The following is a 57,671-nucleotide window of genomic DNA, read 5'->3' as shown; positions in this document are numbered from 1 at the left end:
GAGATGAGAACATTTCCGAAGTAACCCAAACAGGAGAATGGAATACAAGTGATGTTCTTCAAGATGGCGAAAACCACATGAGTACGGTTACTCAAAATGGAACTAATAATCTGAGTACTGTTCATCAAGAAAACTAGTATTTGAGAATAATAGGACTGTAGCAATATACTTTGTTGCATTCCCTATTTGGTTTGAATGTTAGAAGGCGCATCAAAATAGATGCGCCTTTTTCTTTGGTTGACAACGTTTTCAAGAAATCCAGAAATTGATCTAAATGGAAAAACTGAAATCTTTGTTTTTGAAACTTGAAATGGTAGGTGAAGAATGCGAAAGGGGTGGATAGGTAATTATAAGAATACATGGTAAGAACATTAGAAATTATGGTGTATTTTACGAAAAGGTATTCTTTCTAACATTCAATATTACAGTTTGTTAGGGGGTGGTTGCTCGGTTTTTATAACAGGGTTTTTCCTATTTAAAGCCTGAACGAAGTACCCTACAAAATTATCTTAAAATTTTAACAAATAATTAACATTTACTTATATTACTATGTGTGATGTATTTGACCGATATTTTCGGTATAACGTCTTATTCTTACAATTAAATATGTAGGATAATACCTACATTCAGTTATTAACCGCTAGGCCTTACGTAGTTACACGTATATGTAATCTGAAATTTCTTCGCATATTTGAAATGTGTTTGAAAGCACAACTCTCCTCAACATCCCCGAATCAAAATATTTTATACCAAATAATTCGTTATTTGAAACATTTGAACCAAAGCATTCTAAGAATAGGTATGTACTGTATGGAATGAAAAACAAAAACAGTGCTTCTTAACTTGGAAATTTTAACCAATATAAATCAATTAGTAACTAAATTTTTTAACTATTATGAAAAAAGTAATGTTAAGCGCAGCGGCGCTAATGTGTAGTGCAGCGTTGTTCGCGCAAATGAACAACAGTGATGTCGATCAGTTCGGATCGGGTAATAACTCGGCAGTAAACCAAACTGGTATGACAAACGATTCTTACGTTTTACAGGATGGTGATACCAACACTTCCACGGTAGATCAAAATGGAGACGATAACGCATCTACGTTGTGGCAAGGTACTACAGGAAACGATAACGTTAGTGATATCGACCAGGACGGTAACGATAACGGTAATTTCTCTTGGCAAGATGGTAATTCAAACGCATCTGTTGTAGACCAAGATGGTAATGGTAACGATGCTTACCTAGACCAGTATGGAGATAGCAACACAAGTGATGTTGCCCAAACCGGTAACGATAACAATTCTGACACTTTCCAAGGGTATCAAGGTAATAACCATACAAGTCTTGTAGACCAAGATGGTAACGACCACAACTCTTACGTTGAGCAAAACGGCGATTCTAACTACTCTGACGTTGATCAAGATGGAGGAGATGGTAACGACTCTAATGTTTTCCAAAACGGAAATGATAACTTCAATGATGTATGGCAAACTGGTAACACTAACGTAAGTGATGTGGACCAAAACGGAGATGACAACATTTCTTGGACAGACCAGTGGGGTGACAACAATGACGCTTCTACGAACCAAGATGGAAATGATAACACTTCATTTACGTACCAAGGATGGGTTGGAAACGGAAACATTTCTACCGTAGATCAGATTGGTGACGATAACTATTCTATCGTTGAGCAATATGGTAACACAAACATCAGCAATGTTGACCAAACTGGAAATAACAACGATTCTGGAGTTCTTCAATCTGGAGATTCTAACAACTCGAACGTGATCCAAACTGGCGATGACAACATGTCTATGGTGGACCAAATTGGAACTCTTAACGGTTCGAGTGTTGCTCAAATTGGAAACAATAACGATAGTGATGTAGACCAAATCGGAACGAACAACACTAGCGTTGTACAGCAACAAGGAAATGACAACGTAAGTACTGTATTGCAAGACGGAGCTAACAATGGTAGTCTTGTGTTACAGTTAGGTAACACTAATACCTCTGATGTAGAACAAGACGGTGATGGTAACATTAGCGGTGTATCACAAGTAGGTTTCGACCACGTATCTTCTGTGTATCAACTAGGAAATGGCAACGGAAGTGGTGTTAGCCAAAACGGAAACGGACACATCAGTGATGTAGACCAGATTGGTAACGGTAACATTTCTTCTGTTATTCAAAATAACTAATCCTGTATTCCTTTTGTGAGGGATTTACCTTCAGGAATATTTGATTTAAATGGGGTATAAGGGCATCTAAAAAGTGCCCTTATGCTTCATTATAAAACTAAGAATACCATGTTGAAAACGGCAAAATACCCAGCGTAATCGCGTTTCTTCTAAAGAATAATTTGTATCTTTCAACAACAAATAAGCGACCTATGAAATTTTCAAATTTAAAATACTTCGCAATTGTTATTTGCCTATTCATCACCTCAGTAGGGATGGCTCAAAATGACAATTCTGCTACCGAAACGATAGAACTCTCAAGTTTCGATTCGAACCAGTCGCGCCTTAATTTTTTAGCTTCTCAAGAAAACTCCCAGCGAGTAAACCAAAACAATGCTGTTCAAAATGAGAATAATGTATTTATTCGCCAGGTAGGTGATTATAATACAGCCATTTCAAGAACACAATCGCAACAAAGTGATGTTGATATCATTCAATTGGGCGATCGTAATTATTCGTACCTGAATGTCAATGCGACAACCATAGAAGATCGAGTAATACAAAATGGTGATGATAATATTTTTCTGGATTTCGGAACATTCCGCTCTCAATATCATGGTACGGAGGTAATTCAGGATGGAGATAACCAGACGTTCACAAGGTTCGGAAGCAATTCTATTTCAGAAAAAATGAAAGTGAATATGCAGGGTGATGACTCCTCGATTATTATCCGGAATTTTAATTAAGAATACCAATTCCCCAAATTTTTCATGTTATGGTTCTAAAGTTTACAAACGTTTTTATGACGTTCTGTATCTTCCTTTGTGCATTTTCAATCAATGCGCAAGAACCCACCAATGATGCTATAGAGGCTAGCATAGAGGTTTCCGATAATCAGGAATTTAAAACTTTTTCTGCGACCGTTTTAAATAAACTGGAAATTCCTCAAAATCTTCGCTATGTCTTTTCAACCATAAAGAAAGACACTTTAAATAATGCTGCAAAAAACGATCAGTCGGCTCGGTTTACATTAAAACCGTTTCAACAGGGGACTTTAGCCACAACTACAGTGAGCTCAGATATAGAGCAGAATGTGATTCTACTACTGCTTATATACAATTTAGATGATGAAGTTGTTGCAAGCGATAGAGTAGAGCTGAACCCAGATGAATCTTCGAAGTCGGATATTGCCGTGAAGATGCGTTTATTGGAAAAGTTAAAGCAGGAATCGCAGTCGAATACTGCCAAAGCCAATGAGAGTGACGGAGGAATGTCTTTCAGAGGATTGGTGACGGAAGACACAAAAACAAAGGCAGGACGTGATTTTTATGTAGCGTTCTCCTCGGCCTATAGACTTGAAAAAATTCAGGGCGATGAGGTAGTTTCCATTATAGAAGAAGCAGCACTTGGACGTAGTACAAAAATTAAAGTACTGGTTGGAAATACATTGGTTTGGCAATTTTTTGCCCGGACAAAATTGGATTATTTAAAACAAATGTCGGATATTGCAATTAGACGAGTTCGAGGATATTTTATAAATAAGGAAAGAAGCCAACAAAATCTTATCCGGTATTAAAAAAGGAAGATGATGAAAAATGTTTACCTGACCCTTTTATTGCTAGGTTTCTGCGTTTCAGGAATGGCACAACAATTGGTCTACGAGCCGAAGAACCCTAATTTCGGTGGCGATACTTTTAATTATCAATGGTTATTGAGTTCGGCAAATGCTCAGAATTCTTTTACGGATCCAAATGCTCAGGATAACGAGCAATCGGAGATAGATCAATTTGCCGAAAGCTTAAATAGACAATTGTTAAGTCAAATTTCACGCTCGCTCCTAACCTCTCAGCTAGGGGAGGAAGGGCTGCAGGAAGGAACCTTTAATTTTGGAACCTTATCGCTAGAGGTTTTTGAATCGGACGAAGGACTGGTAATAAATATTTTAGATACAACTACGGGAGAGCAAACTCAAATTATCGTCCCAAATTGATAGTACTTATGACGAAACTTTTGAAAAAGGTCGCAATATTGACCCTGCCTTTTTTTCTGTTTAGTTGCGGGGCTTATTGGAATCAACCGGTTTCGCAAGGTGACGCGAGGATTGGTGAGATAACGCAAGCGACTAAGACATTATACGATTTGCCGGAACCCAATGAGCCAATTGTTGCAGGGGTTTACAATTTTAGAGATCAAACCGGACAATATAAGCCTTCCGAGGGAGCAAGTACATTTAGTACGGCTGTGACACAGGGCGCCACGACTATACTGATAAAGGCATTGGAGGACTCAAAATGGTTTAAAGCTGTTGAACGGGAAAATCTTCAAAATCTTACCAACGAGCGGAACATTATTCGTTCAACCCGCGATGAATACAGAAAAGCTACAAACGCTAATATTCCTAAAATCAAGCCACTCCTTTTTGCAGGAATTTTATTGGAAGGGGGTATTATTTCTTACGACACTAACTTGCTTACCGGTGGAGCAGGTGCTCGCTACTTTGGCGTTGGTGGTTCGGTTCAGTATAGACAAGATCGAATTACCGTGTATCTTCGGGCCGTTTCCACTTCTACCGGGGAAATCATAAAAACAGTATATGTTTCCAAGACAATCCTTTCACAAGCGTTAGATGCTGGTATTTTTCGCTATGTAAACTTTCAGCGCTTGTTAGAGGCTGAAACGGGGTTCACTAAAAATGAACCTACACAGTTGGCCGTTAAAGCCGCCATTGAAAAAGCGGTGGAAAGCCTCATTATAGAAGGTATAAAGGATAAGCTTTGGTCAACCAAGGAAGGAGCTGAAAAGAATAAGGAGTTGGTCGAAAACTATTTGGCTGAAAAGGAAATGGAAGAGGCTACTGGTCTGTATGGACGAGAATTTCAGGAAAATGACCATAAAAGCACTTTGCGTCTTGCGATAGGAGCCACAACCATCGATGGTGATTTTGCCGATGAACAACCAGATTTCAAATCTGAACTAGGGTATAAGTACCATCTTAATCCTTCATTCGCAATACGTGGAGATGTACAGTTTTATCGACTTTTCTCGAATTCTAATAGACGTTATTTTTGGCTTTCTGAAAATCTGAATCTTGAATTTAAAGTGCTTCCGCATGATAAATTAAGCCCTATTTTATATGCTGGACCTGGTTTTATGACCTTTGTGGATAATTCACCAAGTAAATTTTTACAGAAATTAGATTCCTTTTTTAAAGTGAAAGCGGGAGTAGGGATGGTATATAAATTCTCTGAGAGAATCTCGATGGAAGTAAATGGTGAATTGAACCGGGTGTTTTCCGACAAAATTGATAATGAAGTACAAGGGCAGAGAGACGATTTCTATTATAACGTAGGATTTGGAGTTAACTATCATTTTGGCTTCGGACGAAACAAACGAAAAGACAAATTTATTAACTGATCGGGCTATGAAACGAGTATTAACATATATGTATCTAACTTGTCTTACGTTAGCCGTTATATCTTGTAGCGAAGATAAAATTGAAAGCGTAGGATCAGGAACACTAACAGGTATAGTCTACAATGCTGTAACCAACGAACCACTAGCTGATGTCCAAATATCGACCCAGCCATTATCGAGTAACGTACTAACTGCAGCCGATGGAACTTTCGAAATCGAAGATATAAATGAAGGCGAATACGCCGTGCAGGCATCACTTGCAGAGTATACCACCACTTTCGAGTCTGCCGTTATAGAAAATAACGAAACGACTAATGTTATTTTTGAACTGGACAAGTCCATTGCGAACAATGAAGCACCTACCATTCAGTTAGTGAGTCCGGCAGATAATGCTACCGATGTTCCTTTGACCACGGATTTTGTGTGGACAGCTACCGATGAGGATGACGACCCGCTTACGTACACATTGGAGTTGCGAAATGCCGCAACGAATGAAACCACTTTATTCGAGCAAATTCAGGATACAACGGTTACCGTGGAAAATCTTCAGCAGTCTACTACCTACTTCTGGCAAGTAACCGTCGATGATAATATCAATCCATCGGTGCTTAGCAATATTTCCAGCTTTACAACTGTTCCAATTAATTCAAATCGCTTCTTTTATGTACGAAATGAAGAAGGTAATAACGTCATTTATTCAGGGGATGAACCAGATGGGGATGAAACAAATCAAAATGAATTACGTTTAACGGCATCGTCGGAAAATAGCTTCCGTCCAAGAGCAAACAGTACAGCTGGTAAAATAGCATTTATTCGATCTGTTGGAGCCGCCTATCAACTGTTTACCATGAACTATGATGGGACAGCAGTCGACCAGATTACAAATACGATTCCTATTGCTGGATTTCGACAGGATGAACTGGATTTCACTTGGTACGATGATGGGGCGCGAATTTACTACCCTAATTTCAACAAATTATACAGTGTGAATCGCGATGGTACAGGTACGGAATTGATATATGAAGCGCCTTCGGGAACATTTATAACGGAGGTTGATGCAAATGAAACCAATTCACTTATAGCTGTCAAGACAAATAATGCAAATGGTTATGAAGCGAGAATTTTCATTTTGGATCCAGATACAGGGATAGAAGTCGATGTAATTGTTGAAAACGTGAATGGTGCGCTCGGTGGTTTAGACTATTCTATCGATGGTAGCCAATTATTATACACGCAGGATGTTTCAGGATTTGAAAACGGCACGTACCGTCAATTAGATACGAAATTGTTTATCTATGATTTCGATAGCGATACAAGTACTGAGATCGATACGGACAAGCCTGCTGGTACCAACGATTTAGATCCGAGATTTGCGCCTGATGAAGGTTCCGTGATTTATGTGAATACTTCCAACGACAATGTTTCTCAGCGAAATATCTATAGAACTGTTCTAGATGACGATGCCGACAATAGGCAATTGCTATTTACAAATGCTTTTATGCCTGATTGGGAATAGAAGTATAATAGATTAAAAAACAGAAAACGTCCTAAGTGCTAGGACGTTTTTTTATTCCTATTTTTGCACTATTGAAATCCACGCTATGAGTGAAGAAATTTCCAAACGATATGCCCAAAGAGGCGTTTCCGCCTCTAAGGAAGATGTTCATAATGCTATTAAAAATGTAGATAAGGGGTTATTCCCTCATGCATTCTGCAAAATTGTTCCCGATTATCTTACCAAAGATGAGGACTATTGCATCATCATGCATGCTGATGGCGCAGGTACGAAGTCTTCACTAGCCTATATGTATTGGAAGGAAACTGGCGATCTTTCTGTCTGGAAAGGTATTGCTCAAGATGCATTAATCATGAATATCGATGATTTGTTGTGTGTGGGAGCAGTAGATGATATCTTGGTTTCTTCAACCATTGGAAGAAATAAAAATGTAATTCCAGGTGAAGTGATTTCAGCCTTGATTAATGGTACGGAGGAACTCATCGCTGAATTGAACGAATTTGGTCTGTCTATTCATAGTACAGGAGGCGAAACGGCCGATGTGGGCGATTTAGTGAGAAGTATTATCGTAGATTCTACCGTAACGGCTCGAATGAAACGTTCTAAAGTTATAGACAATGCCAATATTAAGGCAGGTGATGTCATCGTAGGGTTGGCATCGTATGGCCAAGCAACCTATGAAAAAGAATACAATGGTGGAATGGGAAGCAATGGCTTAACGTCGGCACGGCACGATGTTTTTGAGAAAGACTTGGCTAAAAAATTCCCTGAAAGTTTCGATCCGTCGGTTCCAGAAAACTTATTGTATACAGGGTCGAAATCGTTGACCGATACAACAGATACGCCATTGGACGCTGGAAAACTGGTATTGTCTCCTACCAGAACGTATGCTCCCGTTATCAAAAAGATTCTTTCACACTATAGCAACAATGAAATCCATGGAATGGTACATTGTAGTGGTGGAGCACAAACCAAGATTCTTCACTTTATTGATCAATTTCATATTGTGAAGGATAATATGTTCGATACCCCGCCGCTTTTCAAAATGATACAAAAAGAAAGTGGTACAGGATGGAAAGAAATGTATCAGGTATTCAATATGGGCCATCGAATGGAACTATATGTGCCTGAGGAAATTTCAGAAGAAATTATTAAAATTTCACAAAGCTTTGGTGTGGATGCGCAGATTGTAGGAAAAGTATTACCTTTAAACGAAAAGAAGCTGACCATTAACTCAAAACATGGTCAATTTACGTATTTTTGATTTTTAGGTAGCAGACCTTTCCCCTTTTAAAATTAAATTACTATGCTTCTCAATTTGAAGGGCAGAAAATATCTGCTGCTGTGGTTATGTGCTGCGCTAATCATTCTTAATATTCTCGTTATCCAATTTACGTCGATGGATACAAGTCGAGTAATTCGGCTATTGTCGACATTTATCTTCTTTGCTTATTTCATGAACCACCAAGGTTTTTGGAAGACATCACTATTTCTTGCTTTCGTATTTTTCCTGTTCCGAGATGTTTTTATCATTCAATATGAGGCCAGCCTAAATAAGACCGCCTCCTTTATTTTTACAATTCTTTCCTATGGCGTGTTGTGCTTGGCTATTGCGCCTTCTCTTAAATTGAAAAAGTCTACGCCTGCCTTAATCGGAATAGGGTTGGTTTTAGTTCTCTTAAATATTTTTAATGTTTATTATCTCTCGGATATTGTGATGGCACAATTAAATAACGAGCTTCAATATAACCTCTTCTTTATTCAGGGTGGAATGCTGTTGGTTTTAGGAATCATTGGGTTTCTTTTTAACGATTTATATGAAGGGAATACGTCCTTGTATTACCTGCTAATGGCTTTTAGTTTTGTGCTTTCCGATTGCTTTGGATTAGCAGCTTATTACTATGGAGCTGAAGCTGCGTTCTTTCCAGAACGAATTTTCTATTTATTGGCCTTAGTCCTTATGGTCCGCTTCGGTTTAAATACGGTAGAAGATAAGGCCTTGGGTAAAGCGATGAAAGAAAAAGAGTATCTCTTATAATTCCTCCTAGATACCAACAATTCTAGTCGCTCGTTTTGCTATTTTATTCTAAATTTGTACGATTAATATACCTATGTTAGAAAAACTTCAAATAGTAAAACAACGGTTCGATGAGGTAAGCGACCTTATTATTCAACCAGAAATTATCAGCGACCAAAAACGCTACATTCAACTAAATAAGGAATACAAAGACCTTCGCGTTATGATGGATAAACGGGAAGAGTACCTTACCATTCAAAATCGCATCGATGAGGCCGAGGAAATCATCAAGGAAAGTGGCGACGATGAGATGATTGAGATGGCTAAAATGCAGATGGAAGAAGCCAAGGAGAAACTTCCTAAACTCGAAGAGGAGATCAAATTCCTTCTTATTCCCAAAGACCCTGAAGATGCCAAAAATGCAGTGATGGAGATCCGTGCCGGTACAGGTGGCGATGAGGCAAGTATTTTTGCGGGAGACCTATACCGAATGTATAGCAAATATTGCGAAAGCAAAGGTTGGAAGGTAAATACCGTAGATTATAGTGAAGGTACTAGCGGTGGATTTAAAGAGATACAGTTTGAGGTAGAAGGCGATGATGTTTATGGTATTCTAAAGTTTGAAGCTGGGGTACACCGTGTGCAACGAGTGCCGCAAACAGAAACCCAGGGAAGAGTACATACCAGTGCCGCTACTGTCATGGTATTTCCCGAAGCAGAGGAATTCGATATCGAGATTGATCCCAAGGATGTGCGTATCGACTATTTCTGTTCTTCAGGACCAGGTGGGCAGTCTGTAAACACTACCTATTCTGCGGTGCGACTAACCCACGAGCCTACCGGATTGGTAGCTCAGTGTCAAGACCAGAAGTCGCAGCATAAGAATAAAGAAAAAGCATTTAAAGTACTACGTTCCCGTTTATACGATCTAGAATTGGCTAAAAAGCAGGCCGAGGATGCAGAAAAGAGAGGTAGTATGGTTACAAGTGGCGACCGAAGCGCGAAGATTAGAACGTATAACTATCCACAGGGGAGGGTAACCGATCATCGAATTAACCTAACGCTTTACGATCTAAGTAATATTATTGATGGTGATATCCAGAAAATAATTGACGAATTGCAGCTAGTAAGCAATACTGAAAAGTTGAAAGAAGCAGGTGAAACTTTCTAATATGAATCGAAATTCCCTGATTTCAGAAATTAAACGTAAAGAATCCTTTTTATGCATAGGATTGGATGTCGACCTAGCAAAAATTCCTTCTCATCTGCTAGAGGAAGAAGATCCTATCTTTAGTTTTAATAAAGCAATCATCGATGCCACACATGAATTTACAGTTGCTTACAAACCGAATATAGCTTTCTATGAAGCATATGGGGTAAAAGGTTGGCAGGCGTTACAAAAGACAATTCACTATCTCAGTAAACACCATCCGGAAATCTTTACAATAGCGGATGCGAAACGCGGCGATATTGGAAATACGGCTTCCCGTTACGCAACAGCCTTTTTTGATGACTTAGGATTCGATTCTATTACAGTAGCACCGTATATGGGGCGAGATTCAGTGGAGCCTTTCCTTGCATTCAAGGATAAGTTTACAATTTTACTAGCGCTAACATCGAATGCCGGATCATCCGATTTTCAAACTGGTGATGCTCCAGAATTGTACGAAAGAGTGCTAGAAGTTTCACAATCCTATGCCAATTCAGAGCAATTGATGTATGTGGTTGGCGCTACCAAACCTTCCTATTTCAAAAAGATTAGAAATATTGTGCCCGACAGCTTTTTATTAGTACCAGGAGTGGGGGCTCAAGGAGGAAGTTTAGAGGACGTTTGTAAATATGGTCTAAACAAAGAAATTGGCTTGCTCATAAATTCTTCACGCGGTATAATTTATGCTGCGAATGATAAGGATTTTGCCACTGCTTCAAGAATAGAAGCTCAAAAGCTACAACAGCAAATGAAGCCTTTTCTAAATGCTTTATAAGGACCAACTAGGAAGGCCGATAACTATTTCCAAACCGCCACTACGAATCGTTTCTTTGGTGCCATCTATTACCGAGCTTGTGGTAGATTTAGGCCTTGAAGACCAGTTGGTGGGAGTGACCAAATTTTGCGTACACCCACATAATCTTCGGAGGTTAAAGACTGTCGTTGGTGGAACCAAGATTATTTCGGTTGAAAAAATCAAAGCCTTATCACCAGATATAATCATTGCCAATAAGGAAGAAAACACAGAGGAAATAGTTGAATCCTGCGATGCAATAGCTCCCGTATATGTAAGCGATATTGCTTCAATAGCCGACTGTTTAGAAATGATAGATGTATTTGGCACTTTATTTTCTAGGCAAAGTGAAGCTTCAAGCATTCGCGAAACTATTCAATCAGTGGTAGCAAATTTTACTTTAAAGATGAAAAATTTTTCAACCCTAAAAGTAGCATACCTTATCTGGAAAAAGCCATATATGGCTGCAGGAAAAGACACTTTTATAGATTATTTACTTCAGCTAAACAAATTTGATAACATCATTCTTGCACATCGATATCCTGAAATTTCCACACATTGTTTACGGCAGGCAGATATTGTATTACTTTCTACAGAGCCCTATCCTTTCAAAGTGCAGGATAAAATAGATCTAGAGTCTAAAATTGATAGAAAAGTAGCTTTGGTGGACGGAGAGTATTTTAGTTGGTATGGTAGTCGGTTACGTAAAGCTTTCGACTACTTTTGGACGTTACAAAAGAAATTACGCACTTGATTTCTCAAGTTCGGAAAAGGCTTTTATATCTTCAAAGACTTTTTTCGCTTCTTCATGTATTCGATCACTTTCTTTTTTGTCCGTTATCGCTAAATTGAACGATCTACGCATCAGTTGCGAATATTTAGCCTTTAATTTTTCGAATTTTGTTTTCTTGTGAAATAATTCAAACATAATCCTTTAGCATTAGTCCATTTACAAAAGTAATGGACATATGCTTAGTATTGTCCTAACATTTGGTTAATACAATCATAATCTATTGATAGTAAAGGGTGTTAATCCCTAAAAACCTATAAAAATTTTAGTCTTGTAGCGCAAAGACTTGTTTAAGAAGGGGTGTGGTGCGTGCGGAAATATTATCACGGATACGTTTTTCTTCAACAGCGATCATTGTATAAACACCTTTAAGTGCTTGGTTAGTGACATAGTCTGTTAAATCTGGATTTACTTGATTTACAAATGGAATAGCGTTATACCTACTAATAATCTCTGTCCAGATTTGATCGGCGCCAACTTTTGAAAATGAATTTTGGATAACGGGATTAAATTTTGCGTAGAGAGCATTGTCAGTTTTGTTTTCCAAGTAGCTAGTGGCTGCGTTGTTTGGCCCTAATAAAATATTCTTAGCATCATTGAAGGTAATATCCTTTACAGCTGCAACAAATATGGGTGTTGCTTCCTTTACGGCATCTTCTGCTGCTCGGTTCATTAATTTTAGGCCCTCATCAGCTAAACTCGCCAGTCCGATATCACGTAAAGCTCGATCTACTTTTTGAAGTTCTTCAGGTAGAAGAATTTTAACTAATTGGTTTTTATAGAAGCCATCTGTCTTCGTGAGCTTAGACACTTGTTTGTCGATTCCGAAATCAAGGGCTTGCCGTAAACCATTTGCAATCATCGTAGGGTCCGTTCCGATTCCGCCAGTATTCGGGAGGTTGTTCACTACTTGCTGAAGTTCGGTGCACGAGAAAAGTGAAATAGACAGAAAAAGGATAGTAATTCGTTTCATCGTGGAAAAGTTTATGTTTTAAAAATAAGAAAAGCCCTTCTAAATGAAGGGCCTTTCCAATAAAATAAAAAGTATCTCTTATTTAAGAACTTTGATAGTTTTAGAAGCATTTCCAATAGTAACCTTCACCATATAGGCACCAGAAGAAAGTCCGCTCATATCGATTTTTGGAGAGATACGGTCTGGGCTAGCTTGTAAAACAGCTTTTCCAAGTACATCATAAACAACAACATTATCAACAACCTCAGAAGACTCAATTGTCAAGAAGTCTTTTACTGGGTTAGGATATACGCTGAATACATTAGAAGCGAAGCTGTCAGCTCCAAGTTCTCCTTCTGCCAACTGAACATCATCTACATAATAGGTAGTAACGCCTTCAGCAGCGAAAAAGTCGATACCAGCGAATCCATCGGATGCGTTGCTATATCCAACTTCAGGAACTTCGTTGCCATCTACAGTTAACTGATAAGTTTCAGCATCCGTATCCACAACAATCTTAACAGTAAACCACGCGTCATGAGGGAAGCTAAAAGTACCTCCTCCATTAGAGTCTGTTCCACCGCCAGGATTTCCATTTGCTTCATTTAGGTAAATGTCGCCTGAAAGAAATTGAAGGTTATCATTCGCACTCGGTGTAACGTTACCTTGAACGTTAAAATAAGCAGAGTTACCAGTTGGCACGTACATCCACCATAAAGAAGTCCAAACACCTGAACCATTAGGAGCAGCACCTTGGAAATCTAAGATAGCATCCTGTCCACCTGAACTTGGCCCTATGAAAATAGATTGAGATCCAGATAATGCTTGGTCTGTAGATACGATTGCATTTTGAGCACCATCATTATCCCCAGTCCAAGTTGTCCAACGTGGTGTAAACAACGGTCCAGTAGAATATGCCTCGATATCATCTGTGAATTGTGCTTCGGCAGAAAATGCCAAACCTAGCGCAAATACTGCTAGTAAGTAAAATTTTCTCATAATAAGTAGTTTTTTATTGATTATATGACTATGCAATATACAAAAATATGGATAATAAGCATAACTATGAAATCTTTTTTTAAAATTGATATTTCTTAGGTTTAATCGGACTTCATCTCTTTTTCCGTAAATTTGCATCCCTAGAATATATTTTGAAATGAAGCAAGAAACACCCTATAAGCCTACGAATAAAGTGCGAATCGTAACTGCTGCATCACTATTCGATGGCCACGATGCCGCCATCAATATTATGCGCCGAATTATTCAAGCAACTGGAGTTGAGGTAATACATCTCGGTCACGATCGAAGCGTGGAAGAGGTTGTAAATACAGCCATTCAAGAAGATGCTAATGCCATCGCAATGACAAGCTATCAAGGCGGTCATAATGAATATTTTAAATATATGTATGATTTGCTTAAGGAAAAGGGTGCTAGTCATATCAAGATTTTTGGTGGCGGAGGAGGCGTCATTCTTCCGGAAGAGATTGAGGAATTACACAAGTATGGAATAACACGAATCTATTCTCCCGATGACGGACGCGAAATGGGGCTTCAGGGAATGATCAACGATTTGGTGAAAACGGCCGACTTTCCTATAGGTGAAGGTGTAAACGGTGAAGTATCTCAACTTAAGGAAAAACGGCCTAATGCCATCGCCCGAATGATCTCGGCTGCAGAAAATTTCCCTGAAACGATAAAAGATGCGCTTGATAAAATACATAATGAAAACAAAAAGAAAAGTATTCCCGTACTTGGTATCACGGGTACAGGAGGTGCTGGTAAATCATCATTAGTTGATGAGCTCGTAAGACGATTTTTAATCGACTTTCCTGAAAAAACCATCGGACTGATCTCCGTAGACCCTTCAAAAAGAAAAACAGGTGGTGCATTGCTAGGCGATCGTATTCGTATGAACGCTATTAATTCTCCAAGAGTTTATATGCGAAGCCTCGCTACGCGACAAAGTAACCTCGCGCTTTCGAAACACGTTCAAGAAGCCGTTGAAGTGCTGAAGGCGGCCGATTATGACCTAATTATTCTCGAAACGTCAGGTATCGGACAAAGCGATACCGAAATTCTGGACCATAGCGACGTTTCCTTGTATGTTATGACGCCTGAATTTGGTGCCGCAACACAATTGGAAAAAATCGATATGCTCGATTTTGCAGATCTTGTTGCCATCAATAAATTCGATAAGCGCGGTGCAAAGGATGCGCTTCGTGATGTAAAAAAACAATATAAACGTAATCATCAACTTTGGGAGACTTCAGACGATGACCTCCCTATCTTCGGAACCATCGCTTCACAATTTAACGATCCTGGAATGAACCAACTGTATAAGTCGGTGATGGATCTTATTGCTGAAAAGACAAAGACAGATTTAAATAGTACCTACACCATTTCAGACGAAATGTCTGAAAAGGTATTTGTAATTCCTCCTGCAAGAACACGTTACCTTTCAGAAATTTCAGAAAATAACCGTCACTACGATAAAAAAGCTGCTGAACAAGCCGAAACGGCCCAAAAGCTGTACGGTATCTTCAAAACCATGGAAACGGTTTCGAATACTAAAATAGCACTAACCCAAAATGGTATCGATGAAGAGAGTCTCGAAGCGGCCAGTTCTGAAAAGAACGAAGAATTACTTTCCTTATTAAAAAAGGAATTCGACCGTGTAAAAATGGACCTCGACCCCTACAACTGGGAGGTTATTATCGGTTGGGACGAAAAAGTGCAACGCTATAACGATTCCGTATATACCTTCAAAGTACGCGATAAGGAAATCAAGATAGATACCCATACAGAATCGCTTTCCCATAGTCAGATTCCAAAGGTTTCCCTTCCTAAATATCAAGGCTGGGGCGATATTCTGAAATGGACCCTACAGGAAAATGTTCCCGGTGAGTTTCCATATACCGCAGGCTTGTATCCCTTCAAACGTCAAGGTGAAGATCCAACTCGTATGTTTGCGGGTGAAGGCGGACCGGAACGAACCAACCGACGGTTTCACTATGTTAGTTTAGACATGCCGGCTAAGCGACTTTCAACAGCTTTTGACAGTGTAACGCTTTATGGTAACGATCCGGATCATCGTCCCGATATCTATGGAAAAATTGGAAATGCTGGCGTAAGCATTTGCTGTTTGGATGATGCTAAAAAACTGTATTCTGGATTTGATCTTAGCGATCCGCTTACATCCGTTAGTATGACAATTAACGGACCGGCGCCGATGCTATTAGGCTTTTTTATGAATGCTGCTATCGACCAAAACTGTGAAAAGTATATCAAGGAAAACGGTTTGGAGGATGAAGTGGAAGACAAAATCAAGGAAATCTATGCTGAAAACGATCTGGAACGACCACAATACCTTGGGGAATTGCCCGAAGGAAACAATGGTCTCGGGTTGATGCTACTCGGCGTTACCGGCGATCAGGTGCTTCCTTCCGAAGTGTATGCGAAAATTAAAGCCGAAACCTTGAAACAGGTTCGGGGTACGGTACAGGCCGATATCCTGAAGGAAGATCAAGCACAGAATACCTGTATTTTCTCAACAGAGTTCGCCTTGCGATTGATGGGTGATGTGCAGGAATATTTTATTGAACAGAAAGTACGGAATTTCTATTCCGTATCCATTAGTGGCTATCATATTGCGGAAGCGGGCGCCAACCCGATTACGCAATTAGCCTTCACCTTGGCCAATGGCTTTACCTATGTAGAGTATTACTTGAGCAGAGGAATGGATATCAATAAATTCGGACCAAACCTTTCGTTCTTTTTTAGTAATGGAGTTGATCCCGAATATTCGGTTATCGGACGCGTAGCACGAAAAATTTGGTCGAAAGCCATGCGCGATAAATATGGTGCGAACTCTAGGGCTCAGATGTTAAAATATCATATTCAAACCTCTGGTCGTTCGCTTCACGCACAGGAAATCGATTTCAACGACATCCGAACTACGCTTCAGGCCTTGTATGCGATTTACGATAACTGCAATTCGCTTCACACCAATGCGTATGATGAGGCGATTACAACACCGACAGAGGAAAGTGTACGCCGAGCGATGGCCATTCAGTTGATTATCAACAAAGAACTCGGACTGGCGAAGAATGAAAATCCAATTCAGGGTAGTTTTATTATTGAAGAACTGACCGATTTGGTTGAAGAAGCCGTATTGAAGGAATTCGATAGGCTTACCGAAAGAGGTGGTGTGTTAGGTGCGATGGAAACCATGTACCAACGCAGTAAGATTCAGGAGGAAAGTCTTCACTATGAAACCTTAAAGCATACAGGTGAATATCCGATTATTGGAGTGAATACTTTCTTAAGCAGCAAAGGCTCGCCAACGATTCAGCCAAAAGAGGTTATTCGAGCAACAGAGGAAGAAAAGAAATCGCAGATTGAAACCCTTCAGAAGTTGCATAAAGCCTATAAGAGTAGGGCGAAAGAAGCCCTGGAAAGTGTACAAGACGCCGCGATTCAGAATGAAAACATGTTTGAAAAGCTGATGGAGGCTACTAAAGTTTGCTCCTTAGGCCAGATTACCGAAGCTTTATTTGAAGTAGGAGGGCAGTACCGTCGGAATATGTAATGGAAGGTATTTTTCAATATCTTTAGTGCAAAACACGATGTTGCTTTCCACCATTGAATATTCGGTTACTGCTATTGTTTGCCTCTTATCGGCAGTTATCATACAGCGTATCTTTAAAAAAGAAGGGCGACGAACGGTCGATGCGAAATCAATTGATGGAATTAAATGGTTTGGCCTCGCTATATTTTCCTGGGGAATTGGAGCATTCGTAAATTTCCTACTGGTAACGGTTTGGAACGTTCCTGAGCATTCTCAACTTATTATTTATTGGGGTGTCTTTATATCGCTAGCGAATTCACTCTTCATTATTTTGTCCTTACCCTCTATCGAGCATAACCGACCTCGAAATATTTTGGTTCGAACCGTACAGCGTTTCACCACCCGTGAATTTATAGGAATCTATTGCGCGGTTTTGGGGATGATTGCTTTTGTATTTATAGCAACTTCCTATAACAATGCTGAAATTAGCAACAATTTTATATGGTTGATCGATATTCCCATTTCAGTATTGGTAGCGCTTGCGCTGCTAAGTGAACTGAACAAGGCATTCGCAGACCGAAATATGAAATTTATGTATCTGCCAACGCTTTCACTATTTGCATTGATACTGATTGCCATTTCATATCGAATTATTCCACAAGACAGGGCTGTTCAAGTTATTGACCAACGATTTTGGGCCATGGCCGGCAGTATCACCGCTATTTCCTTTAAATTCCTATTTATTCTACTATTCTCCATTTTACTATACAGTTGGAAGTTTTTATCAGAAACGGAAGCCCAGCAATCACTTGCCATAAAATTGACAAAAGAAAATAATGCGCTATCAGAAGAATTAAAACGCGTTAAGCTTAGTTCCGAAAGCCATTTAGATACGATTGCAACTATGAAAAAAGAGCTTACTGAGCTGAAGGAAAGTTCAAAAGTAGTACTTAGCGATCGTCAAAAGGAGGTATTGGGATATCTCGGTGTGTATGGAAAGGAGAAATCTTATCCTGAAATTGCTGCGGAAATGAACATCAGTCTGGATGGATTTCAAACACATATTCATCAAATAAAGAAAATCCTCAATATCAGTGGAACAGGCGGAAAACAGCAGCTTATCGCCTTCGCCCACAAAAATAAACTGACCGATTCCATCACTTCCGAAAAGAATCAAAAATAGTATGGTTAACCATAGGGGTTGAAAATTTAAAGCAGTGGTTAACCTTTTCTTTGTGATCGTTTTGAAAGAATTTGGCGGAAAACAAATACTTTCTCCATGGTTACTCAAGAACTTACCTTAGATGAAAAAATAAATCAAGCGTTCGATGCAGCCACCGGTTGGTTTGTCGATAGTATTTTTGCTGAAATACCCATTACTGATGAAGTAGGGATTCCCTGGGTACTGATCGTATTAATTCTAGGGGCTGGCTTTTTTACCCTTTATTTCAAATTTGTCAATTTCAGACATTTTTTAACAGCCATAAAAGTGGTGAAGGGCGATTACGATGAATTTGAAAAAAATGAACAGGTTGAAGCGTCTACTAGTGTCGCTACTGTTGAAGGCGACAATCCGGACACGATTCGGGTAGAGGGTGAAGGAGAGGTCAGTCATTTTCAAGCATTAACGGCTGCGGTTTCTGCTACGGTCGGTCTCGGCAATATTGCTGGAGTAGCCATCGCACTTTCCATCGGCGGACCAGGCGCTACCTTTTGGATGGTTTTAGTCGGATTACTTGGAATGTCTTCAAAATTTGTAGAATGTACCCTTGGTGTGAAATATCGCGAAGTAAACGCCAACGGGACAATTTTTGGCGGTCCGATGTACTATTTAAGCAAAGGGCTATCGGAAAAGGGACTAAAAAAGTTAGGGAAACTCTTAGCCATTGTTTTCGCCATAATGTGTATTGGCGGTTCGTTTGGGGGTGGCAACATGTTTCAAGTGAATCAGGCATTTCAGCTTTTCGAATATGTGACGGGAGGCGAAAACAGTTTTATTAGTGGGAAGGGATGGATCTTCGGAGTGATCATGGCCATTTTTGTCGGGGTCGTTATTATTGGTGGCATAAAGAAAATTGCCAAAGTAACCGACAAGGTTGTACCCGCGATGGTGGTCATGTATATTTTGGCTAGCGTGACGGTTCTCTCCTTAAACTATGAACAGATTCCTAATGCCTTTGCGGAAATTTGGAATGGTGCCTTTAACCCTCAAGGAATAGTGGGCGGATTTATCGGAGTGCTTATCCAAGGCTTTAAAAGAGCAGCCTTTAGCAATGAGGCAGGAATTGGTTCCGCCTCAATAGCACACAGCGCCGTAAAAACCAAATACCCAGCGAGTGAAGGTCTTGTAGCGCTATTGGAACCTTTTATCGATACCGTAGTAATTTGTACCATGACAGCATTGGTGCTCATCATTACCGGACAATTAGAAGTGGGGGCTCAGCTTAGTGATGAAGAGGGAGTGGTCTTAACGGCTACAGCCTTAGAAACGGGAATTTCTTGGTTTCCATACTTACTGTCTTTTGCCGTAATCCTTTTTGCGTTTTCTTCTATGATTTCTTGGTCATATTATGGATATCAGGCATGGAGTTATTTGTTTGGTAGAAGTAAAAAAACCGAATACACCTATAAAATTATATTCTGTTGCTTTACTGTTGTCGGCGCTGCAGCAACGTTGGGCGCAGTTACCGATTTTAGCGATGCGATGATTTTTGCTATGCTTGTTCCCAATATGATCGGACTGTTTCTTTTGAGGAAGAAGGTGTGGGAAGAACTATCTCGATATAAAAATGTAATCAAAGGAATATCAAAGCTGTCCTAAGCGTCGTTGAATGTTCTCAAAATTATAATGTGAAGCACTTTCTATTTTTGAAAGTTCATCCCAGCCAATCGGTGTGGCGATACCAGCTTCCGAAGTTGCTCGAATCGAATAGGGACAGACACTCGTTTGGCCATAGGCGTTGCGAAGGTAATCGATAAAAATTTTTCCATTCCGTTTGTTTTTCCGCGTTGCAGTGGTAAGCAATTCTGGGAAGGCCTGTTCCATTTCATCGGCTAAGGCTTTAATGGTTTCTCGTCGTTCATCGAAGGTTTGCGTGCGGCGCTCGGTATACCAAATATGAAAGCCACTTTTCCCGGTGGTCATTAAATTTGGGTCTTTGCCATTATCTTTTAGAAAGTCTCCTATTTTTTTGGCAGCTTTTTTCACCTTATCAAAACTATTGGCAGGTGGATCTAAATCGAAAACCACCTTATCTGGTTTTTCCGGCTTGTCGCGTTTCGATAGCCAGATGTGAAAGGAAATAGTCCCTTGATTTGCCAAATAAATCAAACTCTTTTTTGAATTGCAGTATACTTGTGTGTTACTGCCTTCTTTCGTTTCTATCTGTACGGTTTTAATAAAATCGGGAAAGTAATCCGATGCGTTCTTTTGGTAGAATCCATCAGTATCAACACCATCGGGAAAGCGTCGTAAGGTTAGTGGTCTACCCTTCAAATAGGGAAGCATTTTATCGGCTATGGAAGCGTAATACTTCACCATATCGGCTTTGGTGATTTCTTTCGTTGGAAAAAGAATTTTATCGGGATGTGATATTTCTACGCCAGCTATTTTCATGTTGGTTCTTCTTTGGTTACTTCCTTTGCTGCTTTATCTTTCCGCATTCCCAAAAATCGCGGGTGTCGTAATTTGTTGCTATTCGTCCATTCGGTGAAGCCGAATTCACCTACATACTTCGGAGTAATCCAATGGTTTTTCCCTTGATTGTCTTCGTCGAAATTTTCAAACGGACTCGTTTTTCGGCTAATAGCATCAAACTTTTTTCGCCATTTCTGAAGAAACGCATCATCGAAACCGGTTCCTACCTTGCCTGCATAGTGAAGCGCATCTTCTTCATAATAGCCTACCAACATGGCACCAAAACCAACGCGCTCTCCTTCGGGTTCCGTAAAACCACCAATGACCAATTCCTGACCTTTACTACATTTAAACTTCAACCATTTCTTGCTTCGCGAATGGACATAGGTAGCTTGACTGTCCTTAGCGATAATTCCTTCCCATCCTTTTTTGCAGGCTTCCTTATGAAATTCGATTCCATCTTTTTTCCTATGGGAAGTATACCGAATAGGATCATCGAACGGCATGACCTCTCGAAGTACCTTTTTTCGGTTCAGTAGTGAAAGCTCAGTGAGGTCGTATGAATCGTAATAGAGAATATCGAAAATGTAGATAGAGACCTTCACTCCCGTATTTTGCGCTTTTTCGGGGTCGCTGATCTGCATTCTATTCTGCAACTTGCTAAAGCTCGTTACATTTCCTTCAAAAGCAACTATTTCACCGTCAATAATTAGGTTTGGTAATTTTGCATTTTCAAAGGCCTCCTTAATTTCTGGATAACTGTTGGAAAGCTGCTTTTCATTTCGTGACCATAAGGTAGCAACGCCATCTTTCAGTGTGATTAAGGTACGAACTCCGTCCAATTTTCGTTCGTAGATCCAATCTTCATCGTCGAAATAATCATCGGTCAAAGTGGCTAACATAGGCGAAACAAAGCCAGGGAAAGATTTTGACTCACATCTGGTATATGCTTTTTCTGAAAGTATTTGTTTTAGCGACTTCATTTGGCGGAATCTTCTTTTTCAATTTGTTTCATGGTTCGGTTACTAACCACACTTTTATTTTGAGTACTAGTTGGATTTCGTCTGGCATCCGCTTCTTCGTCATCTTGTTTTATCAGGAGCCAGTTTCCTTTCATATTGCCACTCTTCATCTTAATCAATGCATAGGCTCCTTTCAATTTTTCACCCTGAAGGGAAATTTCAACAGTACCCATATCGTACGACTTCAATAAGTCAATTTCTTCACCTTCATCATTCTTTTTGATATTTTTAAAAGTCCCACGGTCCCAAATCATGACAGTTCCACCACCATATTCACCTTCCGGAATTGTTCCTTCGAAATCGGCATATTCTAAGGGATGATCTTCTGTTGGAATTGCCATCCTTTTTACTGAAGGATCGGTGCTGGGGCCTTTGGGTACCGACCATGACTTCAACGTGCCGTCAATTTCTAAACGGAAATCGTAGTGAAGATTGGTAGCATCATGCTTTTGAATTACGAACACGGGTGTGTCAGGATTTCCTTTTTTCAAACCTCCCTTTGGCTCTTTCGTTTTATTGAAGTCGCGTTTATTGGTGTAGTCATCTTTCCCCATGCTAAATTTTTAGGGAGAAGGTACATACAAATAGGAGGTTAGGCTGTTAAGGACGTTTTAAAAAATGTAAAGAAAAAGGGAATTTTAAAGTGTAAGCGTCCACGTACGCTGTAAGCGACGAAACTTTTTCAACTCATCGCGTAATAATCGAACAAACTCTTTCCCGTTGGTGTTCGAGCGTTCCAAACGTTCACAATTGCGATATAACATATTGGTAAGTCGCGCAACGGAAGCAGCATGCCGGTGTTTTGCCTCGGCAAAGGGATGGTTTTCCGCTTTCATAATTTCCGGCGCCAACGATTCCGATTGTTGAACGATATCGCCACTAAAATAAATATCGGGATCTTCGGTGCCATCGGCACGCAATGGGGCTAAATCATCAACAAAATAGTGGGAAATATTTCGTGACAATGTAAATATTTCCTGAGCCTTCTGAAGCACAGGCGAATGCGGTAATTTGTTTGGAAATGGCGGTACCATTGTAGCTTGGGGTATTGTAAAATTCGTATTCCAAATTTACTAAGTGGAAATACATTTCAACTAATGAAATTAAAGCAAATATTTGATTTTACTTTAAAAATAATGTTATTTTAGCTTAAAATATTTAAAATGAATATTGACACTATAAATCAGAAAATCCTTCATTTAATTCAAGAAAATGCTCGGCTATCCAATGCGGCTATTGGTCGAAAGGTAGGGATAAGTAGCCCAGCGGTTTCGGAAAGAATTAAAAAGATGGAAGATGCGGGACTTATTCATGGATATAGAACGGTAGTTTCTCCGTTTGAATGCGGTTATCAGCTTAAGGCAATTATTACTATTCGAGCCTTTATGGGGAAATTGAAACCATTCTTGGAAAAGGTACAGACCTATAATGAGGTGCTAAACTGCTACCGTATAACGGGGAATGAAAATATCGTGATGGAAGTGGTGTTAAAGAATCGTCAACATCTAGAGAGTTTTATCGATCAATTAATAGTGTATGGGGAGTGTAAGACACAGATAGTGCTGTCTCACGTGGTGGCCAACAATGAAATTCGCCCAGTTTCCTAGTCGTTAAAGGAATTTTAATTGGGAGTTCCTTAATAATGATAGGCCGCATCCTTTTCTATATTGCATGAAAAGATCGTATTATCATGAAAAATTATACACTTCATTTTTTAATATTAACAGCAGTAACTGCCTTACTAGGCTTTTCAGGGTTAGATCTTATCGGCGGAACGCTTATAAGAATAATCTGTTTAATTTCAGGAATTGGATTAATATTATCTTGTTTAGATTCCGTTCTGCTATCTAGACGCCAAAAACGAGCACTTCAACAGCAACCGGAACCGATCCGAGAAAAAAGCAACAACGATCAGCCTTTGGATAAGTAGTTCTCAGTTGGTGTAGATTTTCGCTTCAACAATATATGAAGCCAAAACGTAATACCTGCGATTCCTACCAAAAATAACGAAAGCATCGTCCACGTACTGTCGAACCCATAGCCATCGGCAAGATTCATCCCGCTCGAGTGGCCTACCATATGAGATACCGAAAAGCTCATGCTATACAACCCCATATAACTTCCTTTTCTTCCCTTCGGAGCCATTTCTAGTGCCAAAGCATTAGAGAATGGTGAACCTATCATCTCTCCCAATGTCATAAGAATCATCCCTAGAATTAATAGCCATACTGTATGGCCAAGGTTAAGGACCCAAAAACTAGCTGCCAATAGTAAAATACCCCACAGCGTCGCTTTCGTCTTCGAGATATTTCGTCTATCAAGCCAACCTACCAATGGCATTTCAAATAAAACTATAAGCGCTCCATTCAGAAACAGCAGCCAGCCGATCAAATCTTCTGTGAGCAAATATTCCTTTTCATAATAAAGTGGAACTACCGAAAAATACTGTACAAACGCAGCGGTATTTGCGATCATGATAAAAATAAACAATAGGAATAAAGGATTTCGCGTCGGCGGTACTCCTTCCTTTGCTATTGGTTTCACAGTTTCTTCCTGAACAATCTTTTTTGGCTTCAACGTAAAGAATAATACTGCAGCTGCTAAAACACAGGTAATACCGTCTATCCAAAATAAGGAGCGATAACTGATGCTAGCGATAATTATTCCTCCGATAAGCGGCCCAATTGAAAACCCCAAATTAATGGCCAATCGGATAAGGGTAATGCTTCTCGTAACATTTCCTGGCTTACTATACGCTTCACAAGCAACAAAAATGGCCGGTCGATACGCATCGGCTGCAAAAATGAGCGCAAAGATGCCTAAACAGAAGCCATAGAAGCTATCGATGAATTGTAATAGGATAAACCCAATACCTCCTAAAAAGAGACTTACCGTAATGACCTTATAAAATCCGATCGTGTCGGTTAGCCGACCGCCAACATAGGTGCCTAGTAAAGAACCTAGTCCGAAGGCACTCATTATCCATCCCACCTGAGGTAGCGTAAAACCTTTCGCATTCACCAAATACAACGATAGAAAAGGGATGACCATCGCACCCGCACGATTGATAAAGGTAATAAGCGATAAGAGCCAGATTTCCTTCGATAGGCCTTCAAAATTCCTCAGGTATTGTAGGTACAGCGTTTTCATCTGATGGTATATAAAAATAAAACGTCCCGATGTTGATCGGGACGTTTTACTATTGATTGTTGTTATGTTTCAATATCAATATACAGCACTCCCGAAGTTATGACCCTTGGTCACAACCTGTTGGATACGAATATATTGACGAGTGTTCATCGCGGATTTTTATTTGAAGTAAAAGTAATCAATTTTTTCAATTGAAGCCTTTTTTTCTTTAAAATGAAGTAGAATTGTATCTTGCTGCAAACGAATTCATATGAAAAACACTGCTTTCTTATTACTGCTATCCATTTCATTCATTTCATATTCACAAGATGCTGAAACCTACATACAAAGTGTTCAGGACTATCAAGAAAAGGAGAATAAGGAGTTTGGAACTGCCGAGACAACGATTCTAACAGCGAAGGATTTTAAAACGTTTGAAGGGTTGAAGTTTTTTCCTATTGATGAAACCTACCGTGTTACCGCTACTTTCAAACGAACGCCCGATGAAGAACCGTTTTTTATGCCAACGACTACGGCTAGGCTACCTGAGTATGTGAAGTATGGGGAAGCCCACTTCACCATAAAAGGAAAGAAGTTAAAGCTCAATTTATATCAGAATACCACTCCCTACGAAGACCCCGAATACAAAGACTATCTCTTTTTACCTTTTACCGATGAAACCAATGGCGATGGTAGTTATGGTGGTGGCCGATTTTTAGATGCGTATATTCCGGAAGGCGACACAATAATATTGGATTTCAATAAAGCGTATAATCCATATTGTGCTTATAATCCGAGATACTCCTGTCCCATTCCTCCAGAGGAAAACGATTTAGCCATTCGAATTGAAGCAGGGGTGAAAGCGTTCAAAAAGCACTAACGCACCATCCACATGCCGGCAAAGACCGCCAGAAATCCGATGCAAAAACTGCCTATCGTATAAAGGGCAAAGGTCATAAAGTCGCCCGATTTTAAAAAGACATGATTTTCATAGGCAAAGGCCGAGAACGTTGTAAAGCCGCCACAAAAGCCAGTGGCGAGAAATAGTACGGTATTTTGCGAAAGCGTTTCGCTGCGGAGCGACCACCCCAAAACCAAGCCGATAAGCAAACTTCCTAGAATGTTGGCTAGAAAAGTACCATACGGAATATCATCTTTGGTGCTGTTGAGGTATATTCCTATAACATATCGGAGGACACTTCCCAATCCGCCTCCCAAAAAAACCAAAGCCGCTTGTTTCATTTATGGAAGTTCTGGTTCGGTAGGTTTCTGAACGGGTAGATATATTTCGGTGAGGTAATCGGCAGGGTTTGGAACGTTCCCAGGATCGTTCGCATAAATCTCGAACATGTTGCGGTCCTGGTTCGGCTGCAATCCGTTTTCAGCCATGTAAGCGTTGGCTCTTTCGTAGGCTTCAGGAATATTGGTATAATCCCCCTTCAGCGTTACCTTCAGAGCCGGTACAGGTTCCATAAATCCATTTTGTACACTGCTACCGGGTGGGACCACCACACGTTCCTTTACGGGAATCGCAGCGGAAAAAATAACCGAGTTACTTTCTTCATTCACCTGATTATAGATAGCAAAAGGTTGTCCCGACTGCTGCAGGTTGTTTTGCTGCATATATTGCATTACTTGTCCGAACATCGGTCCCATTTTAGCTCCGATATCGTTTCTGCTACTGGCTTGCGATACAAACATATAGTAGCCTCCTCCATATTCGGTTATACCATCCACATTGATGGAATAGGCTTCCATGCTTTCTTCTACCACTTCCTCTAAATTGCTCAAACCGCTATCGAACATCGTCTTCAACGTAGTTTCAAAGTCTTCTTCCTGAAAACTCATATATACCTTTTCCATAAAGGATTGTTCGCCCTTCATGCCCCAGGTCACTTTTGTCTTTCCAACCGAATCGGTTTCCTCGAACTTCCAATAAATATCGCTGTCGCTATCGCCCATGGGAGTGTTGAAGGTTATTTCTTGTTCGATTTCCTTGGCAGGAATCACTTTGGTAGTACGCATAGAACCATCGCCAACTTTTTCACTCTTCCAGGAATAGGAAGCGCCTTCTCCTTCCGTTTTTTCGGCATAATCTATTTGCATATCAGGATCCTCTGCAATCCATGGGCCCCATTCTGGCCAATCCTTAAAATCCTTCACCTGATTATAAATTACTTCCGGTGGCGCCTCCATGGTTTTGGTAGCAGCAACATCGAAGGAACCATCTTTGGTGGCAAAATAAATAGCGGCACCAATCACTACGATTAATATGAGTAAGAATAGGTACTTGAGTAGTTTCATTATATAGCGAAGGTTTTGGTTGGGTTATAAAGATACTAAAATTAGCAGCAGATATTTTGCTACATTTGTTGAAAACAAAACCGATTACTCTTATGAAAAAAACTGTATTTATCTCTTTCGCCCTTAGCGGTTTGCTTTTTTTCTCTTGTGGAGAAGACAAGTCGGAACCGAAGGAGCAGGAGGTAGCCATGGCAGAACAGACCGACGATTTCGATTATAAAGTCGATCAATTCGCCGATCTACGCATACTGCGATATCAAATTCCTGGATGGGAGGATCTTTCCCTAAAGGAGCAAAAACTGGTGTATTACCTTACCCAAGCTGGTTTGGAAGGGCGTGACATCATGTGGGATCAAAACTATCGCCATAACTTAAAAATTCGTAAGGCTTTCGAGAATATTTATCGAAACTATGAAGGTGATAAGGATAGTGAAGACTGGAAAAATTTCGAAATTTATATGAAGCGTATGTGGTTTTCAAACGGAATCCACCACCATTATAGCAATGCGAAGATGAAGCCGGATTTCAGTAAGGAATACCTTCAACAGTTGTTGACAGATACCAATTCTGACCTTAGTGGTGAAGCGCTAGAGGTGTTATTCAATGATGCGGATAGCAAAAAAGTGAACCTTAGTAAGGATTCAGATATCGTGAAGGAAAGCGCCATAAATTTCTACGGACCGGATGTTACTACAGCCGACGTGGAAAACTACTATGGCGCGATTGAAGTAGATGCCGATGAGCCCATCGAAGTTGGCCTGAACTCCAAATTGATAATGGAGAATGGAAAGTTGGTTGAAAAAGTATACAAAAGCGGCGGTATGTATGGCCCGGCCATCGATAAAATCATCGGGTGGTTGGAAAAGGCCAAAGGTGTTGCTGAAGATGAACAACAAGCAAAAGCCTTAGGGTTGCTAATCGAATATTACAAAACGGGCGATCTTAATACATGGGACGATTATGCTGTGGCTTGGGTGGAAAGCACCGAAGGCGATATCGATTGGATCAACGGCTTTATTGAAGTATACAACGACCCAAAAGGGTATAAAGGTTCTTACGAAACCATCGTAGAAATTAAGGATTTTGATATGTCGAAGAAAATGGCCGTGCTTTCGAAAGAAGCGCAGTGGTTCGAAGATAACAGCCCGTTGATGGAAGAGCATAAAAAAGACAGCGTTAAAGGGGTATCCTATAAAACGGTTATCGTTGCCGGAGAGGCTGGCGATGCTTCACCAAGTACGCCAATTGGTGTAAATCTTCCGAACAATAACTGGATTCGTCAGGCGCACGGAAGTAAGTCGGTATCACTTGGAAACATCATCAATGCCTATAACAATGCTGGTGGAAGTGGCCGATTGAAGGAATTCGCCCACGATGAAGAAGAAATTGAATTAGAAGAAAAATACGGTAAGAATGCCGATAAATTGCATACGGCACTTCACGAGGTGGTAGGACATGCTTCTGGTCAGATTAATCCAGGAGTGGGCACACCAAAGGAAACTTTGAAAAGTTATAAAAGTACGATCGAGGAAGGTCGTGCCGATCTTTTTGGATTGTATTATTTGATGGATCCAAAATTGGAAGAACTTGGACTTGTTGAAGACTGGGAAAAAACTGGGAAGGCTGCTTATGATGGCTATATCCGAAACGGTCTTGTAGGTCAGTTGGTTCGTCTGGAATTAGGCGACGATGTAGAGGAAGCGCACATGCGTAACCGTCAGTGGGTGAGCGCTTGGGTGTATGAAAAAGGTAAAGATGAAGGGGTTATCGAAAAGGTAACACGCGATGGAAAGACCTATTACGATATCAAGGACTATCAGCGTCTTCGTGAGTTGTTTGGTGAATTGCTACGCGAAACACAGCGTATCACTTCTGAAGGCGACTATGAAGCTGCAAAAAACCTTGTTGAGGATTATGGGGTGAAGGTAGATCAAGAGCTTCACAAACAGGTGCTGGATAGAAATAAGCAGTTTGAAGCCGCTCCTTATAGTGGATTCGTAAACCCAGAGATTCGTCCGACTATGGATGATAACGGGGAAATTACAGGCTTCACCATTTACCAACCTGAAACGTTTGAAGAGCAGATGCTTCGTTATTCAGAAAATTATAGCAACTTGCCTACTGAAAATTAATTTAATTCGGTTACTGATTGGGAACCTCCTATTGGCATTGCCGTGGGAGGTTTTTTTATTGCTTGAAGAAATATTTCGCTGCCAATAAAAGCAATACAAAAACGATAAATCCGACCAAGATCCAAACGCTGCCCTTATACTGCTTGCGATGCAACTTCTTGTCTTTTCGGTACATTACAATCATTATTATAACAAATGCAACAACGAAGAGCGCAGCAAAAATTAATTGACCGGTAGAAAACATAAATGTGTAGTTTTAGGACACAAAAATACAACCTCTACTTAATATAAACGATACCGATGAAGAACAAGCTTGACGCCGTCCATAAATTTCATACCGCCTTCGGATTAGGAATTAAAGAGAAGCCCACTGCCGACCTAGGGGAAGCCAAGAACCTTTTACGATATAAACTGATGCGCGAAGAAAATGAAGAATACCTGGAAGCCGCGAACAATAATGATTTAGTTGAAGTGGCCGATGCATTGGGAGACATGCTCTATATTTTATGTGGAACGATTTTGGAACATGGTATGCAGTATAAAATTGAAGAAGTCTTCGAGGAAATCCAACGTAGTAATATGAGTAAATTGGATAATGATGGTAAACCAATCTATCGCGAAGACGGCAAAGTGTTGAAAGGTCCGAACTATTTTAAACCGAACATCGCAGAAATACTAGATCGTAAGGAGTAGTGGAGAATTCTGAATTAAGAATTGTGAGAGTATATTATCCTTATATCTTTTAGCCTACAGCCTACAGCCTACAGCCTACAGCCTACAGCCTACAGCCTACAGCCTACAGCCTACAGCCTACAGCCTACAGCCTACAGCCAGCTACACCTCATACCGCCATCCAAACGGATCTTCGGCACGATTTTGTTGAATGTCCATCAACTGCTTTTTAAAGCGTTTTGCATAGCTTTCTTCCGCAGCCAATTTTGGAAGATCATACGTCTGCTCTTTATAGCTAAACGCACTTACCGGACTGATAACCGCAGCGGTTCCCGAACCGAATATTTCCTTCAACGAACCATCCTTCGCAGCATTTACAAGTTCTTCAACCGTTATTCTTCTAACCTCATGATCGATTCCCTCGTGTTCGGCTAATGACAGCACACTCTTTCGGGTGACTCCATCCAAAATGCGATCGCTTGTTGGCGCTGTTATGAGCGTATCATTTATTCGGAAGAAAACGTTCATTGTACCTGCTTCCTCCAAATATTTATGTTCATTGCTATCGGTCCAGATAACTTGGTCGAATCCTTTCTCCCTTGCTAAGTTGGTAGGATAAAATTGTGCGCCATAGTTTCCAGCTGCTTTTGCAAAACCAACCCCGCCATCGGCAGAACGACTGAAGTTTTCCGCGATCACAACCCGTACATCGCCTGTATAGTAGGCCTGTGCCGGTGCCATCAAAATCATGAATTTGTATTCATTGGAAGGTGCTGCAGAAACTCCTACCTGTGTCGCCATGGCAAACGGGCGGATGTAAAGGGAATTTCCTTCCCCAGACTTCACCCAATCGCGATCTAGTTCCAACAATGTATGAAGGGCTTCAAAAAAGTATTCTTTTGGAAACTCTGGAATAGCCATACGCTTTGAGGAAATGTTCATTCGTTTGAAGTTTTCCTCTGGACGGAATAAAAAGACACGACCCGATTCGTCATCTCGGTATGCTTTCATTCCTTCAAAAACGGCCTGACCATAATGAAAGACCTTGGCGCCAGGAGAAATCGTCAATGGCCCGTAAGGTTTAATCGTCGGATTTTGCCATTTTCCATCTTTATAATCACATTCAAACATATGATCGGTAAAAGCGGTTCCGAAGGTTAGGTTTTCAAAATCGACCTCCGAAATTCGTGAGGTGTCTGCTTTATCAACCGTTATATGCTTATTGGTGGTAATACTCATGGAATAGGATGTTTTAGAACGCTGCAAAAATAGGCAAAAAGGCCTAAAAACTCTCAAAAAATTAGTAAACTTGCAGTCAATAAGATACAATAAATTAATCGATTCCATACAATGAAAAAATCAATTTTTGGTGTTCTCTTCATGGCATTGGCCGTTGTAGCCTGTAAAGAGAATAAAAACGAAGAGGCCGCAATGAGTGAAGAGGAAGTAATAGTTGAAAAAGAAGCTACCGATGCCGATATGGCCTTCGCTTCTTTCGGTGAAAAGATCAACGATACCGAAGTGCTTACTTCTGAAGAAATGTTCAAGAAGTTCCAAGGTATGAAGCCTGGCGATACGGTCGACGTAAAATTTAAAGCGAAAGTAAATTCTGTTTGTCAGAAGAAAGGCTGCTGGATGCGCTTGAAAGTTGGCGAAAACGATGAGGCCTTTGTAAAATTCAAGGATTATGGATTCTTCATGCCAAAGGATATTGCGGAGCAAGAAGCGATCGTTGCCGGTAAAGCATATGTTGAGGAAACTTCAGTAGAAGATTTAAAGCACTTCGCTCAAGATGCTGGTAAAAGTGAAGAAGAAATCGCTGCCATTACTGAAACCGATCTTACGTATACCGTAATTTCACATGGTGTATTGCTTCCAGAAATGGAAATGGAACAATAGATGAAACGAGAAATCCGCACCACCGATGATGGTTCGGTAACCCTACACATTCCGGAATGGAATGAACAATACCATTCCAAACATGGAGCCCTTGTCGAAGCACAATATGTGTTTATCGATCAAGGGCTTCACTATTTTTGGGACCATGAAAAGCTATCAGGCCCGCTTGCCATTTTAGAAATAGGTTTCGGTACCGGCCTAAATGCCTTTCTTACGCTATTAGAGGCTGAGAAACATAAAAAGAAGATCGATTATACCGGCGTGGAAGGGTTTCCCGTAACTGAAGACGAAGTAAAACATCTTAATTACCCGCAGCTACTGTCGGCCGACGCTACACTGTTTCAGAAAATGCACACCCTCTCCTGGGAAACTTCACATAAGGTAACCTCCTTTTTCATGCTTCGGATAAGAGAACAGAAATTCGAGGCTATTTCCGATCAGAATAGTTTTCACCTTATTTATTTCGATGCGTTTGGGTCTCGTGTGCAACCCGAACTTTGGGAAAAGGATATTTTTCAGAAAATGTACGATGCTTTATTGCCTGGCGGAGTTTTGGTAACCTATTCTTCCAAAGGAAGTGTAAAGCGTCTGCTTCCAGAATTAGGCTTTGAAGTAACGCGTTTGGCGGGTCCTCCTGGAAAGCGCCATATGCTTCGAGCGATTAAGAAAAAAAGCGATTTATAAGCATTCTCATAAAGTTTTCCCTTTATTCATAAGGTTGCGTTAAGTGCTATGGCATTCCAACTCATACAGGGTATTTTTATAATGAAGTTTTAGAAGTATTAAAGGTATGAGAGTATTAATTACTGGTGCGACAGGCCTAATCGGAAGTCGTATTGTGAAGGAGTTACATGCAGGAGGAATTCCAGTCAATTATCTGACCACAAGCAAAGATAAGATTGAAGATAGTGAAAACTATAGAGGTTTTTACTGGAACCCCAAGGAAGGTGAAATAGATAAAAAAGCCTTCGAAGGTGTGTTGGCCATTATCAATTTAGCTGGGGCTTCCATTGCGAAGCGATGGACCAAAAGTTATAAGAAAACAATTCTTGAAAGTAGGACAAGTTCTGCTAATCTTCTCTACAAAACCTTACAGGAAATCGACCATTCGGTACAGCATCTCATTTCAGCGAGTGGTATAAGTATTTATCCGAATTCCAAGGTGAAAATGTATACGGAAGAAAATACACAGGTAGACGATACTTTTTTAGCAGAAGTAGTGGTGGCTTGGGAAGCAGCAGCAGACCAATTCAAAAATTTAGGCATTCGCGTCGCAAAAGTGAGAACCGGTGTCGTGCTCTCTGAAGAGGACGGAGCCTTGTCTAAAATGGTAAAACCCATTGAGTATGGAGTTGGTGCTCCGCTGGGAAGCGGCCGGCAATGGATTTCCTGGATTCACCTGAACGATATCTGCTGTATCTACTACCATATTTTACAAAACGGATTGGAAGGGGTATTTAACGCCGTAGCGGCCAACCCTGTTACCAATCAAAAAATGACACAAAAAATAGCGAAGGAAGTGGGCAAGTCGCTCTGGCTGCCGAACGTTCCGAGCTTTATGCTGAAGTTGATTTTAGGTGAAATGGCAATCTTAGTGCTAGAAGGACAATTGGTCAGTTGTAAAAAAATTGAAAAGACCGGTTACGAATTTCAGTACGTTAATATTGAAACCGCACTTCGTGACCTTATATAAAAAAAGCCGGCAATCGCCGGCTTTCTTACTCTTATGAAGCAATATTGCTTACGCTCCTGTTTTATTAGCAGTTAGATTGATGGTAATAACCATATCATCACTGATAAACTTATCGCCTAAGTCGTCGAATACGGATTTGGATCCATAATTTACGTTCCATTTTGTACGGTCGATAGCGAATGGTTCACTCTCCAAACGGATTTTATCATCCATATTGGTTAGCGTAGCAGGAAATTGAATGTTATGCGTTTGGTCTTTAATCGTAAGATTTCCGCTAACAATCGTTTTTCCTTTTTTCTGATTCATTCCTGTCAATTCAAAGTTTGCGGTAGGATACTCCTTCACATTGAAGAAGTCTGTTTCTTTTCCTTCAACAGTTCCTTTTAGGTGATTTTCAAGGTTTGTTTTTTGCTCGCCTTCCAAATCCTCATCGGTAATAGTATTCATATCGATTTCGAATTTTCCAGCCTCGATCATATCATCCTTCATGCTAAACTCACCTGAAGAAAGCATTACATATCCGTTATGCTTTCCAGTAGGCTTGCTGCCTTCCCATAAAATCCGTGAATTATCCGTATCTACTGAATAGTTTACAGCCATATCGGAAGCTTCTGCTGCTTCTTGAGCCTCTGAAGTTTCTGCCTCTTTTGCGCCTTCCTTACAAGAAACTGCGCCAGTAGCAATAATAAGTGCTAGTGCTAAATGTTTGATGGTCTTTCTCATTGGTTTTTATAAAATTTCTTGGTTTCTGTAAAAATAGAGAGCCGCCGCTCATTTATTCTTAAAATACTATTAAAATAAAGCCGTGACATTTTGACATTATAAACCAAATGGCAGTACTTTTGCACCCTCGAAATAAAAATTTTAATGTTCTCATTTATGGGTAAAAAGGATAAAAAAGATAAAAAGCAGGAGGAGGAAGTGGCTGTAAAAGAGCAAGAGCAGGCTACTGATGCTGAAAACACGCAGGAAAAGGCCGAGGAGTTGAGTGAATTGGATCAACTCCGCGAAGAATATGAAAAGGAAAAAGATAAGTATCTGCGTCTTTTTGCTGAATTTGAAAATTATAAAAATAGAACCCGCCGCGAACGGATGGATCTCTTCAAAACGGCTGGACAAGAAGTCATGACGGCTTTACTTCCGGTAATCGACGATTTCGATCGTGCGTTGAAGGAAATTGAAAAGTCTGGCGACGATGGTTTGTATGAAGGGGTGAAACTCATCAGTAATAAATTACGCGAAACGCTAAAAAGTAAAGGATTGGAACCTATCGGAACACAGGTGGGAGATACCTTTGATGCCGATATTCATGAGGCGGTTACACAAGTGCCGGCTCCTAATGATGAAATGAAAGGAAAAATTATTGATGTCATCGAAACGGGATACAAATTAGGCGACCGCATTATTCGCTATCCAAAAGTGGTAACAGGACAATAGTATGAAGGAAGATTATTATGAGATACTGGGACTTGATAAAAATGCCAGTGCGACGGAAATAAAGAAAGCCTATCGGAAGATGGCGATCAAATACCACCCGGATAAGAATCCCGGAGACGATAAAGCTGAAGAGATGTTTAAGAAATCAGCCGAGGCGTATGAGGTATTGAGCAATCCCGAGAAAAAGGCAAAATACGATCGTTTTGGTCATCAAGCCTTTGAAGGCGGTGGCTTCGGCGGCGGAGGCATGAACATGGATGATATCTTCAGTCAGTTTGGCGATATCTTCGGTGGTGCTTTCGGTGGCGGAGGCGGATTTAGTGGCTTCGGTGGTTTTGGCGGCGGTGGTCGCAGAACCGTAAAGGGAAGCAATCTTCGTATACGCGTAAAATTGACCTTAGATGAAATAGCAAATGGCGTTGAAAAGAAAATCAAGGTCAAACGAAAGAAAGTAGCAGAAGGAACTACCTACTCTACTTGTGGTACTTGTAACGGAACGGGTCAAGTTACTCGTGTTCAGAATACTATTTTGGGGCGAATGCAAACCGCAACAACTTGTAGTACGTGTGGCGGCGCAGGGCAAACTATCGATAAGAAGCCCGGCAATGCCGATGCGCATGGTATGATTACTACTGAAGATACCGTAAGCATTAAAATTCCGGCTGGTGTCGTAGATGGCATGCAATTGAAGGTGTCCGGAAAAGGAAACGATGCTCCTGGTAATGGTATTCCTGGCGATTTATTGGTCGCCATTGAAGAACAGGATCATCCAACCTTACAACGGGAAGGCGATAATCTTCACTACGATTTATATATCAGCTTTTCTGAAGCTGCTTTGGGAGCCAGTAAAGAAATTGATACCGTTACCGGTAAGGTTCGTATTAAAGTAGAACCTGGCGTGCAAAGTGGAAAGATTCTTCGCTTACGAAATAAAGGGATTCCAAGTATTAATGGATACGGAACTGGCGATTTATTAGTTCATGTAAATGTTTGGACACCGAAGACATTGACAAAGGAACAACGCGAATTTTTTGAAAAAATGCATAACGACGAAAACTTCGAGCCACAGCCAAAACAGGAGGATAAGTCGTTCTTCGAAAAAGTAAAAGATATGTTTTCTTAATTAAAAGTTAATATTCTCATATTTTTCCCTATATTTGAAATGTCGCAACAATCTTTTGTGCGATAATTTTTCTTTTTCATAGCAATTTTTTTCCCACCCTTGATTTTATTGAGGGTGGGTTTTGTTTTTAGGGAGGTTGCTAGTTTTTCATCAGGATTACAAATACTAATCGATGAAATAATCTTGAATCCCAAAGGCTTCCTTGCTTCACTTTTCTACCTTTGCCAAAATTTTTCGCAGTGCTGCAGCAATACACCAAAGAGTTCCGCTATAATGTACACCTTGCTATGCCGGTTATCCTCGGCATGCTCGGGCATACTGTTGTGGCTTTGGTCGATAACATTATGGTTGGGCAATTAGGTACCGCTGAACTTGCCGCGGTATCGCTTGGGAATAGCTTTATGTTTATTGCGATGTCTTTCGGGATTGGTTTTTCTACTGCGATTACACCGCTAGTCGCCGAGGCAGATGGGGAAGGAAGCTTTACCAAGGGAAAATCGGCCTTTAAACACGGCCTTTTTTTATGTACGGTACTCGGAATTCTTTTAGTCGCTTTAGTATTTGCCGGTAAACCCTTGATGTACGCTATGAACCAACCGCCAGAAGTTGTGGCGCTTGCAATGCCATACCTAAACTTGGTTGCTGTGTCTCTTTTGCCGATGATCGTTTTTCAGGCATTTAAGCAATTTAGCGATGGACTTTCTCTTACGCGATATCCCATGTATGCAACCATCGTTGCGAACATAGTAAATGTTTTTCTGAACTATATCTTCATCTTCGGAAAATGGGGGATGCCCCAACTTGGAATCGTAGGGGCAGCCATCGGAACGTTGGCATCGAGAGTGGTTATGGTGGCCTATCTGTGGTATATGCTCAGTCGGAAGAAGAAATCGAGACCATTTGTACTCAATATAAAGTTCTTCGAGCTTGCCAAAACAGAACTCAAGAAGTTGATGAACCTGGGCATGCCTTCAGCCCTACAGATGTTTTTTGAAGTCGGAATCTTTACTGCAGCCATTTGGTTGTCGGGAATTTTGGGAAAGAACCCACAAGCGGCCAATCAGATTGCGCTCAACCTTTCTTCCATGACTTTTATGGTGGCAACGGGGTTTAGTGTGGTTGCAATGATTCGGGTGGGAAATCAAAAAGGATTGCAGCGATTTCGAGAATTAAGGCGAATCGCGTTTTCAATATTTCTCCTTTCAATATTGCTGGCTGTTGTTTTCGCCCTATTGTTTGTAATTTTTAAGGATGCTCTTCCGAAACTGTATTTGGATTACGATAATGTGGCAGAACGATTGGATAACCTGGAAGTGGCGACAATTGCAGCCCAATTATTATTGATTTCAGCTATTTTCCAGATTTCGGATACGCTTCAAGTGGTAGCCTTAGGTGCCTTGCGAGGTATGCAAGATGTGAAAATTCCAACGGTCATAACATTTATAGCCTACTGGGCCATCGGTTTTCCGATTTCCTATTACCTGAGTATGCATGAAGAGTATGGCAGCAGTGGTATTTGGATTGGACTTTTGGCGGGACTAACTGCTTCGGGCGTTTTGCTGTTTATTCGTTTCAACAAATTGTCGAACCGGCTTATTGTAAAGGATTCGGCATTGACATAAATTATAGTATTTTTAAAATTCGCGTAGCGAAACAAACAATAAAAGAATATGGACATACCAAAATACCTACTTGGCGATAACACCGATTTTCCAGATGCGGTTTTTGTCATTCATACCGAATTTCCTCGTTTTATCATCAACCTAGCCAATGATGAAGTAGAATGGTTAGAAGAATTCGATTCACACGATCAGAAGGAACTCGAAAGTGAAACCGAAAACTTTATTCGGGAAGCCACCGAATTCTACGACCGTGAAGTAGCACGCTACGAGGATGATTGATCAGCTGCTGGAATATGACACCGAATTATTTTTGTTCCTAAACGGATTGGGAAATACCTCATGGGACGGGTTTTGGAACTTCGTCACCGAAAAGTGGTCGTCAATTCCACTGTATGCGCTCATGCTATTTTTAATCTATCGCGAATACGGTTGGAAAGCAACAGGGATCATCTTGGTTGCTGCTGCGCTAATGATTACCGCCACCGATCAGCTTTCAAACCTTTTTAAGCACGGTTTCGAGCGTCCACGTCCGTGTCAGGTAGAAGCACTACAAGATCAAATGCGCTTTGTTGCAGAACGCTGCGGACGTTATGGTTATTTTTCGGCCCACGCAGCTAGTAGCATGGCTGCAGCAGTATTTATGGGGCTATTATTGCGTAAACGGTATTATTATCTTCCCTTTTTACTATTAGTTTGGGCAATCGGAACAGCCTACAGTAGGATTTATCTGGGAGTTCACTATCCGTTGGATATTATTACCGGGATGTTTTTCGGAGCTTGGATTGGATGGGGTGCCTACGGACTTCAGCGATGGGCCAATCGAAAGTGGGCCTAATTATTTTCTAGAGATTTTATACAACGTTCGGACTAACCGCTTACGATGCGAACGGCTTCCGGGACTTGCAGAGTTCATGTCTACTTCACCAAGTTTTTTGACTGAAAAACCTTGAAAATCCTGTTCAAAATTTTCTAATGCCTGATCTCGAACTAAAACACCAAAGGTTTCTTCCGAAGGTAGTTCTAATTTTTCCTTCGATTTCAATACTGGCGTAGGTGCTTTGTAATTCCATACAATTTCAGGTGAGAACTCATTGTATTCATAAATGTTGAGGTCCTTCACGGGAGCCGTTTCCTTCAATGCTGAAATGGATTGGTAGTTTTCATTATGAAGAAGCGTATTTGTCATCGGTAATCCGAAAATCAATATCGAACAAACGAAAAGAACCGTATAATAAAACGCCCAACGGATATTCTTCTGAAACAAATTCTTCAGTATAAAAATACCAAATCCCAATAGCGCAATAGCGAGTAAACAATACCACACCCAAAAACCATCCACCTTCTCCTGTAGGTATAGATAGCCGCCAAAGGAGAAAATGATACCTATTAACCCTACCAAGCCGAAGTGAAGGTAGACAGGAATCTTTTCAAGTGTTGACCGAATGTCCTTGAAATTGTGAATCAAATACTGAATATAGAAAGAAATATTCAATGCCAATGGAATTAAAACAGGCAATAGATAGCGCGATTTCTTCTCTGGAATAATTGAAAGCAACACCACCGAAGCCACGGTCCAAAGTAAACTAAAGGTGTAGGCTTTTTTGTTCGTCACCCTATCCTTCAAATAGGGATACAACAAACTGATGAAGGCAGGAATCGTCCAGATGCCGCTCTGGGTGAAAAAGCTCCAATAGTAATAAAAAGGACGAATGTTATAGCTGGTCCAATTTTCGGTCTCTTCACCAGTAATAGCAAGTAAATGCTCCGCATCTTTCCAATACACATACCCATACCACCAACCTGAAACAATGACGCTTACGAATAAGACAACTAACAGCGGACCAATCCGATTTCGGATTTCCTTTCCTTTCAACACCAAACCATAAGCAATTAAAAACGGTAGCAATAAGGCGTAAAAGGAAACAGGGCCCTTACTCATAAACGAAGCGCCAATCCCTAATCCAGCCAAAAGGGCAAAGGAGTAGTGTTTTGTTTTTTGGGTGAAGAGTTTATAGAGAAAATAGATGCCGATCATCATAAACCCATGGGTGAAGATGTCCCATTGACCGTTTCTACCCGCAAACACCATATAAAAGGAGGTCGCTAGTACGAGTGAAGCGATAAGGCCAACTTCCATATCCTTCGTAATGCGTTCCGAAAGTTTATAGAATAGCAATAGTAGCACTACAGTTATAAGCGAAGCAGGGAGTCGTAAACCGGCTTGGTTGTCGAAACCGAATACCATTCCTGAAATAGCGGTAAGCCAAGTTGGTAATGGTGGTTTTTCGTAGCGTGGTTCGCCATTAAGGGTAGTGAGTAGCCAGTTGCCATCGTCTACCATTTCCCGAGCCGTGATAAAATTTCGCGCCTCCATGATGTTCACGGGTAACATATTGAGGTTCGAAAAATAAACAGTCAGGCAGGTAAAGGCCAATAAGATGAAATATTGGTATTTACGCATGGGTGCGACGTTCTTTTCTCCAGATTATTATGTTTCTAATATACACAATCATTCCGACGCTATGAGCCGAAAATAGCACAATATCCTGACGGAAAATGGAATACAATAGAATCAATACGGATCCTGTAAGGCTAATGGCCCAAAAACCCAAGGGGAGTTGCGACGTTTTGCTGCGTTCGCTCACCAACCATTGAAAAACGAATCGAAAGATAAAAACGAGTTGCGAAACAATCCCCAATACTAATAACCAAGGTGCAATATTGTTGCTGCTAAAGAATTGCTGTAAATCGTACTCACCATTGTTATAGGAATAAATTACGATGAACAATGGAAAGGCAAAGAACAACCATTGAAAAACGCGATGCATCTTTTGCCATTCGCCCTGTAGCTGAAGGTTTCGGATGTATATGAAATAGGTAAGGGATTGGCCGAGCATGATGGCAAAATCTTCGCGCAGATAACCATAAATGAAGAAAATAATGGAGGCTAGCAGGCTAAGTTTCCAAAAAACGGAAGGGGTGATAACCTTTTTGTGTTTTTCAGAGAGGAGCCATTGTACCAAAAAGCGCGAGAAAAAGAGTCCTTGCCCTAAAAATCCGATGAGGGTGATATAGCTTAACTGCTCAATCATCCTTTTTTCTCAATTTCGTAATTGATGTATTTCTTTTTCATCCATAAGTATGCGAAGCAATCGACCAACGGACCAAAAAGTCGGTTCCACAAATGATACTTTGCGGTTCCCGCCGTTCTGGGGAAATGGCGAATCGGAATTTGCACTATTTTTCCATTCTGAAGAAGAATCATGGCGGGTAAAAAACGATGAAGTCCCGTGAACATAGGAATTCGTTTTGCATATTCGGTTTTAATAACCTTCAACGGACAGCCGGTATCGTCCATGCCGTCATGTGTGAATGCTCTACGAATACCATTCGCTATTTTTGAAGACATATTCTTTACAAACGAATCTTTTCTATCGGCACGTACACCCGTTACCAAATCGTATTCCCCTATGTGTTCTAGCAATAAGTTGAAATCTTCTGGATGTGTCTGTAAATCGCTATCGATATACCCAACTAATGGAGAAGTCACCGTGTCGAATCCAGCTTTAATGGCAGCACTAAGGCCACGGTTTTCAACAAAGGATATAAACTGAAAGTGTTCTTGTCGCTGGCAGATGGTTTCAATCAGCTGCTGACTGTTATCGCTCGAGCCATCGTTCACAAAGAGAATGGCTGTCGTTTTAGGGGCTTTTTCAATATAGGAAAGTAATTCTTTCTCAACCCTTTCGAGATTTTCCTCTTCATTATACACGGGAACGATGATAGTAAATTCGTACATACGATTGCGCTTGTTGGGGCAAAAGTATTTTATTTCAGCGAACCTATGAAAGAAGCATGCTTTTAATTATAGGTGAAGATGAATTTGATAGTTGCAATCTTTGCTTTTGGAATTTGTGATTTGGAATTTGATGCTATTGTTACTGTTGATGCTGTGAGGAATAATTTGTCAATTTGAAAATTATATAATGGCGTAAGGAGGCAAGTTGAAAATTAGGAAATAATATAGAAGTTGAGCAGTGGAGAAATATCGCACGTGACTATTGACCAACAAGTTTAGCTTTTGGAATTTGGAATTTGGAATTTGGAATTTGTGATTTGATACTATTGCTTCAATGTGTTATTTTGCTTTTTGTTTACAGCACCCAGCACCCAGCACCCAGCACCCAGCATCTAGCTCTTGGCCCTTAGTTTTTCACTTTACATTAGGACTACCGACTAAAGACTACCGACTAATGGGCTTTTTTCAACCCAAGTACGCTAAAAAACAGACTAAACAGCGCTGTCTGTACACCGAAGAGAATTGCAGTTACCGCCCCAATAGCCATTCGCATGGTAACATGGTTTTCAATATTTCCGAAATTGAGTTCTTTCCAGTTGAAGAAAGCGATCAAGGCGAGCATAATACCAATAAGAATTAAGAAGCCACCGAGCAATAACCCTTTTTCTAGATTCAGTATTTTGAAAAGGCGGTCATATTTTTTCGATTTTGGAAGCAAATCATTTTCTACCGTATATACCTTCGTTAGTCCATAAAACAACACTAACTGAAAACCGGTCAGCCACAATCCCGTCGAGAAGAGTAATGTGTGCACATCGAATGTAACACCAAAAAGCGTCAACGGTCCGAAAAATAGAATGAATGAAAAAATAAGTCCGACACTCATAGCAACCGCTCCAGGCAATAAGAACAGCCATTTTGGACTGTATAAAAGCAAAAAACGCAAATGTCGCCAGCCATCTTTCCACGTATTTAAATGGGGAGGACGCGACCGCCCATCTTTTGATAGGGTTGTGGGCACTTCGGCAATTTTCATATTCTTCAAACCTGCTTTTACGACCATTTCACTGGCGAATTCCATTCCGCTTGTACGCAACTCCATTCGGTTGTAGGCTTCCTTACTAAATCCGCGAAGCCCACAGTGGAAGTCGCCTATTTTCAATCTAAAAAATAAGCGTCCGATAAAGGAGAGTACTGGATTACCTAGGTATTTATGAAGAAACGGCATAGCTCCTTTTTCTATACCACCCTTAAAACGGTTTCCCATAACCAAGTCATACCCTTCTCGAAGTTTTTCGACATACGACATCATATTCGAGAAATCGTAGCTATCGTCGGCATCACCCATCATTATATAAGTGCCATTGGCAGCAGCTATTCCACCTTTCAGGGCATTTCCGTATCCTTTTTCCGAGACAGGCTGTACCGTAGCGCCTAATTTTCGTGCAATATCCTGGGAGCCATCTGTACTACCATTATCAGCAATTATGACTTCACCTTCAATATGCTCCCTTTCAAAAAAACCTTGGGCTTTCTTGATACAAACAGCCAAAGTTTCGGCTTCATTCAGACACGGCATTACGACGGATACTTCAGGATGCATAGCGCAAATATATCTTTTTACCAATTAGAAATAGAAGCAAACATTCTATGAAATAGTTGTAGAATAAATAGCGTTGTATGCTATGACAAGCAAATGCGGTTACCAAAGCGTTCGACATTACCAGGGTAGCAAAGAAAAACAAAAGGGCATTTTCATCTGTTGGATTTTTTAGGAAAACAACAACGGTATATCCAAAAAGAATAAATGCCAATAGACAAATCCAGTAGGAGCCAAAGCCATACGATAACCCAGTGGTATATAAGACGAGATACTGCTTCCAATTTTCGCCCACGAGAATAAAATATAAATTCTTGCAAGTATTCTCAATTTTGATGAATTCAGGTCCCAACTCAAATCCTTGCTGACGATAATAGCGTTTTCCGTAATCATGAATATTTTGATTGCATATTCTAGGAAAATTATCATGAAACAATTGATATTGGGCTTGCGGCCCTTGCCTTACTTTGCTTGCTAACAAGTCGAGACTATCAATAAAGCGATAGGATTCCTCAAAAATAGCCCGATCGTCGCTGTTCTTTATTGCAGTTCTATCGTCCCAATTTGAAAGAAATAATGGCATAGCAACGGCATTAACAAAGGTGTAGGGAGAAGTAGTGAAAAGGCCATATACCATTTTCTTAAAGGTAGCATCTAATGTAATAGCTAGAAAAGGTAAGCTAAATAAGATGGCACAGGTAAAGAGTTTTTTCCTTACACCATCTTTCTTTCTTTGCCAGATAAGATAGATTACGGCAAGTATTGGAGCTATAATAACAAACTGCCCCCTGGTAAGCACTAATCCTAAAAAGGCTATGCCAAAATAGATTAGATGCTGCGACTTGCGAAGCCAGAAGGTATTGATGGTGTAATAAAGCATCCAAAGATACAGGGGATACGCCAATCCTTCCGACGCAATATTATGCGCGATGAGAAATGGAGGGAAATAGGGAACGAAAAGTAGTATTCCAACTATAATTCGAAGCCATAGCGGTATTCTGATAACATGATTCAGTTTTAGGTAGAAGAAATATAGGGTCACCATTCCGAATAATGATTGAATGATAACGGTGGCGATACCCAAATTCTGTCCAAAGAGTACCTCCAAAACCTTCATGAAAATTACGTATACCGGATAGCGAACGATGGAGGCGCCCGTAAAACTATAGCTAGCCGGTGAAAAAATGGGAGGATTCAATAGCAAACCAATACTAACTATAATTAGGATAGCAAGTAGTATCCGCTTTTCAACTTTTGGGAGTGGGCGATACGATATAAAACTAAATCTCAAACAAACATTTTTAATTGTCAACGAATCGTTGAAACAATGTAAAAATAATTTTAGTTTTACGTAATCATAGCAAATAACCGATTTTTTTGAGCCAAAGCGAAATTGATTTTACGGTAGAAAAATATACTCATTCCAAAAAAAAGGAATGGGATGTCTTTGTAAGGAGAGCGAAAAATGCCACTTTTTTGTTTCAACGTGATTTTATGGACTACCATAGCGATCGTTTTCAGGACTTCTCGCTTATGATCTATCGGAATGGAAAGTTATTCGCGCTGCTTCCGGCGAACACCGTTGCCGATAAGGTGATTTCGCATCAAGGACTTACCTATGGTTCCTTTATTTTAAGTGAAAAGGCGAAACTCTTGGATGCCTTCGAAGCTTTTCGAAAGATGCTGATATTTTTAAATGAACAGGGTAAGAAGGTTCTGGAAGTTCGCCTCATTCCGAAATTTTATAATACGCTTCCGGCCGATGAATTGGAATATTTTTGTTTTCAAGCGAAGGCTACGCTGAAGAAACGCGATGTAATCATGGCTATTGATTATGAGCATAACCTTGGTTTCCAAAAGAACAGGAGAGAAGGTATCAATAAGGCCAAGCGACACGGCTTAACGGTACGAGTAGAAGAGAATTTCAAGGATTTTTGGGAGCAGATTCTGATTCCCAATCTACAGCGAAAACATGATGCCGAGCCGGTACATACCCTTGCGGAAATTGAACAGTTGGCAAAGGATTTTCCAGAAAATATCAAGCAAGTAAATGTTTATGACGATACGAATACGATAGTAGCCGGAACAACCGTTTTCTTAACTGACACTACGGTGCATCCACAATACGTGTCAGGTAATCAAGAAAAGAATACCTTGGGTAGCCTCGATTTGTTGTACGATTTTATCATGAATGAATTCAAGGACGATCGTCGCTATTTCGACTTCAATACTTCGAGTGAAGAGGGTGGAAAGGTCTTAAGCGAAGGGCTGCTTTTCTGGAAAGAGAGTTGTGGTGCACGAGCTTTTTCTTTCGATACATATCAAATCGATACTGCTGTGGCCAATACACTTAAAATTCCGTTGCTATGATTCCATTCTTGGATTTGCATGCCATTAACGCTCGATATGAGCCTGATTTTCAGGAAAAGTTCCAGCAATTCTTGAATTCAGGCTATTATATTTTGGGTGAAGAAACAGCCAAGTTCGAAAAAGCCTTTGCCGAATACTGTGGCGTAAAACATTGTATTGGAACTGGAAATGGCCTTGAGGCACTTAGAATTGTCCTTGAAGGTTACAAAGTACTTGGAAAGTTAAGGGAAGGCGACGAAGTATTAGTAGCTTCCAACACCTATATCGCTACCATTTTGGCCATTCAACAAGCAGGCCTTACTCCGAAACTTGTGGAAGGAGAAACTAAATACTTTAACTTTGATATGACAGCTCTTACCGAAGCCGTTACTACCAAAACAAAAGCGATTATGCCTGTTCACCTATATGGTCAGCTTACCCCCATGGAAACGCTTTGGGAATTGGCTGAGAAGCATAACCTATTATTGATTGAGGATGCCGCTCAGGCACATGGTTGTCAACATACCTCCGGAAAGAAAGCTGGGAATTTGGGGGATGCAGCAGGCTTTAGCTTTTATCCGACCAAAAATTTAGGCGCTCTTGGCGATGGAGGTGCCATCACAACCAACGACGATGCCCTGGCCGAAACGGTGCGGAAACTACGAAACTACGGGACAGTCTCAAAATATGAAAATGAGCTACAGGGTTTCAACTCGCGATTGGATGAACTGCAGGCAAGTTTGCTGTCCGTTAAGTTGCCAACATTGGATGGCGATAATAAGCGTAGACGAACGATTGCCAATCGATACCTTTCGGAAATCAAAAATGAAAAAATTATACTTCCGTATTACGAAGGTGGTAATGAACATATTTTTCACCTCTTTGTAGTACGGGTTCAGCATCGGTCGGAATTCATGAATTATTGTAAGGAAAATGCGATAGGTACTTTGATTCACTATCCTATTCCACCACATAAACAACAGGCATTTCCTGAATGGAACGAACTTTCCTTCCCAGTTACAGAACAAATCCACTCGGAAGTCGTTAGTATTCCAATAAGTCCGATTCTTACCGAGCAAGAAGTGGACCGAGTAATTTCAGTTTTAAACAACTATTGATTGAAACTACCTAAGCTTATACGCGACAATTTACTGTTGAAAATTACGTCGCTCAACGCGTCTGTAATCCTTTTGCGTTTACTCGTCGCTTTTTTTCTGCAGCGCGAATTGACCGATATTGTTGGTAAGGCAGGATACGCGAAGGTTGGTTCCTTGCGGAACCTTCTGCAAATGCTAACCTCTATTACATCGTTTGGGGTATTCAACGGGATTGTAAAGTATGTAGCCGAGCACAAGAAAAACCGGCACGAACTTCAGAAGTTGTTTTCAACAACCTTCGTCTTTAACATTTTAGGCAGTCTTTTTTGCTTTTTGGTGCTATTTTTTTGGTCTGAACCGATAAGCGTCTATTTCTTTTACGATACTGAATTTGCATACGTGATAAAAATCGTGGCGGTAGTGGTTCCGTTCATTTCTATTCAACGAGTATTTAATGGAATCGTAAACGGACTTTCAGCCTATAAGAAATTCGCCAAAATTGAAATTATTGCCTATTTACTAGGTGCAGCGCTTACCCTATACATGTTATACAAATACGGAATTGACGGTGCGCTCGTTGCCATTGCCTGTATCCCGATTGTTCAGGTGTTGGTATTGCTATTTATCTTCTTAAAGGTGATGCGCGAATATGTGGTGTTTTCTGAAATTAAATGGAAAATTCCCTACGGGCGATCGCTTTTGGCCTTTGCATTAATGTCGTTTTCTTCAACTGTTTTAGTGAATTATGTAGAATTGGATCTTCGTAATTTGCTAGCGGAACGATTAAGCGAAGAAGACGCTGGAATTTGGACGGGAATGACGACGCTTTCCAAAAATTATATGGTCTTCAGCGGAGCTCTTTTCACATTGTATGTTATCCCTAAATTTGTGGGTATTCATACCAAACAAAACTTTTTAAGGGAATTGAGTGTTATCTATAAGACCTTGCTACCGCTTTTTGCCTTTGGAATGATCGTTATTTATTTCCTTCGTTTCCAGTTTATCGAGTATATCTTTATCGATTTCGATGAAATGGCACCATTGTTTAAATGGCAATTATTGGGCGACTTTGTAAAATTGATGGCATTGGTACTGCTTCATCAATTAATCGCCAAGAAATTAGTACGAAATTTCGTTTTTGTTGAAGTGTTTTCTGCAGCGGTCTTTTATGGATTGGCCTATTGGCTTGTCGATCCTTATGAGGTGGAAGGTGTAGTGATTGCCCATTTTATTCGCTATATCTTATATTTCTTTTTAGTGCTTTTTCTCGTAATACGCTACTTCTCCCAACAGCCTCAGTCTTCAACCGAACAACTAACCGAACACTGACCATGGAACCGCAAAAAAATGCATTTCGGCATGTTGTGAAGGCCACCTCACTATTTGGAGGTGTGCAGGTTATTACCATCCTTATTTCAATAGTGCGGTCCAAAATTATCGCGTTGCTTATCGGACCTACTGGTATGGGAATCGCTAGTCTATTAAACACCACCTTAAATCTAGTAGATGCTGCTACTAATTTAGGATTGAATCGAAGTGCCGTAAAGGATATTTCCTATGCAAAGAATAATGATAGCACAGATAAAACGATAAGAACGGTTCGTGTGCTACAGCGCTTGGTTTGGTTTACGGGACTTGGGGGAGCCTTGCTCATGGGACTGACCTCTCCCTTGCTGAGTGAACTTGCCTTTGGGAATTCCGATTATACTTTTGCTTTTATCTGGATTTCAATCGCATTGCTTTTCAAGCAACTCGCAAATTCAAACCTTGCTATTTTACAAGGGCTTCAGAAATTGCGTTCGTTGGCGAAAGCCAATGTTTTGGGAAGTCTTTTCGGATTGGTAACTACTATTCCACTCTATTACTTTTTCGGAATTGAAGGAATAGTACCCGCCATCATCATAGCGGCTATCGTTACCTTTTTTGTAACATCTTTCTTTCAACGGAAAATTGAATTACGAAAAACCGATCGCTTAACGAACAAACAGACCTTTTCGGAAGGAAAGGAAATGATCCGATTGGGAATAACCTTAAGCGTAAGCGGTATCATTAGTTTAATTGCTGCCTATGCTGTTCAAATCTACATCAGCAATACAGGTGGGGTAGATGAGGTAGGCTTTTATAATGCTGGAGTCGTAATTCTGAACACCTACGTGGGGCTGGTATTCAACGCTATGGCTACCGACTATTTTCCTCGTTTATCGGGCGTCATCGATTCGTTGGAAAAGGTGAAGGACATCGTATTCGAACAAGCCTTTGTAGCCATTCTTTTGATGCTACCAATAGTAGTAATATTCGTAGCCTTTGCTCCCTTTTTCATTACGTTGCTCTATTCCCAAGAGTTTAGTCCGACGGTACAATTCGTAGCATGGGGGATATTAGGAATGATGTTTAAGGCCGTTTCCTTTTCCATGGGGTACATCATTATAGCTAAGGGCGACTCTAAGGTTTTTATCACCACCGCGATTGTGTTTAATATAGTGTTAGTAGCTATGAACGTTGCGGGCTATTCTTATTGGGGGTTGGAAGGTTTGGGGATTAGCTATTTTCTGTATTTTATCATTCACTTTGTAGCGATTTGGATGTTAACCAACTCACTGTATGGCTTTCGGCTTAAATCGGAATTCTATGCTATCTTTATCGCCGGGCTGCTATTATGTGGTATCGCTTTTTCGCTAACATTTGTGGAAAACGTGCTTTACCGATATGTTGGGCTTAGTATAGTCGTACTAATTTCGATCATATTTTCACTTTATCAATTAGATAAGAAAGTGGGAATACGGGAATTGATACAAACCATTTTAAAACGAAAGAAAAAATAGGTTGAAGAAGAAACTTAAATTATTGTTTGCAGTGAATTGGTGGGCTACCTGGCGCTTCAACCTAAAGGTATTCCCGTTCTCCATCGCTCGAAAGCTACCTGTTTTTATCTTCGGAAAGATTCGGTTCTCGAGCCTAGACGGAACGGTCATTCTTGACGGACCTATTGAAACGGCGATGATAGGTATCGGACAAACCTTCGAGTTTCCTTCCACGTCGAAAGGAACCGCCGAATTGTTTTTACGGGGAACGCTTCGCTTTAAAGGAAAAGCGACCTGGGGGAAGGATGTATGTGTGAAAATTGATCAAGGAGCTGAATTCGAGATGGGCCATATGGCTACCTTGGGCTCTAATGTGAAGGTAATGTGCACCCAGCATATCGTGTTTGGGGAATGGACGGGCATCGGCTACGATTCACAAGTGGTGGATACCAATTCGCATCCGTTTATTAATAGTGAAACAAAACAAAAGTATCCTACTTCCGGAAGAATTGAATTGGGAGCGTATAATGCTATTTCCAATAAAGTGACGATTATGATGAATACCAAGACCTCCGATAATATCGTCATTGCTTCACATTCGCTATGCAATACCGATTATACGCCGCTAGGCTCCGAAATTCTTCTTGGGGGCATTCCGGCTAAAAAAATAAAGGATAATTTTTGTCGCGATTGGGAAAGCGAAAAGCCGAAACTCATTCAGAATAAAAAAATCAATTGGTAGGCTTACTGCTTCTTATAAAATTTGGCAGGATTTCCGAACCAGGTTTCATTGGCGGGAATATCTTTGTTTACAAACGATAAAGAACCCAAAACACTGTTATCGCCTATTGAAATTCCATGCTGCAACACGCAGTTGGTGCCGATAAAAACATGTTTGCCGATTTGGGCACCACCTATCTGTTCGTGTTCGGTATTTAGGTTGTTGCTCATCATCTTCGGACAGATATAGGTGTGATCGCCTATTTTAATTCCTCGAGCCAAAATACTATCATAACGGACCGTAACATGATTGCCAATCGTGCAGTTTCCAGAGGAAGAAACGCGCGAATCGATATAGCAATTCTCACCGACAATGGTTCCCTTTCGTAGCTCTACATAGTTTTTGATAACGGTTCCGTCACCAATTACGACATCGTCTTCAATGATGCAAAAGGCGCCAATTTCAACATTTTTTCCAATGGTTGCTTTTTCTGAAATGATGGAAGTATTCAATTTGCTGAGGATTTTTATTTGATGGGATATTCAACTAAACGCTAAAGTATACAAATTAATCGAGTTTCGAGGCTCCGTTCCAAGTGTCGATATATTGCTGAGCAATTTTTCTATAATCATGCTCCTTTTCAACAAATGCTCGCGCATTTTTGGAGATTTTCACAATACGTTCAGGGTTTAGAAGCAGGTGTTCCAATTCCTTGAAAATAGCTTCAGCATCAGGAAGCGCATTTATGGCTACTTCTTCCGTTAGGCTATAATAGTCTTCAAATTCTTTTTCGGCACCCGTAAAGACCACCTTTCCCTTCGCCATGGCCTCTAAGGCATTATATCCTTGGTCCATTCCCAGCACTTGGTCTAAAACGATATGGGCTTGATTGTATTTCTCAATGTATTCGGAATATGGAAGATTTTCAACCACCATAATGTGTAATTTTCCTGGATACTTTTTAGAAACCATTTCGAGGGCTTCTTCAAAATAATGACTTCCCTTTTTGAAGTAATTGCTTCTGTTGATACCATGAAACACGGTTATTTTTCCAGAACCATCCAGTGGAATGTAGGGGAGTTTTTCAATATTTACGGGATTGGGATGTAGTCCTAAATATTTGGGATGTCCCTGCAGCGGAACATGATAGTCTATGTCTGAAGCCAAAACCCCTTCGGACCGATGATATACAAATTCATGCAGCTTCTCAAAACGGGGTTCTAAATACTTCAACAAAGGCATATAGTCTTTAGCATCACCCCGATTTTCGAAATAAGGCGTTAGAATGGAATACCGCAGTTTTTTTTCATAGGCGTACTTAATACTGATGTAGTCGGCGCCACAGGAAAGCAGGAACAACTTTTTATTATGCTTGTGAAGAAAAGAAATCACTTCGGTTTCGACCTTTGGAGCGGTGCCCAACGGACTTTCATTTATTAACTGTACAATGTCGAATCCTTTTAGTTTTTCAGCATTAGCGAAGAACTGTTTCCGAAGGGAAGAAGCGGCAATATCGATTCCAAATAGCCGATACAACAGCACTTTCCACTTTTTCGATATTCCAGAAGTATGCGAGCGCTCAAGCTTGATGTCTACCGGATAGTTTTTAAAATAATCACCACTGCCAATCAATACCACTTCATGGCCGAGCGCCTGAAGCCCTTCCTTTAACGAATTATGTAATCGACTGTATTCACCGACGAGTAGTATCTTCATAAATGCATTATATTTGCTCGTACTTGCCCTCAAAAGTACGATTATTTATGCCCGACACCCTTCATGGTAGAAAAATTAAGGTTTGCCTGGTGGCAATCTCCCTCGGGCGAGGTGGAGCGGAACGCTCGACAGCTTTGTTGTCAAAAATGTTGGTGACGAAAGGATATGACGTAAGTCTGATTATTCTGAACGATTGGGTAGCTTACGAATATGCCGGAACCCTCTATAATCTTGGTAGAAATAAAAAGCAGCGCGATTCTGTCCTGAAGCGTTGGCAGCGTTTTGCTGAAATGCGGCGAATTATTAAGAAAGAAAAGTTTGACGTTATCATCGATAACCGAACCCGTGTTCAAGGGATGAAGGAATGGCTTTACCTGAAATGGCCGTATCGAAACCAAAAGTTAGTGTATGTGGTTAGAAGTTTTAATCTAGATCAATATTTTCCTCAGAATAATCGTGTAGCCACAAAAATGGTGCAGCGTGCTTCGGCAATAGTTGGCGTTTCTAAAGCGATAGCAGCTAAGGTAAATAGTCGTTTTGCTACAAGCAAGGCCATTTCGATTTATAATCCGATGGAAGAATTAGCCGTGACCGATTCAAACCGTGATTTTAGAGAACGTTATATTCTATTTCTTGGTCGTATTGAAGAAAGTGTAAAAAACTTTTCCCTTTTATTGGCTTCGTATAAAGCATCAGTATTGCTAGAAGCAAACATTCGTTTAAAGATTGTAGGCGAGGGACCCGATTCTGAATGGCTGCAAGAACAAATAAAAAAGATGGGATTGCAAGACCACGTTTCCATGCTTCCTTTTACACCGGAGGTGGGGCAATACCTTAAAAATGCCTTATATTTAACATTAACGAGTCGGTATGAAGGCTTTCCAAGAGTCTTGATTGAAGCACTATCGATGGGTACACCGGTAGTTTCAGTAGATTGCGATAGCGGTCCAAATGAAATTATTCAACACGAAAAGAATGGGTTGCTGGTACCCAACCATGATGAAAAAGCATTAACAACTGCCATGAATCGAATGGCCACAGATGAAGCATTCCGTAAGGAATGTGCGTCGTACGCAAAGAAAAGTATTGAACATTTACAACAAGAACACATTTCCAAGTTATGGGATCAATTGATACAGGAAATAATAACGAATTAGTAAACGGAAGTCGTATCATCGATATTCCAAAGATTATCGATCCCGAAGGACGTGGAAATCTGTCGGTGATTGAAAAAGACGTGCTTCCCTATGAGATGAAACGCGTGTATTATCTGTACGATGTTCCTAGCGATGGCAGTCGTGGAGGACACGCCCATAAGGAACAACTGGAGTTTCTAATAGCGATTAGCGGAAGCTTTGATGTTATTCTTCAGGATGGAAACCGAAAGGATACGGTAACCCTTAATAAACCAAACAAAGGATTGCTAATTGGTACCAGCGTTTGGCGAGAACTCGAAAATTTTTCCTCTGGCGCTATTTGCGTAGTGGTTTCTTCCGGTGAATTCGACGAAAGCGATTATATCCGAAACTACGATGATTTTAGGAATTGGATTTCGAAGGATCGATAAGAATGGAAGGATTCTTTAAAAAGCTGAAAGCTGTTCTTAAGGTAAACCAATCGCTAAGTTCTTTGTTTGAAAAGAATGTTTCAACAGTACCTCAACGTGATAAAAATAGTCCTGAATGTGCGGTGCTTCATGAGCCATATTCAATCAGTATCGACTTCTCGAACTATCATATTCCAAAAACACCTTATTGGCAAAAATTTGAAGGGCTAAAGAGCGCTTCACTCTTCTATTGCGAATTTGAAAAGGCCTCGATCGTTAGTAAGGGCATCGTCGTTTCAAATGAAGGCGATGTGCTCTTGGAAAGTACCATTTTTCAACAGGAATATTTAAACGAACTCCATAGCAATCATTTAATTGTAGGTCGAAAATGGTTGCCCACAAAAAATGTGGGTAAGGTACTTCCATTATTGAACAGGCTCGATAACAACTATTATCATTGGACACTAGAAAGTTTAAGTAGAGCTCTTTTGGTTTATGAACAGCCCTTTTTTAAAGACTATTCCGTAGTATTGAAAAAAGATGGAGCTGCTTTTATGAAGGAGTCACTTCAGTTTTTATTCGGAATTTCGGAGGATCGAATCATAGAAAAAGACATTTTAAGTGTCCTGAAACCACTCAAAACACTAGTTGTTTCCTTCCCGCATATTCGTGGCGAACAGACTACGATGGCTAATGTGTATTATCCGGACATGATTCGCAAATTAAATGCACTGGCGCATTCGAAGTTGAAACAAAAGGGTAATGTAGAAGGTGCTATTCAAAATATTCTCATTTCCAGAAAGAATGCCATTTCAAGACGAATTTTAAATGAAGATGAGGTATTGAAAGCATTACAACCTCTAGCGTTCGAGCCGGTGTGCTTAGAGGAATTGTCGTATGAAGCACAAGTTAGACTTTTCACTACTGCAAAACGGGTGCTAGCCATTCATGGTGCTGGGATTACGAATGTCATTTACGGCAGAAAACTAAGGTTAGTCGAATTGTATCCTGAAGAGCGAAACGCTCGCGATCCGTTTTACTTTGCGCAAATAACAGCCGCCTTAGGATTCGAACACTTGTTGTTGGAATATTCCTCCGATAATAAAAATGAAGATGTTATGGTAAGCAAACCTATCATCGACAAGATTAAAAAATTTCTCGCCTAAGTATAAGTGCTAACGGGTATGCCCATTCGTTGAAGTAGCGCTTTCACTTTTTGAAGTCCGAGTAGTATTGAACGTGGTTTCGTTAATAGGGAACGTTGCTTTGCCGTTAAATGCTTGTCGTCGATTTTCTGACGATACAGTTGAAACCTTTCCGAGTTTCCCTCCATCTTATAATGAAGTGCTATGGCATAATGATTAAGGCTTAAGTACTGTGCTAAATAGCTATTTTTTTCTGCAGCGCTTTTATAGACATCTAGATCGGGAAATTTTCGTCGACTAGCGGTTACGGCAGCCGATCGATTCGTACTATGAAGCACATGGAGAGCAGTTACCTGATTAGAAAAGGTGAGTGGTGCCTGTAATGCAGCACGAATCCATAAATCGGTATCCTCGCCATGGGTAACTTCCGTATTGAATCCGCCTAGCGTTTCAAAAAAATCTTTTTTCATCGCAACTGCTGAGGTCCATGCAAGAGCATCGATACGACTATATTGAAAGAAATCATCTACTTGCCCAGCCCATTCCGAGCCTTTTTCGAGAATAGGTGAGTTCATGGTTGAAATGCTTGACGTAGAGTGTTGTTTTTCATAGGCGGTTGCCATCCACTTCGTATTGGGAAACTTCAACAGTAGCTCTTGAAGTACTTCCAAATGATTTGGTTTCCATATATCGTCGGCATCTAAAAAAGCGATGTAGGGTGCAGCAGCTTTTTCAACCAAATAATTACGGGCAGCACTTACCCCTCGGTTTTCTTCAGAAAAATAACGGATACGCGTATCGGAAAACTTTTTAATCTCCACTTCACTGGAATCGGTAGCGCCATCATTCAGAATAAGGATTTCAAAATCGGTAAAACTTTGATGCAGCGCGGAGCGAAGACAGTCCGCAATATGAGCAGCTTTATTGTAAACCGGAATAATGATGGAAAATTTTGGCATTAACGACCTCTTTTAAGTTTACAATAATAGGCTAATCGATAGAGATCGAACCAAAAAAGATTCGGACGAGTAGAGAGAAAGTTACGTTTCATAGGACTGCGAAAAAGGTCAATCGTTTTTTGAAAGAGTCCCGCTAAGCCAAAACGGCTTATTTTTTTATAGGCATTCTGCATCGGCCTAGTGGCTTCTGTAAGTTTGCCTTCTTTTTCGAGTGAAACCGTAGTTGCTACTGCTTGCAATGATTTTTTCAGAAAAGCTTCGGATGACTCCAATCCCAAGTGGTACACGGGGTTATCGATATGCAGAACAGTAGCTTGGGTCTGCTTTAGCAATTGCTTGAAATAGATATCCAATCCGTAGCGATTCTCTTTCATTTTTTCGTTCAGGTTGAAAAAAAGTTCCTTTCTCATCAGGATACAACCAGAATTAATTGAGAAATAGGGATTCTGTAAACGTTTCAACATAGAAACCTCTTCACGCGCTCTTCCGTATTTCCAGCGTAATAATTTTTCTTTCTGTGGAGGTGTTTCCTTGTAGGCAATACCCCCGAATTGTACATCCCATTTTTTCTCCTTTAAATGAAAACGTTCTAAAAAGTTAGGATATTTCGGAAATACATCGGCATCCAGAAATAAGAGATGGTCATATGATGCTTTTTCCGCTAGCTTCTGACGCGTGGCCGTTCTTCCAAAATTCGTTTTATTATGGAGAAAACTTACGTCAGAAAACGAATCGAACACATTCATCTTAAAAGGTAGAGAAGGTGAGGCATCGTCGCAAACGATTATCTCATATTTTTTTTTCGTAGCCTGAATCTCTTCCTGAAGCCGCTTCACTAAAGGAACAACATCATAATTATAGGTTGGAATGAGGATTGAAAGCATGTGTCTATTTATACTGCAGTAGTTCTTTTGAAAGAGTTTTGGTATCTTCAGTGAATGTAAAGATAGTATAATTGCATGATGCATCCGTTCCGTTACAATTTATCATCCTTCCTTATTGTATGTCTGATTCTGACGAGTTTTTCGACACTTGCACAGGATAAGGAATATTGGTTTTATTTAGAAGCCAAGGATTCGGTTTTCAATCCACATTTTGAACCGACGAAAGATATTCTTCAATACAAAGGAATGGATGCAAAATTGAAATCCGTTTTAGGCAACTACCGTGTGAAGGTGTTTAAAAAAACGTATCGAAATGCTACCCCTAAGGAATATGGCAGATTGTTTTTTGTGATTGCCGACAAGGAGGAGTTTCTAGAAGATATCTTAGATAATGCCTCCCATATTTTTGTTTCGGGAGAACGGGTGGCTGAAGAAGATCAGAAAATCTTTGAACCCAACGACTATGGACTTACCAGTACTATTGGTAAGAATGAAAGTGACGATGTGCTGATGGATTACTACGACTTTCTTGGACTTCCCAAGGCCTGGTATTATACGACAGGCTCTAGAGCGATCATTTTGGGAATTGCCGATGCAGAAATAGATACTAGTAGTATTGAGTTTAGGGATAAAGTTAAGATTATCGCGCCCACCATTCCCTCTGGCTCACACGGCTCTGGAACCGCTGGAATTGCAGCCGCTCAAGGTAATAATGGGTATCGCAGCACGGGTGTTTGTTACGATTGTTCCATCTATTCTACCTCCTACGGTAGATTTAAAGATTTTGAACAATTGTTAGAGCTTGCCCAGCTCGATGTGCCAGTTATAAATTGTAGTTGGGTAGGAAGCGTTTATTATGAATCCGGCCAAAAGGCTATCGATTCTATGTATCGAAGTGGGACTTTAATTATAGCTGCATCGGGAAATAGGGATTGGAATAAAACCAAAG

Annotated in this window: 57 protein-coding genes (2 of these 57 cut by a window edge); 36 read left to right on the top strand and 21 right to left on the bottom strand. The window is 40.4% G+C overall.

Translation table 11 applies throughout. The features are described from left to right. From I4Q58_RS02650 to I4Q58_RS02595, 12 genes are all read left to right on the top strand, one after another. Positions 1-137 carry the end of a hypothetical protein gene (locus I4Q58_RS02650; RefSeq protein ID WP_203293428.1) on the top strand. It extends 2,989 nt beyond the left edge of the window, so only the last 137 of its 3,126 coding nucleotides appear in the window; the start codon falls outside the window, past its left edge; the stop codon is at positions 135-137. A 758-nt stretch (positions 138-895) separates the two neighbouring features. Continuing rightward, a complete protein-coding gene (locus I4Q58_RS02645; RefSeq protein WP_203293426.1) occupies positions 896-2,197 on the top strand; it encodes a hypothetical protein in 1,302 nt (433 codons plus the stop codon). Between the two features lie 191 nt (positions 2,198-2,388). Next, positions 2,389-2,922, top strand: coding sequence for a hypothetical protein (locus I4Q58_RS02640; protein WP_203293424.1), 534 nt, complete (start codon positions 2,389-2,391; stop codon positions 2,920-2,922). Positions 2,923-2,951: 29 nt separating this feature from the next. After that, entirely contained in the window at positions 2,952-3,752 is an 801-nt protein-coding gene (locus I4Q58_RS02635) for a CsgE family curli-type amyloid fiber assembly protein (RefSeq protein WP_203293422.1), read from the top strand. A 9-nt stretch (positions 3,753-3,761) separates the two neighbouring features. After that, complete coding sequence (locus I4Q58_RS02630) at positions 3,762-4,166, top strand: curli production assembly/transport component CsgF (protein ID WP_394369318.1); 405 nt, start codon at positions 3,762-3,764, stop codon at positions 4,164-4,166. 8 nt (positions 4,167-4,174) lie between these two features. Continuing rightward, on the top strand, positions 4,175-5,590 hold the full coding sequence (locus I4Q58_RS02625; protein WP_203293420.1) for a CsgG/HfaB family protein: 1,416 nt from the start codon (positions 4,175-4,177) through the stop codon (positions 5,588-5,590). Between the two features lie 7 nt (positions 5,591-5,597). Further along, the gene (locus I4Q58_RS02620) at positions 5,598-7,106 is read left to right on the top strand and encodes a carboxypeptidase-like regulatory domain-containing protein (protein WP_203293418.1); all 1,509 of its coding nucleotides are present in this window, start codon (positions 5,598-5,600) and stop codon (positions 7,104-7,106) included. A gap of 85 nt (positions 7,107-7,191) precedes the next feature. Next, positions 7,192-8,370: an AIR synthase related protein gene (locus I4Q58_RS02615; RefSeq protein ID WP_203293416.1), complete on the top strand. Its 1,179-nt coding sequence runs from the start codon at positions 7,192-7,194 to the stop codon at positions 8,368-8,370. Between the two features lie 135 nt (positions 8,371-8,505). After that, complete coding sequence (locus I4Q58_RS02610) at positions 8,506-9,144, top strand: hypothetical protein (RefSeq protein WP_203293414.1); 639 nt, start codon at positions 8,506-8,508, stop codon at positions 9,142-9,144. A gap of 73 nt (positions 9,145-9,217) precedes the next feature. Then, entirely contained in the window at positions 9,218-10,294 is a 1,077-nt protein-coding gene (gene prfA / locus I4Q58_RS02605) for a peptide chain release factor 1 (protein ID WP_203293412.1), read from the top strand. Between the two features lies 1 nt (position 10,295). Beyond that, the gene (gene pyrF, locus I4Q58_RS02600; protein ID WP_203293410.1) at positions 10,296-11,108 is read left to right on the top strand and encodes an orotidine-5'-phosphate decarboxylase; all 813 of its coding nucleotides are present in this window, start codon (positions 10,296-10,298) and stop codon (positions 11,106-11,108) included. Then, positions 11,098-11,880: an ABC transporter substrate-binding protein gene (locus I4Q58_RS02595; RefSeq protein WP_203293408.1), complete on the top strand. Its 783-nt coding sequence runs from the start codon at positions 11,098-11,100 to the stop codon at positions 11,878-11,880. The genes pyrF and I4Q58_RS02595 overlap by 11 nt, the downstream gene beginning before the upstream one ends. On the opposite strand, the gene I4Q58_RS15755 is transcribed toward I4Q58_RS02595, so the two are convergent. The 3 genes from I4Q58_RS15755 to I4Q58_RS02580 form a co-directional block, all read right to left on the bottom strand. Continuing rightward, positions 11,869-12,054 (bottom strand): Lacal_2735 family protein, encoded by a 186-nt coding sequence (locus tag I4Q58_RS15755; protein ID WP_203293406.1) that lies wholly within the window; start codon positions 12,052-12,054, stop codon positions 11,869-11,871. The two genes, I4Q58_RS02595 and I4Q58_RS15755, sit on opposite strands and share 12 nt — an antisense overlap. Positions 12,055-12,181: 127 nt before the next feature. Next, on the bottom strand, positions 12,182-12,889 hold the full coding sequence (locus tag I4Q58_RS02585) for a DUF4197 domain-containing protein (RefSeq protein ID WP_203293404.1): 708 nt from the start codon (positions 12,887-12,889) through the stop codon (positions 12,182-12,184). Between the two features lie 78 nt (positions 12,890-12,967). Further along, on the bottom strand, positions 12,968-13,867 hold the full coding sequence (locus I4Q58_RS02580) for a T9SS type A sorting domain-containing protein (protein ID WP_203293402.1): 900 nt from the start codon (positions 13,865-13,867) through the stop codon (positions 12,968-12,970). 157 nt (positions 13,868-14,024) lie between these two features. On the opposite strand from I4Q58_RS02580, the gene I4Q58_RS02575 reads away from it, so the two are divergent. The 3 genes from I4Q58_RS02575 to I4Q58_RS02565 all read left to right on the top strand — a co-directional run bounded on the left by I4Q58_RS02575 (position 14,025) and on the right by I4Q58_RS02565 (position 20,256). Further along, positions 14,025-17,456 (top strand): methylmalonyl-CoA mutase family protein, encoded by a 3,432-nt coding sequence (locus I4Q58_RS02575; RefSeq protein ID WP_203293400.1) that lies wholly within the window; start codon positions 14,025-14,027, stop codon positions 17,454-17,456. Between the two features lie 37 nt (positions 17,457-17,493). Then, on the top strand, positions 17,494-18,618 hold the full coding sequence (locus tag I4Q58_RS02570) for a helix-turn-helix transcriptional regulator (protein WP_236002802.1): 1,125 nt from the start codon (positions 17,494-17,496) through the stop codon (positions 18,616-18,618). Between the two features lie 96 nt (positions 18,619-18,714). Further along, on the top strand, positions 18,715-20,256 hold the full coding sequence (locus I4Q58_RS02565) for an alanine/glycine:cation symporter family protein (protein WP_203293398.1): 1,542 nt from the start codon (positions 18,715-18,717) through the stop codon (positions 20,254-20,256). Here the strand turns inward: I4Q58_RS02565 and ligD (I4Q58_RS02560) are convergent. The 4 genes from ligD (I4Q58_RS02560) to I4Q58_RS02545 form a co-directional block, all read right to left on the bottom strand. After that, positions 20,242-21,051, bottom strand: coding sequence for a non-homologous end-joining DNA ligase (gene ligD / locus I4Q58_RS02560; RefSeq protein WP_203293396.1), 810 nt, complete (start codon positions 21,049-21,051; stop codon positions 20,242-20,244). The genes I4Q58_RS02565 and ligD (I4Q58_RS02560) overlap by 15 nt on opposite strands. Further along, positions 21,048-22,055 carry a non-homologous end-joining DNA ligase gene (ligD, locus tag I4Q58_RS02555; protein WP_203293393.1) on the bottom strand — a complete coding sequence of 336 codons (1,008 nt, stop codon included), beginning with the start codon at positions 22,053-22,055 and terminating at the stop codon, positions 21,048-21,050. Before ligD (I4Q58_RS02555) ends, ligD (I4Q58_RS02560) begins: the two co-directional genes overlap by 4 nt. After that, complete coding sequence (locus I4Q58_RS02550; protein WP_203293391.1) at positions 22,052-22,648, bottom strand: DNA polymerase ligase N-terminal domain-containing protein; 597 nt, start codon at positions 22,646-22,648, stop codon at positions 22,052-22,054. The genes ligD (I4Q58_RS02555) and I4Q58_RS02550 overlap by 4 nt, the downstream gene beginning before the upstream one ends. A gap of 84 nt (positions 22,649-22,732) precedes the next feature. Then, positions 22,733-23,128: a hypothetical protein gene (locus I4Q58_RS02545; protein ID WP_203293389.1), complete on the bottom strand. Its 396-nt coding sequence runs from the start codon at positions 23,126-23,128 to the stop codon at positions 22,733-22,735. A 129-nt stretch (positions 23,129-23,257) separates the two neighbouring features. Here I4Q58_RS02545 and I4Q58_RS02540 point away from each other — a divergent pair, with 129 nt between their 5' ends. Then, entirely contained in the window at positions 23,258-23,701 is a 444-nt protein-coding gene (locus tag I4Q58_RS02540; RefSeq protein ID WP_203293387.1) for an Lrp/AsnC family transcriptional regulator, read from the top strand. Between the two features lie 304 nt (positions 23,702-24,005). Here I4Q58_RS02540 and I4Q58_RS02535 read toward each other — a convergent pair whose 3' ends face one another. Then, positions 24,006-25,244 carry an MDR family MFS transporter gene (locus I4Q58_RS02535; RefSeq protein ID WP_203293385.1) on the bottom strand — a complete coding sequence of 413 codons (1,239 nt, stop codon included), beginning with the start codon at positions 25,242-25,244 and terminating at the stop codon, positions 24,006-24,008. 250 nt (positions 25,245-25,494) lie between these two features. On the opposite strand from I4Q58_RS02535, the gene I4Q58_RS02530 reads away from it, so the two are divergent. Continuing rightward, the gene (locus I4Q58_RS02530) at positions 25,495-26,103 is read left to right on the top strand and encodes a DUF1684 domain-containing protein (RefSeq protein ID WP_203293383.1); all 609 of its coding nucleotides are present in this window, start codon (positions 25,495-25,497) and stop codon (positions 26,101-26,103) included. Here the strand turns inward: I4Q58_RS02530 and crcB are convergent. Both crcB and I4Q58_RS02520 read right to left on the bottom strand, forming a co-directional pair. Beyond that, positions 26,100-26,465: a fluoride efflux transporter CrcB gene (crcB, locus tag I4Q58_RS02525; RefSeq protein WP_203293381.1), complete on the bottom strand. Its 366-nt coding sequence runs from the start codon at positions 26,463-26,465 to the stop codon at positions 26,100-26,102. The genes I4Q58_RS02530 and crcB overlap by 4 nt on opposite strands. After that, positions 26,466-27,527: an SRPBCC family protein gene (locus tag I4Q58_RS02520; RefSeq protein ID WP_203293379.1), complete on the bottom strand. Its 1,062-nt coding sequence runs from the start codon at positions 27,525-27,527 to the stop codon at positions 26,466-26,468. Between the two features lie 92 nt (positions 27,528-27,619). Between I4Q58_RS02520 and I4Q58_RS02515 the strand changes: the two genes are divergently transcribed. Both I4Q58_RS02515 and I4Q58_RS02505 read left to right on the top strand, forming a co-directional pair. Next, positions 27,620-29,659, top strand: coding sequence for a dipeptidyl-peptidase 3 family protein (locus I4Q58_RS02515; protein ID WP_203293377.1), 2,040 nt, complete (start codon positions 27,620-27,622; stop codon positions 29,657-29,659). 300 nt (positions 29,660-29,959) lie between these two features. Continuing rightward, the gene (locus tag I4Q58_RS02505; protein ID WP_203293373.1) at positions 29,960-30,352 is read left to right on the top strand and encodes a pyrophosphohydrolase domain-containing protein; all 393 of its coding nucleotides are present in this window, start codon (positions 29,960-29,962) and stop codon (positions 30,350-30,352) included. 141 nt (positions 30,353-30,493) lie between these two features. Here the strand turns inward: I4Q58_RS02505 and I4Q58_RS02500 are convergent, their stop codons facing one another. Then, positions 30,494-31,570, bottom strand: coding sequence for a branched-chain amino acid aminotransferase (locus tag I4Q58_RS02500; RefSeq protein WP_203293371.1), 1,077 nt, complete (start codon positions 31,568-31,570; stop codon positions 30,494-30,496). A 111-nt stretch (positions 31,571-31,681) separates the two neighbouring features. On the opposite strand from I4Q58_RS02500, the gene I4Q58_RS02495 reads away from it, so the two are divergent. From I4Q58_RS02495 to I4Q58_RS02485, 3 genes are all read left to right on the top strand, one after another. Then, positions 31,682-32,230, top strand: coding sequence for a DUF4920 domain-containing protein (locus tag I4Q58_RS02495; RefSeq protein WP_203293369.1), 549 nt, complete (start codon positions 31,682-31,684; stop codon positions 32,228-32,230). After that, positions 32,231-32,914, top strand: coding sequence for a tRNA (5-methylaminomethyl-2-thiouridine)(34)-methyltransferase MnmD (mnmD, locus tag I4Q58_RS02490; protein ID WP_203293367.1), 684 nt, complete (start codon positions 32,231-32,233; stop codon positions 32,912-32,914). Positions 32,915-33,020: 106 nt separating this feature from the next. Then, positions 33,021-33,923, top strand: coding sequence for a TIGR01777 family oxidoreductase (locus I4Q58_RS02485; protein WP_203293365.1), 903 nt, complete (start codon positions 33,021-33,023; stop codon positions 33,921-33,923). Positions 33,924-33,971: 48 nt separating this feature from the next. On the opposite strand, the gene I4Q58_RS02480 is transcribed toward I4Q58_RS02485, so the two are convergent. After that, on the bottom strand, positions 33,972-34,646 hold the full coding sequence (locus I4Q58_RS02480) for a YceI family protein (RefSeq protein ID WP_203293363.1): 675 nt from the start codon (positions 34,644-34,646) through the stop codon (positions 33,972-33,974). Positions 34,647-34,802: 156 nt separating this feature from the next. On the opposite strand from I4Q58_RS02480, the gene I4Q58_RS02475 reads away from it, so the two are divergent. The 5 genes from I4Q58_RS02475 (at position 34,803) to I4Q58_RS02455 (ending at position 38,940) form a co-directional block, all read left to right on the top strand. Further along, positions 34,803-35,360 carry a nucleotide exchange factor GrpE gene (locus tag I4Q58_RS02475; RefSeq protein WP_203293361.1) on the top strand — a complete coding sequence of 186 codons (558 nt, stop codon included), beginning with the start codon at positions 34,803-34,805 and terminating at the stop codon, positions 35,358-35,360. Position 35,361: 1 nt separating this feature from the next. After that, positions 35,362-36,483: a molecular chaperone DnaJ gene (gene dnaJ / locus I4Q58_RS02470; RefSeq protein ID WP_203293359.1), complete on the top strand. Its 1,122-nt coding sequence runs from the start codon at positions 35,362-35,364 to the stop codon at positions 36,481-36,483. 287 nt (positions 36,484-36,770) lie between these two features. Continuing rightward, a complete protein-coding gene (locus I4Q58_RS02465) occupies positions 36,771-38,105 on the top strand; it encodes an MATE family efflux transporter (RefSeq protein WP_203294344.1) in 1,335 nt (444 codons plus the stop codon). Between the two features lie 48 nt (positions 38,106-38,153). Beyond that, positions 38,154-38,384 carry a hypothetical protein gene (locus I4Q58_RS02460; protein WP_203293357.1) on the top strand — a complete coding sequence of 77 codons (231 nt, stop codon included), beginning with the start codon at positions 38,154-38,156 and terminating at the stop codon, positions 38,382-38,384. Next, positions 38,377-38,940 (top strand): phosphatase PAP2 family protein, encoded by a 564-nt coding sequence (locus I4Q58_RS02455; RefSeq protein ID WP_203293355.1) that lies wholly within the window; start codon positions 38,377-38,379, stop codon positions 38,938-38,940. The genes I4Q58_RS02460 and I4Q58_RS02455 overlap by 8 nt, the downstream gene beginning before the upstream one ends. Here the strand turns inward: I4Q58_RS02455 and I4Q58_RS02450 are convergent, their stop codons facing one another. The 5 genes from I4Q58_RS02450 to I4Q58_RS02430 form a co-directional block, all read right to left on the bottom strand. Beyond that, positions 38,941-40,566 (bottom strand): ArnT family glycosyltransferase, encoded by a 1,626-nt coding sequence (locus tag I4Q58_RS02450; RefSeq protein ID WP_203293353.1) that lies wholly within the window; start codon positions 40,564-40,566, stop codon positions 38,941-38,943. It lies immediately after the preceding gene. After that, on the bottom strand, positions 40,559-41,197 hold the full coding sequence (locus I4Q58_RS02445) for a lipid-A-disaccharide synthase N-terminal domain-containing protein (RefSeq protein ID WP_203293351.1): 639 nt from the start codon (positions 41,195-41,197) through the stop codon (positions 40,559-40,561). Before I4Q58_RS02445 ends, I4Q58_RS02450 begins: the two co-directional genes overlap by 8 nt. Next, positions 41,194-41,904 carry a glycosyltransferase family 2 protein gene (locus I4Q58_RS02440; RefSeq protein WP_203293349.1) on the bottom strand — a complete coding sequence of 237 codons (711 nt, stop codon included), beginning with the start codon at positions 41,902-41,904 and terminating at the stop codon, positions 41,194-41,196. The genes I4Q58_RS02445 and I4Q58_RS02440 overlap by 4 nt, the downstream gene beginning before the upstream one ends. 451 nt (positions 41,905-42,355) lie before the next feature. Further along, complete coding sequence (locus tag I4Q58_RS02435; protein ID WP_203293347.1) at positions 42,356-43,507, bottom strand: glycosyltransferase family 2 protein; 1,152 nt, start codon at positions 43,505-43,507, stop codon at positions 42,356-42,358. Further along, entirely contained in the window at positions 43,497-44,795 is a 1,299-nt protein-coding gene (locus tag I4Q58_RS02430) for a hypothetical protein (RefSeq protein ID WP_203293345.1), read from the bottom strand. The genes I4Q58_RS02435 and I4Q58_RS02430 overlap by 11 nt, the downstream gene beginning before the upstream one ends. Before the next feature lie 86 nt (positions 44,796-44,881). Between I4Q58_RS02430 and I4Q58_RS02425 the strand changes: the two genes are divergently transcribed. Genes I4Q58_RS02425 through I4Q58_RS02405 form a run of 5 tightly spaced genes read left to right on the top strand, consistent with a single transcriptional unit; the run spans position 44,882 to position 50,493 of the window. After that, positions 44,882-45,874 carry a GNAT family N-acetyltransferase gene (locus I4Q58_RS02425; protein WP_203293343.1) on the top strand — a complete coding sequence of 331 codons (993 nt, stop codon included), beginning with the start codon at positions 44,882-44,884 and terminating at the stop codon, positions 45,872-45,874. After that, the gene (locus tag I4Q58_RS02420) at positions 45,871-46,971 is read left to right on the top strand and encodes a DegT/DnrJ/EryC1/StrS family aminotransferase (protein WP_203293341.1); all 1,101 of its coding nucleotides are present in this window, start codon (positions 45,871-45,873) and stop codon (positions 46,969-46,971) included. Before I4Q58_RS02425 ends, I4Q58_RS02420 begins: the two co-directional genes overlap by 4 nt. Next, positions 46,972-48,279, top strand: coding sequence for an O-antigen translocase (locus I4Q58_RS02415; protein ID WP_203293339.1), 1,308 nt, complete (start codon positions 46,972-46,974; stop codon positions 48,277-48,279). A gap of 2 nt (positions 48,280-48,281) precedes the next feature. Continuing rightward, positions 48,282-49,772 (top strand): O-antigen translocase, encoded by a 1,491-nt coding sequence (locus tag I4Q58_RS02410; protein ID WP_203293337.1) that lies wholly within the window; start codon positions 48,282-48,284, stop codon positions 49,770-49,772. A gap of 1 nt (position 49,773) precedes the next feature. Then, positions 49,774-50,493, top strand: coding sequence for an acyltransferase (locus tag I4Q58_RS02405; RefSeq protein ID WP_203293335.1), 720 nt, complete (start codon positions 49,774-49,776; stop codon positions 50,491-50,493). Positions 50,494-50,495: 2 nt separating this feature from the next. On the opposite strand, the gene I4Q58_RS02400 is transcribed toward I4Q58_RS02405, so the two are convergent. Next, on the bottom strand, positions 50,496-50,984 hold the full coding sequence (locus tag I4Q58_RS02400) for a DapH/DapD/GlmU-related protein (protein ID WP_203293333.1): 489 nt from the start codon (positions 50,982-50,984) through the stop codon (positions 50,496-50,498). A 55-nt stretch (positions 50,985-51,039) separates the two neighbouring features. Then, the gene (locus I4Q58_RS02395) at positions 51,040-52,188 is read right to left on the bottom strand and encodes a glycosyltransferase family protein (RefSeq protein ID WP_203293331.1); all 1,149 of its coding nucleotides are present in this window, start codon (positions 52,186-52,188) and stop codon (positions 51,040-51,042) included. A gap of 47 nt (positions 52,189-52,235) precedes the next feature. Here I4Q58_RS02395 and I4Q58_RS02390 point away from each other — a divergent pair, with 47 nt between their 5' ends. From I4Q58_RS02390 to I4Q58_RS02380, 3 genes are read left to right on the top strand one after another with little or no spacing between them, the layout of a single operon-like run. Beyond that, positions 52,236-53,345 (top strand): glycosyltransferase, encoded by a 1,110-nt coding sequence (locus tag I4Q58_RS02390; RefSeq protein WP_203293329.1) that lies wholly within the window; start codon positions 52,236-52,238, stop codon positions 53,343-53,345. Beyond that, positions 53,309-53,755, top strand: a complete 447-nt coding sequence (locus I4Q58_RS02385) for a sugar 3,4-ketoisomerase (RefSeq protein WP_203293327.1) — start codon at positions 53,309-53,311, stop codon at positions 53,753-53,755. The genes I4Q58_RS02390 and I4Q58_RS02385 overlap by 37 nt, the downstream gene beginning before the upstream one ends. A gap of 2 nt (positions 53,756-53,757) precedes the next feature. Next, on the top strand, positions 53,758-54,900 hold the full coding sequence (locus tag I4Q58_RS02380) for a glycosyltransferase family 61 protein (RefSeq protein ID WP_203293326.1): 1,143 nt from the start codon (positions 53,758-53,760) through the stop codon (positions 54,898-54,900). On the opposite strand, the gene I4Q58_RS02375 is transcribed toward I4Q58_RS02380, so the two are convergent. Then, positions 54,897-55,838: a glycosyltransferase family A protein gene (locus I4Q58_RS02375; protein ID WP_203293324.1), complete on the bottom strand. Its 942-nt coding sequence runs from the start codon at positions 55,836-55,838 to the stop codon at positions 54,897-54,899. The two genes, I4Q58_RS02380 and I4Q58_RS02375, sit on opposite strands and share 4 nt — an antisense overlap. Continuing rightward, positions 55,838-56,722 carry a glycosyltransferase family 2 protein gene (locus I4Q58_RS02370; protein WP_203293322.1) on the bottom strand — a complete coding sequence of 295 codons (885 nt, stop codon included), beginning with the start codon at positions 56,720-56,722 and terminating at the stop codon, positions 55,838-55,840. The genes I4Q58_RS02375 and I4Q58_RS02370 overlap by 1 nt, the downstream gene beginning before the upstream one ends. Before the next feature lie 75 nt (positions 56,723-56,797). Here I4Q58_RS02370 and I4Q58_RS02365 point away from each other — a divergent pair, with 75 nt between their 5' ends. Next, on the top strand, positions 56,798-57,671 hold the 5' portion of the coding sequence (locus I4Q58_RS02365; protein WP_203293320.1) for a S8 family peptidase. It continues 788 nt past the right edge of the window; the window shows 874 of its 1,662 coding nt (coding positions 1-874); it begins with the start codon at positions 56,798-56,800; the stop codon falls past the right edge of the window.

It is taken from the genome of Luteirhabdus pelagi, assembly GCF_016827595.1.
Taxonomy (GTDB): domain Bacteria; phylum Bacteroidota; class Bacteroidia; order Flavobacteriales; family Flavobacteriaceae; genus Luteirhabdus; species Luteirhabdus pelagi.
The sequence above is the reverse complement of the archived record's forward strand: the minus strand, read 5'-3'. Positions and strand labels throughout refer to the sequence as shown.

Bases quoted from the DNA above. Each gene is read 5' to 3' on its own strand.
- I4Q58_RS02645 (WP_203293426.1), top strand. From the start codon at position 896: ATGAAAAAAGTAATGTTAAGCGCAGCGGCGCTAATGTGTAGTGCAGCG.
- I4Q58_RS02640 (WP_203293424.1), top strand. From the start codon at position 2,389: ATGAAATTTTCAAATTTAAAATACTTCGCAATTGTTATTTGCCTATTC.
- I4Q58_RS02635 (WP_203293422.1), top strand. From the start codon at position 2,952: ATGGTTCTAAAGTTTACAAACGTTTTTATGACGTTCTGTATCTTCCTT.
- I4Q58_RS02630 (WP_394369318.1), top strand. From the start codon at position 3,762: ATGATGAAAAATGTTTACCTGACCCTTTTATTGCTAGGTTTCTGCGTT.
- I4Q58_RS02625 (WP_203293420.1), top strand. From the start codon at position 4,175: ATGACGAAACTTTTGAAAAAGGTCGCAATATTGACCCTGCCTTTTTTT.
- I4Q58_RS02620 (WP_203293418.1), top strand. From the start codon at position 5,598: ATGAAACGAGTATTAACATATATGTATCTAACTTGTCTTACGTTAGCC.
- I4Q58_RS02615 (WP_203293416.1), top strand. From the start codon at position 7,192: ATGAGTGAAGAAATTTCCAAACGATATGCCCAAAGAGGCGTTTCCGCC.
- I4Q58_RS02610 (WP_203293414.1), top strand. From the start codon at position 8,506: ATGGATACAAGTCGAGTAATTCGGCTATTGTCGACATTTATCTTCTTT.
- prfA (WP_203293412.1), top strand. From the start codon at position 9,218: ATGTTAGAAAAACTTCAAATAGTAAAACAACGGTTCGATGAGGTAAGC.
- pyrF (WP_203293410.1), top strand. From the start codon at position 10,296: ATGAATCGAAATTCCCTGATTTCAGAAATTAAACGTAAAGAATCCTTT.
- I4Q58_RS02595 (WP_203293408.1), top strand. From the start codon at position 11,098: ATGCTTTATAAGGACCAACTAGGAAGGCCGATAACTATTTCCAAACCG.
- I4Q58_RS15755 (WP_203293406.1), bottom strand. From the start codon at position 12,054: ATGTTTGAATTATTTCACAAGAAAACAAAATTCGAAAAATTAAAGGCT.
- I4Q58_RS02585 (WP_203293404.1), bottom strand. From the start codon at position 12,889: ATGAAACGAATTACTATCCTTTTTCTGTCTATTTCACTTTTCTCGTGC.
- I4Q58_RS02580 (WP_203293402.1), bottom strand. From the start codon at position 13,867: ATGAGAAAATTTTACTTACTAGCAGTATTTGCGCTAGGTTTGGCATTT.
- I4Q58_RS02575 (WP_203293400.1), top strand. From the start codon at position 14,025: ATGAAGCAAGAAACACCCTATAAGCCTACGAATAAAGTGCGAATCGTA.
- I4Q58_RS02570 (WP_236002802.1), top strand. From the start codon at position 17,494: ATGTTGCTTTCCACCATTGAATATTCGGTTACTGCTATTGTTTGCCTC.
- I4Q58_RS02565 (WP_203293398.1), top strand. From the start codon at position 18,715: ATGGTTACTCAAGAACTTACCTTAGATGAAAAAATAAATCAAGCGTTC.
- ligD (WP_203293396.1), bottom strand. From the start codon at position 21,051: ATGAAAATAGCTGGCGTAGAAATATCACATCCCGATAAAATTCTTTTT.
- ligD (WP_203293393.1), bottom strand. From the start codon at position 22,055: ATGAAGTCGCTAAAACAAATACTTTCAGAAAAAGCATATACCAGATGT.
- I4Q58_RS02550 (WP_203293391.1), bottom strand. From the start codon at position 22,648: ATGGGGAAAGATGACTACACCAATAAACGCGACTTCAATAAAACGAAA.
- I4Q58_RS02545 (WP_203293389.1), bottom strand. From the start codon at position 23,128: ATGGTACCGCCATTTCCAAACAAATTACCGCATTCGCCTGTGCTTCAG.
- I4Q58_RS02540 (WP_203293387.1), top strand. From the start codon at position 23,258: ATGAATATTGACACTATAAATCAGAAAATCCTTCATTTAATTCAAGAA.
- I4Q58_RS02535 (WP_203293385.1), bottom strand. From the start codon at position 25,244: ATGAAAACGCTGTACCTACAATACCTGAGGAATTTTGAAGGCCTATCG.
- I4Q58_RS02530 (WP_203293383.1), top strand. From the start codon at position 25,495: ATGAAAAACACTGCTTTCTTATTACTGCTATCCATTTCATTCATTTCA.
- crcB (WP_203293381.1), bottom strand. From the start codon at position 26,465: ATGAAACAAGCGGCTTTGGTTTTTTTGGGAGGCGGATTGGGAAGTGTC.
- I4Q58_RS02520 (WP_203293379.1), bottom strand. From the start codon at position 27,527: ATGAAACTACTCAAGTACCTATTCTTACTCATATTAATCGTAGTGATT.
- I4Q58_RS02515 (WP_203293377.1), top strand. From the start codon at position 27,620: ATGAAAAAAACTGTATTTATCTCTTTCGCCCTTAGCGGTTTGCTTTTT.
- I4Q58_RS02505 (WP_203293373.1), top strand. From the start codon at position 29,960: ATGAAGAACAAGCTTGACGCCGTCCATAAATTTCATACCGCCTTCGGA.
- I4Q58_RS02500 (WP_203293371.1), bottom strand. From the start codon at position 31,570: ATGAGTATTACCACCAATAAGCATATAACGGTTGATAAAGCAGACACC.
- I4Q58_RS02495 (WP_203293369.1), top strand. From the start codon at position 31,682: ATGAAAAAATCAATTTTTGGTGTTCTCTTCATGGCATTGGCCGTTGTA.
- mnmD (WP_203293367.1), top strand. From the start codon at position 32,231: ATGAAACGAGAAATCCGCACCACCGATGATGGTTCGGTAACCCTACAC.
- I4Q58_RS02485 (WP_203293365.1), top strand. From the start codon at position 33,021: ATGAGAGTATTAATTACTGGTGCGACAGGCCTAATCGGAAGTCGTATT.
- I4Q58_RS02480 (WP_203293363.1), bottom strand. From the start codon at position 34,646: ATGAGAAAGACCATCAAACATTTAGCACTAGCACTTATTATTGCTACT.
- I4Q58_RS02475 (WP_203293361.1), top strand. From the start codon at position 34,803: ATGGGTAAAAAGGATAAAAAAGATAAAAAGCAGGAGGAGGAAGTGGCT.
- dnaJ (WP_203293359.1), top strand. From the start codon at position 35,362: ATGAAGGAAGATTATTATGAGATACTGGGACTTGATAAAAATGCCAGT.
- I4Q58_RS02465 (WP_203294344.1), top strand. From the start codon at position 36,771: ATGCCGGTTATCCTCGGCATGCTCGGGCATACTGTTGTGGCTTTGGTC.
- I4Q58_RS02460 (WP_203293357.1), top strand. From the start codon at position 38,154: ATGGACATACCAAAATACCTACTTGGCGATAACACCGATTTTCCAGAT.
- I4Q58_RS02455 (WP_203293355.1), top strand. From the start codon at position 38,377: ATGATTGATCAGCTGCTGGAATATGACACCGAATTATTTTTGTTCCTA.
- I4Q58_RS02450 (WP_203293353.1), bottom strand. From the start codon at position 40,566: ATGCGTAAATACCAATATTTCATCTTATTGGCCTTTACCTGCCTGACT.
- I4Q58_RS02445 (WP_203293351.1), bottom strand. From the start codon at position 41,197: ATGATTGAGCAGTTAAGCTATATCACCCTCATCGGATTTTTAGGGCAA.
- I4Q58_RS02440 (WP_203293349.1), bottom strand. From the start codon at position 41,904: ATGTACGAATTTACTATCATCGTTCCCGTGTATAATGAAGAGGAAAAT.
- I4Q58_RS02435 (WP_203293347.1), bottom strand. From the start codon at position 43,507: ATGCATCCTGAAGTATCCGTCGTAATGCCGTGTCTGAATGAAGCCGAA.
- I4Q58_RS02420 (WP_203293341.1), top strand. From the start codon at position 45,871: ATGATTCCATTCTTGGATTTGCATGCCATTAACGCTCGATATGAGCCT.
- I4Q58_RS02410 (WP_203293337.1), top strand. From the start codon at position 48,282: ATGGAACCGCAAAAAAATGCATTTCGGCATGTTGTGAAGGCCACCTCA.
- I4Q58_RS02395 (WP_203293331.1), bottom strand. From the start codon at position 52,188: ATGAAGATACTACTCGTCGGTGAATACAGTCGATTACATAATTCGTTA.
- I4Q58_RS02390 (WP_203293329.1), top strand. From the start codon at position 52,236: ATGCCCGACACCCTTCATGGTAGAAAAATTAAGGTTTGCCTGGTGGCA.
- I4Q58_RS02385 (WP_203293327.1), top strand. From the start codon at position 53,309: ATGGGATCAATTGATACAGGAAATAATAACGAATTAGTAAACGGAAGT.
- I4Q58_RS02380 (WP_203293326.1), top strand. From the start codon at position 53,758: ATGGAAGGATTCTTTAAAAAGCTGAAAGCTGTTCTTAAGGTAAACCAA.
- I4Q58_RS02375 (WP_203293324.1), bottom strand. From the start codon at position 55,838: ATGCCAAAATTTTCCATCATTATTCCGGTTTACAATAAAGCTGCTCAT.
- I4Q58_RS02370 (WP_203293322.1), bottom strand. From the start codon at position 56,722: ATGCTTTCAATCCTCATTCCAACCTATAATTATGATGTTGTTCCTTTA.